Annotated in this window: 47 protein-coding genes; 23 read left to right on the top strand and 24 right to left on the bottom strand. The window is 71.4% G+C overall.

Annotated features, from left to right (window positions below; genetic code table 11):
- Nucleotides 1-109: 109 nt before the first annotated feature.
- A complete protein-coding gene (locus ACZ4EF_RS13790) occupies nt 110-385 on the bottom strand; it encodes a GlsB/YeaQ/YmgE family stress response membrane protein (RefSeq protein WP_355349126.1) in 276 nt (91 codons plus the stop codon).
- Between the two features lie 318 nt (nt 386-703).
- Here ACZ4EF_RS13790 and ACZ4EF_RS13785 point away from each other — a divergent pair, with 318 nt between their 5' ends.
- A complete protein-coding gene (locus ACZ4EF_RS13785) occupies nt 704-1,981 on the top strand; it encodes a glycosyltransferase (RefSeq protein WP_467504442.1) in 1,278 nt (425 codons plus the stop codon).
- Between the two features lie 90 nt (nt 1,982-2,071).
- Here the strand turns inward: ACZ4EF_RS13785 and ACZ4EF_RS13780 are convergent, their stop codons facing one another.
- The 6 genes from ACZ4EF_RS13780 to ACZ4EF_RS13755 all read right to left on the bottom strand — a co-directional run bounded on the left by ACZ4EF_RS13780 (nt 2,072) and on the right by ACZ4EF_RS13755 (nt 10,691).
- On the bottom strand, nt 2,072-3,190 hold the full coding sequence (locus ACZ4EF_RS13780) for a P1 family peptidase (RefSeq protein WP_467351021.1): 1,119 nt from the start codon (nt 3,188-3,190) through the stop codon (nt 2,072-2,074).
- 226 nt (nt 3,191-3,416) lie between these two features.
- On the bottom strand, nt 3,417-5,594 hold the full coding sequence (gene glgX / locus ACZ4EF_RS13775; protein WP_391049858.1) for a glycogen debranching protein GlgX: 2,178 nt from the start codon (nt 5,592-5,594) through the stop codon (nt 3,417-3,419).
- A 278-nt stretch (nt 5,595-5,872) separates the two neighbouring features.
- The gene (locus ACZ4EF_RS13770; protein ID WP_467504440.1) at nt 5,873-6,364 is read right to left on the bottom strand and encodes a DUF5709 domain-containing protein; all 492 of its coding nucleotides are present in this window, start codon (nt 6,362-6,364) and stop codon (nt 5,873-5,875) included.
- Nucleotides 6,365-6,487: 123 nt separating this feature from the next.
- Nucleotides 6,488-7,528, bottom strand: a complete 1,041-nt coding sequence (locus ACZ4EF_RS13765; RefSeq protein ID WP_467504438.1) for an alpha/beta fold hydrolase — start codon at nt 7,526-7,528, stop codon at nt 6,488-6,490.
- A gap of 170 nt (nt 7,529-7,698) precedes the next feature.
- A complete protein-coding gene (locus tag ACZ4EF_RS13760; protein WP_467504463.1) occupies nt 7,699-9,153 on the bottom strand; it encodes a YfcC family protein in 1,455 nt (484 codons plus the stop codon).
- Between the two features lie 182 nt (nt 9,154-9,335).
- Entirely contained in the window at nt 9,336-10,691 is a 1,356-nt protein-coding gene (locus tag ACZ4EF_RS13755; RefSeq protein WP_467504436.1) for a M20/M25/M40 family metallo-hydrolase, read from the bottom strand.
- Nucleotides 10,692-11,110: 419 nt separating this feature from the next.
- Here ACZ4EF_RS13755 and ACZ4EF_RS13750 point away from each other — a divergent pair, with 419 nt between their 5' ends.
- Nucleotides 11,111-13,087, top strand: a complete 1,977-nt coding sequence (locus ACZ4EF_RS13750) for a glycoside hydrolase family 76 protein (protein WP_467504434.1) — start codon at nt 11,111-11,113, stop codon at nt 13,085-13,087.
- A gap of 13 nt (nt 13,088-13,100) precedes the next feature.
- Here ACZ4EF_RS13750 and ACZ4EF_RS13745 read toward each other — a convergent pair whose 3' ends face one another.
- Entirely contained in the window at nt 13,101-14,111 is a 1,011-nt protein-coding gene (locus tag ACZ4EF_RS13745) for an SDR family oxidoreductase (RefSeq protein ID WP_467504432.1), read from the bottom strand.
- Nucleotides 14,112-14,230: 119 nt separating this feature from the next.
- Here ACZ4EF_RS13745 and ACZ4EF_RS13740 point away from each other — a divergent pair, with 119 nt between their 5' ends.
- The gene (locus tag ACZ4EF_RS13740) at nt 14,231-14,914 is read left to right on the top strand and encodes a TetR/AcrR family transcriptional regulator (RefSeq protein ID WP_355349153.1); all 684 of its coding nucleotides are present in this window, start codon (nt 14,231-14,233) and stop codon (nt 14,912-14,914) included.
- A 56-nt stretch (nt 14,915-14,970) separates the two neighbouring features.
- Complete coding sequence (locus ACZ4EF_RS13735; protein WP_401858135.1) at nt 14,971-15,930, top strand: D-2-hydroxyacid dehydrogenase family protein; 960 nt, start codon at nt 14,971-14,973, stop codon at nt 15,928-15,930.
- Between the two features lie 23 nt (nt 15,931-15,953).
- On the opposite strand, the gene ACZ4EF_RS13730 is transcribed toward ACZ4EF_RS13735, so the two are convergent.
- Entirely contained in the window at nt 15,954-16,382 is a 429-nt protein-coding gene (locus tag ACZ4EF_RS13730) for a nuclear transport factor 2 family protein (protein WP_391161855.1), read from the bottom strand.
- A gap of 336 nt (nt 16,383-16,718) precedes the next feature.
- Here ACZ4EF_RS13730 and ACZ4EF_RS13725 point away from each other — a divergent pair, with 336 nt between their 5' ends.
- Nucleotides 16,719-17,849, top strand: a complete 1,131-nt coding sequence (locus ACZ4EF_RS13725; RefSeq protein WP_467504461.1) for a nitric oxide synthase oxygenase — start codon at nt 16,719-16,721, stop codon at nt 17,847-17,849.
- Between the two features lie 7 nt (nt 17,850-17,856).
- Here ACZ4EF_RS13725 and ACZ4EF_RS13720 read toward each other — a convergent pair whose 3' ends face one another.
- From ACZ4EF_RS13720 to ACZ4EF_RS13695, 6 genes are all read right to left on the bottom strand, one after another.
- Nucleotides 17,857-18,582 carry a ribonuclease H family protein gene (locus tag ACZ4EF_RS13720; protein WP_467504428.1) on the bottom strand — a complete coding sequence of 242 codons (726 nt, stop codon included), beginning with the start codon at nt 18,580-18,582 and terminating at the stop codon, nt 17,857-17,859.
- 64 nt (nt 18,583-18,646) lie between these two features.
- The gene (locus ACZ4EF_RS13715; protein ID WP_355349165.1) at nt 18,647-19,150 is read right to left on the bottom strand and encodes a GNAT family N-acetyltransferase; all 504 of its coding nucleotides are present in this window, start codon (nt 19,148-19,150) and stop codon (nt 18,647-18,649) included.
- A gap of 93 nt (nt 19,151-19,243) precedes the next feature.
- Nucleotides 19,244-19,579 carry a hypothetical protein gene (locus ACZ4EF_RS13710; RefSeq protein ID WP_467504426.1) on the bottom strand — a complete coding sequence of 112 codons (336 nt, stop codon included), beginning with the start codon at nt 19,577-19,579 and terminating at the stop codon, nt 19,244-19,246.
- 136 nt (nt 19,580-19,715) lie between these two features.
- Nucleotides 19,716-20,033 carry a hypothetical protein gene (locus ACZ4EF_RS13705; protein WP_355349168.1) on the bottom strand — a complete coding sequence of 106 codons (318 nt, stop codon included), beginning with the start codon at nt 20,031-20,033 and terminating at the stop codon, nt 19,716-19,718.
- Nucleotides 20,034-20,217: 184 nt separating this feature from the next.
- Complete coding sequence (locus ACZ4EF_RS13700; RefSeq protein ID WP_355349171.1) at nt 20,218-20,982, bottom strand: G1 family glutamic endopeptidase; 765 nt, start codon at nt 20,980-20,982, stop codon at nt 20,218-20,220.
- Between the two features lie 299 nt (nt 20,983-21,281).
- On the bottom strand, nt 21,282-24,008 hold the full coding sequence (locus tag ACZ4EF_RS13695; protein WP_467504424.1) for a ricin-type beta-trefoil lectin domain protein: 2,727 nt from the start codon (nt 24,006-24,008) through the stop codon (nt 21,282-21,284).
- A gap of 457 nt (nt 24,009-24,465) precedes the next feature.
- On the opposite strand from ACZ4EF_RS13695, the gene ACZ4EF_RS13690 reads away from it, so the two are divergent.
- Entirely contained in the window at nt 24,466-25,359 is an 894-nt protein-coding gene (locus ACZ4EF_RS13690; protein ID WP_355349177.1) for a helix-turn-helix domain-containing protein, read from the top strand.
- A gap of 32 nt (nt 25,360-25,391) precedes the next feature.
- Here the strand turns inward: ACZ4EF_RS13690 and ACZ4EF_RS13685 are convergent, their stop codons facing one another.
- Nucleotides 25,392-26,243 (bottom strand): helix-turn-helix transcriptional regulator, encoded by an 852-nt coding sequence (locus ACZ4EF_RS13685; protein WP_391049834.1) that lies wholly within the window; start codon nt 26,241-26,243, stop codon nt 25,392-25,394.
- An 87-nt stretch (nt 26,244-26,330) separates the two neighbouring features.
- On the opposite strand from ACZ4EF_RS13685, the gene ACZ4EF_RS13680 reads away from it, so the two are divergent.
- Nucleotides 26,331-27,149: an SDR family NAD(P)-dependent oxidoreductase gene (locus ACZ4EF_RS13680; RefSeq protein WP_355349183.1), complete on the top strand. Its 819-nt coding sequence runs from the start codon at nt 26,331-26,333 to the stop codon at nt 27,147-27,149.
- 94 nt (nt 27,150-27,243) lie between these two features.
- Here ACZ4EF_RS13680 and ACZ4EF_RS13675 read toward each other — a convergent pair whose 3' ends face one another.
- From ACZ4EF_RS13675 to ACZ4EF_RS13660, 4 genes are all read right to left on the bottom strand, one after another.
- Entirely contained in the window at nt 27,244-27,585 is a 342-nt protein-coding gene (locus ACZ4EF_RS13675; RefSeq protein ID WP_355349186.1) for a DUF5713 family protein, read from the bottom strand.
- 183 nt (nt 27,586-27,768) lie between these two features.
- Nucleotides 27,769-28,809, bottom strand: a complete 1,041-nt coding sequence (locus tag ACZ4EF_RS13670) for a polysaccharide deacetylase family protein (protein ID WP_467504420.1) — start codon at nt 28,807-28,809, stop codon at nt 27,769-27,771.
- A 151-nt stretch (nt 28,810-28,960) separates the two neighbouring features.
- Nucleotides 28,961-29,998: a glycoside hydrolase family 11 protein gene (locus ACZ4EF_RS13665; protein ID WP_391162210.1), complete on the bottom strand. Its 1,038-nt coding sequence runs from the start codon at nt 29,996-29,998 to the stop codon at nt 28,961-28,963.
- Between the two features lie 290 nt (nt 29,999-30,288).
- Nucleotides 30,289-30,765, bottom strand: coding sequence for a MarR family winged helix-turn-helix transcriptional regulator (locus ACZ4EF_RS13660; RefSeq protein ID WP_467504418.1), 477 nt, complete (start codon nt 30,763-30,765; stop codon nt 30,289-30,291).
- A gap of 248 nt (nt 30,766-31,013) precedes the next feature.
- Here ACZ4EF_RS13660 and ACZ4EF_RS13655 point away from each other — a divergent pair, with 248 nt between their 5' ends.
- On the top strand, nt 31,014-31,982 hold the full coding sequence (locus ACZ4EF_RS13655) for an alpha/beta hydrolase (RefSeq protein ID WP_467504416.1): 969 nt from the start codon (nt 31,014-31,016) through the stop codon (nt 31,980-31,982).
- A 35-nt stretch (nt 31,983-32,017) separates the two neighbouring features.
- Here the strand turns inward: ACZ4EF_RS13655 and ACZ4EF_RS13650 are convergent, their stop codons facing one another.
- Nucleotides 32,018-33,061, bottom strand: a complete 1,044-nt coding sequence (locus ACZ4EF_RS13650) for a hypothetical protein (RefSeq protein WP_467504414.1) — start codon at nt 33,059-33,061, stop codon at nt 32,018-32,020.
- A gap of 287 nt (nt 33,062-33,348) precedes the next feature.
- On the bottom strand, nt 33,349-35,031 hold the full coding sequence (locus ACZ4EF_RS13645) for a xylosidase (RefSeq protein ID WP_391161864.1): 1,683 nt from the start codon (nt 35,029-35,031) through the stop codon (nt 33,349-33,351).
- Between the two features lie 646 nt (nt 35,032-35,677).
- On the opposite strand from ACZ4EF_RS13645, the gene ACZ4EF_RS13640 reads away from it, so the two are divergent.
- A complete protein-coding gene (locus ACZ4EF_RS13640; RefSeq protein ID WP_401722227.1) occupies nt 35,678-36,286 on the top strand; it encodes a peroxiredoxin-like family protein in 609 nt (202 codons plus the stop codon).
- Between the two features lie 143 nt (nt 36,287-36,429).
- On the opposite strand, the gene ACZ4EF_RS13635 is transcribed toward ACZ4EF_RS13640, so the two are convergent.
- Nucleotides 36,430-36,708 (bottom strand): helix-turn-helix transcriptional regulator, encoded by a 279-nt coding sequence (locus ACZ4EF_RS13635; protein ID WP_355349207.1) that lies wholly within the window; start codon nt 36,706-36,708, stop codon nt 36,430-36,432.
- Between the two features lie 87 nt (nt 36,709-36,795).
- Here ACZ4EF_RS13635 and map point away from each other — a divergent pair, with 87 nt between their 5' ends.
- From map to efeU, 10 genes are all read left to right on the top strand, one after another.
- Nucleotides 36,796-37,563, top strand: coding sequence for a type I methionyl aminopeptidase (map, locus tag ACZ4EF_RS13630; protein ID WP_355349210.1), 768 nt, complete (start codon nt 36,796-36,798; stop codon nt 37,561-37,563).
- 330 nt (nt 37,564-37,893) lie between these two features.
- Nucleotides 37,894-38,655 carry a DeoR/GlpR family DNA-binding transcription regulator gene (locus ACZ4EF_RS13625; protein ID WP_188284604.1) on the top strand — a complete coding sequence of 254 codons (762 nt, stop codon included), beginning with the start codon at nt 37,894-37,896 and terminating at the stop codon, nt 38,653-38,655.
- A 206-nt stretch (nt 38,656-38,861) separates the two neighbouring features.
- The gene (locus ACZ4EF_RS13620; protein WP_467504411.1) at nt 38,862-40,226 is read left to right on the top strand and encodes an ABC transporter substrate-binding protein; all 1,365 of its coding nucleotides are present in this window, start codon (nt 38,862-38,864) and stop codon (nt 40,224-40,226) included.
- A gap of 102 nt (nt 40,227-40,328) precedes the next feature.
- Nucleotides 40,329-41,294, top strand: coding sequence for a carbohydrate ABC transporter permease (locus ACZ4EF_RS13615; protein ID WP_355349217.1), 966 nt, complete (start codon nt 40,329-40,331; stop codon nt 41,292-41,294).
- The gene (locus ACZ4EF_RS13610) at nt 41,294-42,172 is read left to right on the top strand and encodes a carbohydrate ABC transporter permease (RefSeq protein WP_391049820.1); all 879 of its coding nucleotides are present in this window, start codon (nt 41,294-41,296) and stop codon (nt 42,170-42,172) included. Before ACZ4EF_RS13615 ends, ACZ4EF_RS13610 begins: the two co-directional genes overlap by 1 nt.
- Nucleotides 42,169-43,158 carry a zinc-dependent alcohol dehydrogenase family protein gene (locus tag ACZ4EF_RS13605; protein WP_188284600.1) on the top strand — a complete coding sequence of 330 codons (990 nt, stop codon included), beginning with the start codon at nt 42,169-42,171 and terminating at the stop codon, nt 43,156-43,158. Before ACZ4EF_RS13610 ends, ACZ4EF_RS13605 begins: the two co-directional genes overlap by 4 nt.
- Before the next feature lie 76 nt (nt 43,159-43,234).
- Nucleotides 43,235-43,768, top strand: a complete 534-nt coding sequence (locus tag ACZ4EF_RS13600) for a GNAT family N-acetyltransferase (RefSeq protein ID WP_355349224.1) — start codon at nt 43,235-43,237, stop codon at nt 43,766-43,768.
- Nucleotides 43,769-43,992: 224 nt separating this feature from the next.
- Nucleotides 43,993-45,135: an iron uptake system protein EfeO gene (efeO, locus tag ACZ4EF_RS13595; RefSeq protein WP_467504408.1), complete on the top strand. Its 1,143-nt coding sequence runs from the start codon at nt 43,993-43,995 to the stop codon at nt 45,133-45,135.
- Nucleotides 45,136-45,255: 120 nt separating this feature from the next.
- Entirely contained in the window at nt 45,256-46,662 is a 1,407-nt protein-coding gene (gene efeB, locus ACZ4EF_RS13590) for an iron uptake transporter deferrochelatase/peroxidase subunit (protein WP_401853678.1), read from the top strand.
- Between the two features lie 55 nt (nt 46,663-46,717).
- Nucleotides 46,718-47,575, top strand: coding sequence for an iron uptake transporter permease EfeU (gene efeU / locus ACZ4EF_RS13585; RefSeq protein WP_355349232.1), 858 nt, complete (start codon nt 46,718-46,720; stop codon nt 47,573-47,575).
- Between the two features lie 70 nt (nt 47,576-47,645).
- Here efeU and ACZ4EF_RS13580 read toward each other — a convergent pair whose 3' ends face one another.
- Nucleotides 47,646-48,626, bottom strand: a complete 981-nt coding sequence (locus tag ACZ4EF_RS13580) for an aldo/keto reductase (RefSeq protein WP_467504405.1) — start codon at nt 48,624-48,626, stop codon at nt 47,646-47,648.
- 132 nt (nt 48,627-48,758) lie between these two features.
- On the opposite strand from ACZ4EF_RS13580, the gene ACZ4EF_RS13575 reads away from it, so the two are divergent.
- The 4 genes from ACZ4EF_RS13575 to ACZ4EF_RS13560 all read left to right on the top strand — a co-directional run bounded on the left by ACZ4EF_RS13575 (nt 48,759) and on the right by ACZ4EF_RS13560 (nt 53,920).
- Nucleotides 48,759-49,796: an NAD(P)/FAD-dependent oxidoreductase gene (locus tag ACZ4EF_RS13575; protein ID WP_467504403.1), complete on the top strand. Its 1,038-nt coding sequence runs from the start codon at nt 48,759-48,761 to the stop codon at nt 49,794-49,796.
- Nucleotides 49,797-49,981: 185 nt separating this feature from the next.
- Complete coding sequence (locus ACZ4EF_RS13570) at nt 49,982-50,638, top strand: SAM-dependent methyltransferase (RefSeq protein WP_467348596.1); 657 nt, start codon at nt 49,982-49,984, stop codon at nt 50,636-50,638.
- Nucleotides 50,639-50,816: 178 nt separating this feature from the next.
- On the top strand, nt 50,817-51,560 hold the full coding sequence (locus tag ACZ4EF_RS13565; protein WP_401722214.1) for an HAD family hydrolase: 744 nt from the start codon (nt 50,817-50,819) through the stop codon (nt 51,558-51,560).
- On the top strand, nt 51,557-53,920 hold the full coding sequence (locus ACZ4EF_RS13560; protein ID WP_366823738.1) for a glycoside hydrolase family 65 protein: 2,364 nt from the start codon (nt 51,557-51,559) through the stop codon (nt 53,918-53,920). Before ACZ4EF_RS13565 ends, ACZ4EF_RS13560 begins: the two co-directional genes overlap by 4 nt.
- The last annotated feature ends 91 nt before the right edge of the window (nt 53,921-54,011 follow it).

The following is a 54,011-nucleotide window of genomic DNA, read 5'->3' as shown; positions in this document are numbered from 1 at the left end:
CACCCCCCCCCACCCCCCCCACCCCCACCCCCCCCCCCCCCCCACCCCCCCCCCCCCCCCCCTCCCCCCCCCCCCCCCCCCCCCCCCCCCCCGCCCGGGTGACCGGTGGTCAGCGCCTCGCGTCCCGCGAGTCGCCGAAGAAGATGCGGTAGAGGATGAGCAGCACGAGCGCCCCGCCGATCGCCGCGCCCCAGGTGGCGGCGTCGAAGAAGTGGTGCTGTACCGGCTTGTCGAGAATTTTGGCGGACAGCCAGCCGCCGACGAACGCCCCTGCGACGCCGATCAGGATGGTTCCGATCAGGCCGCCCGGATCGCGACCGGGCAGCAGAATCTTCGCGACGGCCCCGGCGAGCAGACCGAGGATGACCCAACTGATGATTCCCATAGGGGCCGTCTGCCCTGTGACCCGCGGGTCACACACACGAGTGCGCACCGCGCGGCGGTCAACACCGGGCGGGGGCACCGGAGTCGGGGCACGCCGCCCGGTCCGGCCGTGTGGAATACGGCACGGTTGTCGCCCGGCCGCCGGGCGCCCCTCGGTGTGCATATTTCCATATCCGCACCGCACGTTACAGAAAGCGTCACTCGGTGAAATCTGGAATTCACACGCGCGCAAGTTTTAGGTGGTCCCATCGCGGCTAATCCGCTGGTCAACCAGGTTTGTCGATTTCCCGCAGAGCGGGACCTGCGATGGGTGCGCGTCATGAACGAACTGCGTGTGCTGTCGATCTACGAGGGCTTCTTTTCCGGCGGTGCGAGGATTCTGCACAGCGACGTCGTGCGCGGTCTCAGCGGCGGCGCGCAGCGGCACGCGGTGCTGAGCATCGAGGGTGAGATGCACCGCGAGGCGACCAGGCAGCCGATGTCCGAGGACGCCTGCTACCGGGCGCTCACGGCGGCGGGTGTACCGGTGTCGGCCCTGCGCGACCGTTTCGGCGGCGAAGGCCGGGAGGACGCCGAGGCGGGCAGCCGTGAGGGCGGCCACGAGAGCGGCGGCGGCGTGTTCAGCCGGTCGGAGCTCGCGGCCACCGCCAGGGCGACGGCGGCGGCCGACGTACTCCTCTCGCTCAAGGAACAGCCGCTCACGCTGCTCAATCAGGCCGGGCTGCCGTACCGGCCGGTGGTGGTGTGCCTGCACAGGTCCGATCCGGAGAATCAGGGCCCCGCGCTGGACGCGCTGCGCGCCGCGGTGGCGGCGGGCCGGGTGCGGGCCTGCGTCTGCTGCGCGGAGTCGACCAGGGCCGCGTACGTGGCCGCGGGCATCCCTGCCGAGCTGATGCACGTCATCCCCAACGGCGTCGATCTGCTGCGGTTCCGGCCCGACGCGGTCCGCAGGGCCGCGATGCGGTCCTCGCTCGGTATCGCGGCGGACGCGCCCGTCACGGTCTTCGTGGCCCGCTACGCGGAGATGAAGAACGTGCCGCTGTTCCTGCGGGCGGCCAGGATCCATCTCGGGCGGGACCCCGGCGCGCACGTCCTGATGTGCGGCGCCGGGATGACCGCGGAGAACCCGGAGCTGACCGCGGACATCACGGCCGCCTTCGGTGACGCTCCCGGCCTGCTGCGGCGGCTGTCGCTGCTGGGCGTGCGGCACGACATGGAGACGGTGTACGCCGCCGCGGACGTGGTCTCGCTGACGTCGTCGTCGGGTGAGGCGGCGCCGCTGTGCCTGATCGAGGGCATGATGTGCGGCGCGGTGCCGGTGGCCACCGATGTCGGGGACTGCGCGGAGCTGGTCGCCGGGCACGGCTTCCTCACCCCGGCGGAGGCCGAGCCGATCGCCGCGGCCTGGTCGCGGGCGGCGGCGCTGGCCGCCGACTTCGCCCCGGCGCTGGCCCGCAGCCGCGAGCGCTTCAGCCAGACCCGCATGGTGACCGCCTACGGCGCGCTCATCGAGCGGGTGCACCAGGACGCGGTGCGCGCGGTCCGCCCGGCCCGTCGCAGGACCAGGACGCGCGCGGGGGTCCCGTACGGAGCCTGAGCCCGCCGGGACGGCAAGCCGGAGTACGCGGTACGGCGCGGCGGGAGCCCCACCGCTCCCCCGCGCCGTACCGAAGCCGCGCCGAAGCCGTCAGGCGCCGTAGTACGCGTCCCGGTACGAGAGGAAGAGGCCGCCCGGTCCGTCCACCGTCTCGGCGGCGAGGACGGCGTGCAGGAGGGCCCGGGTGAGCACGTCGGCGCCCGCCTCGAGGACGGCGTTCATCGCGCCCGCCTCGATGTGCACGCCGAAGGCAGGGTCGGCGGCGTCGGCCGTCCCCGGCGGGACGAGGGGGAGGCGGCCGGTCGCCATGGCGAAGACGGTGTCGCCGTCGGACAGGGAGTGGGCGGGGCGGACGGCGCGGGCGAGTCCGTCGTGCGCGGTGCCCGCCAGCTTCCGCGCCTGGGCGCGGGTGAGGACGGCGTCCGTCGCGACCACGGCCAGCGTGGTGTTGAGCGGGTGGGTCCGCCGCTCGGCGTTCGCGGCGGCAGCGGCGGCCGTACGGCGTCGGGCCCGCTCCAGGGCGTCGGCCGCGACGGGCGGGCCGTACGGGGCGAATTCCGCGGCGGCGGGGCCCGGCCTCGCGCCCCAGAGCGCGCCCGTGTCCGGGTCGACCACGGAACCGGCCGCGTTGAGCACCGCGAGCGCGGCCACCGTCACGCCGGACTCCAGGACCGTGCTGGCCGTCCCCACCCCGCCCTTGAGACCGCCGGCCACCGCGCCCGTACCCGCGCCGACGCAGCCCTGCGGCACCGGCGCGCCCTCCGGGGCCGCCGCCGCGGCGCGTACCGCCGCAAGGCCCGTCTCCGCTCCCGGTCGCGCCGTCCACGAGCCGCCGCGGCCGAGGTCGAACAGCGCGGCGGCGGGCACCACCGGCACCACCTGGCCGGGACCGCCGACCCGGAAGCCCCGGCCCCGCTCCTCCAGCCAGCCGACCACGCCGCCCGCCGCGTCGAGCCCGAAGGCGCTGCCTCCGGTGAGCACCACGGCGTCGATGTACGGCACGAGATTGCGCGGGTCGAGGGCGTCGGTCTCGCGGGTGCCGGGACCGCCGCCGCGTACGTCGACCGCGGTGACCGCGCCGCCCTCGGGGGCCAGCACCACCGTCGTCCCGGTGAGCCAGCCGTCGCCGGTCCGCTGGGCGTGACCGACGCGCACTCCCTCCACGTCGGTGAGGCCGTTGCCGGGACCCGGCCGTGCGCTGCCGCTCATGTCGTCCTCCGTGAGGTAGCCACGATCACGCGGGCCCGCGCCATCCGCGTACTCGCGGCCCGCCCCCTCACCGTACGAGACCGCGGCCGAACGTCGGTGTGCTCCGGCGCGTGTCAGGGCGCGCCGGAGCAAGGGGTATCCCATCAGAAGAACGACGTAAACTTCAATGTTTTTTACGCAACAAGTTGACCGAAGAGTGAAATCGACGGTCACTGCCGCCTCGGTGTCAGGTGCGCGCTCCTCGCCGTCTCGGCATGCGGGACGCCTTGATGGCGCGCCGCAGGCGACCGCCCGTGGGCCGCTGCACGGCGATCAGCACGATCATGCCCCGGTCCTGGACCCGGATCCGGCCGCCGGCCTTCACCTCGGACTCGTCGGTGCCGTCGGCCTCGGCCGCGGTGTCCACGGCGACCTGCCACAGGCCGCCGTACTCGCGCTCGGGGATCACGAAGTCGAGCGGTTCGTAGTGGCTGTTCAGCAGGATCAGGAAGGACGTGTCGGAGATCCGGCCGCCCTTCGGGTCGGACTCGGTGATGGCGTCGCCGTTCAGCAGCAGGGCGACGGCGCGCGCGTCGCCGCGGTGCCAGTTCTCCTCGCACATCTCACCGCCGTCCGGCCGGAACCACACGGCGTCCGCGACGGCCGATCCCCCGGTGTCGCCGCGGAAGAACCGGCGGCGGCGCAGCACCGGGTGCTCGGCGCGCAGCTTGATCAACCGCCGCGTGAAGTCGAACAGTTCGCGCTGCTCGGCGTCCAACGTCCAGTTCACCCAGGCGGTTTCGTTGTCCTGGCAGTAGACGTTGTTGTTGCCGCGCTGGGTGCGGCCCATCTCGTCGCCGTGCGCGATCATCGGCACACCCTGCGAGACCAGCAGCGTCGTCAGCAGATTGCGCTGCTGTCTGGCGCGCAGCGCGAGCACACCGGGGTCGTCGGTCTCGCCCTCGGCTCCGCAGTTCCACGAACGGTTGTGGCTCTCGCCGTCGTTGCCGTCCTCGCCGTTGGCCTCATTGTGCTTGTCGTTGTACGAGACCAGGTCGCGCAGCGTGAAGCCGTCGTGGCAGGTGATGAAGTTGATCCCGGCGCGCGGGCGGCGGTTGTCGTCCTCGTAGAGGTCGGAGGAGCCGGTGAGCCGGGAGGCGAGGGCGGGCAGTGTGCCGTCCTCGCCGCGCCAGAAGTCCCTGACGGTGTCGCGGTATTCGCCGTTCCACTCGCTCCACAGGGACGGGAAGTTGCCCACCTGGTAGCCGCCCTCGCCCAGGTCCCACGGCTCGGCGATCAGTTTGACGCGGCTGACCACCGGGTCCTGCTGCACGAGGTCGAAGAAGGACGAGAGCCGGTCCACCTCGTGGAACTGCCGGGCCAGCGTGGCCGCGAGGTCGAAACGGAAGCCGTCCACGTGCATCTCGGTGACCCAGTACCGCAGCGAGTCCATGATGAGCTGGAGGACGTGCGGATGCCGCATGAGCAGGCTGTTGCCGGTGCCGGTGGTGTCGAAGTAGTGCCGCGGGTCGTCGTCCACCAGCCGGTAGTACGAGGCGTTGTCGATGCCGCGGAAGGAGAGCGTCGGCCCCATGTGGTTGCCTTCGGCGGTGTGGTTGTAGACCACGTCGAGGATCACCTCGATGCCCGCCTTGTGCAGGGCCTTCACCATCTCCTTGAATTCCGTGACCTGTTGGCCGCGTACCCCGCTCGACGCGTACGCGTTGTGCGGCGCGAAGAAGCCGATGGTGTTGTAGCCCCAGTAGTTCGACAGGCCACGGTCGCGCAGATGGCCGTCCTGCGCGAACTGGTGCACCGGCATCAGCTCGATCGCCGTCACGCCCAGTTCCTTCAGGTGCTCGATGACCGCCGGGTGCCCGACTCCCGCGTAGGTGCCGCGTATTCGCTCCGGCAGGCCCGGGTGGGTCATCGTCAGACCCTTCACGTGCGCCTCGTAGATCACCGACTCGTGGTACGAGTGACCCGGCGCGCGGTCGTCCCCCCAGTCGAAGGACGGATCGGTCACCACCGACAGCATGGCGTGGCCGAGGCTGTCCATCGTGTTCTGCTCTTCGGGCGCGTGGAAGCGGTGGCCGAACGCCGACTCGTCACCGTCGACCTGGCCTTCCACGGCCGTGGCGTAGGGGTCGAGCAGCAACTTCGCCGGATTGCAGCGATGCCCCTCGTCCGGCCGGTACGGGCCGTGCACGCGGTAGCCGTAACGCTGGCCGGGGCCGACGCCCGGCAGATACGCGTGCCGGACGAATCCGTCCACTTCGGTCAGCGTGAGGCGCTGTTCCCGTCCCGCGTCATCGACGAGGCACAGCTCGACCTTCTCCGCCACCTCGGAGAACAGGGCGAAGTTGGTGCCCGAGCCGTCGTACGTGGCTCCGAGCGGATAGGGACGACCGTTCCACTGCTGCATTCACTGACCCTCTCGACCCTGCGTGAGCGACGATCCGACGTCCTCCCACTCATACCCCGTTGATCTCAGGCCATGGGTTCGTGAAGTGAACGGTCGCAGAAGGCCCTCGCGGACCGGTCGCGGACCGTACGACAGCGACCTCCGGCGGTGGCCGGAGGTCGCTGTCGCGAGCCGCGTCGGGCTCGGGGTGTCGCGAGGGTTCGGGTGTCGAGGGGGTTCGGCTGTCGCAGGGTGGAGGCGCCGGGGGTCAGGAGTCCGGGTTCGGGCGCCGGGGGATGTCAGGCGTCGTCGCCCGGCAGGGCCTCCGGGTCGTCCAGGAGGTGCACGGCGGCCTCCTCCGCGGAGGCGGCGCCGCCGTCGATGCCGACGTCGTCGGCCACACCGTCCTGGACCGGGCTGTCCACCCACTGCTCCGGGCTGGTCAGCCGGCCCGCGCGCAGGTCGCCCGCCTCGGGGTCGAGCAGTTCCCCGTCGGTGTCGGCGGCGTCGCCGAGGCCGTCCCCGTCGGGGAACTGCGGGGTGTCGGGGCGCTCCCTGGCCAGCCGCTGGTCCAGCGAGTCGCCGTCGCGCTGCTCCTCGGCCGTGGTGCCGTTCTGCTCGACGGCCAAGGGCCGCTCGGGCGGCGAGTACCCCTCGTCCAGGACGTCCTCGACGCCCCGGTCGACCAGGGTGTCCTCGGGCTCCAGCGGGCCCGCGTCCTCCTGGATCTCGCTCCCGTCCGGCTGGTAGACGTCGTCCCCCATGCCGTCGTCCGTCATGCGGTCGGACATCGTGTCCTCTTCCTGGTCGGTCGGCGGATTCGCGATGCCGGTGGTGGCATCACGGACGGTCGCCTGCCCGTGGTGCGGCGGCGGAAACGGTGGACATCCCACCGCGACCGTGCGGCGTACCCCTCAATCCTCGCGCGGTGCGGGCAGCGCGGCCAGCCAGTCGGTCAGCAGGCCGCTGACCTCCTCGGCGCGCTCCTGCTGGATCCAGTGCCCGCAGCCCTTGAGGATGTGCGAGGAGACCAGTCCGGGCAGTGTGCTCGGATACGCGTCGATGGCGCCGGCCATCCATGTGGTGGAGGCGTCGAGGTCGCCGCCGATGAACAGCGAGGGCTGCCGGATCGGAGCGCCGTCCCAGGGCGCGAGGTCCGCCCAGTCGCGGTCGACGTTGCGGTAACGGTTGAGCGCCCCGGTCAGTCCGGTCCGCTCGAACTCGCCCGCGTAGAAGTCCAGGTCCCGCTCGGTCAGCCAGCCGGGCAGCCGCCCGGTGGGGAAGCGGTCGGAGAGCTTGGCGGCGGGCGGTACGAAGTGCGGGTCGCTCTCCCCCGCCGCCGGCATCGTGTCGGCCGACAGCGCCGCGTAGAAGCCCGCGAGCCAGCCGCGCACGTCCTGTTCGATCTCCGCCTCGGCCCGACCCGGCTCCTGGAAGTAGCTGACGTAGAACTCCTCGTCGCCGCCGATGGCGCCGAACGCCTCGGTGGGCCGGGGGCCGCCGCGCGGCGCGTAGGGCACGCTGAGCAGGCCGACGGCGGTGAAGACGTCCGGCCGCAGCAGCGCCGAGTTGGCGGCGACGGGCGAGCCCCAGTCGTGGCCGACGACCGTCGCGGTCCGCTCGCCGAGGGCGCGGACGACCGCCACGTTGTCGGCGACGAGCTGGAGCATGCGGTACGCCTCGGGCTCCGCGGGTTTCGACGAGCGGCCGTAGCCGCGCACGTCGACGGCGACGGCGCGGTAGCCCGCCGCGGCGAGGGCCGGGAGCTGGTGGCGCCAGGAGTACCAGGACTCGGGGAAGCCGTGCACGAGCAGGACCAGCGGTCCCGCGCCCTGCTCGACCAGATGGATGCGGCCGTCGGGCACGTCGACCAGCCGGTGCCGCGCGTCGGCCGCGGGGTCCTCGGTGGCCGCGGAGTGCGGACGGGTCGGCTGTGGACGGGTGGCCTGCGCCATTGCTTCCTCCCGGAGCTTCGGGCCGCGCTCGCGGCGGTCTGACCTGCGGCGTACGTCGTGCACGGGCCGGGAGACCCGGCACGCCGTGAGCCGTTGCCGCGAGTGTGCGGGCCCGGCCGGAGTGCAGGCCAATTCCGTTGCCGTTCCGGCAAAACGGAGTCCCGCCAGCGTCAGGTGACGACCGCGCCGACGGCGACGAAGCCGCAGATCATGACGAAGAGGATGGCCAGCAGCGGCCAGATGAAGCGCAGGTACTGGTCGTAGCGGACCTTGGCCAGGGCCACACCACCGATGGTGACGGCGGTGGTCGGCACCCAGAGGTTCATCCAGCCGCTGGCCGACTGCCAGGCGGTGACGACGACCGAGCGCGAGACCCCGGCGAAGTCGGCCAGCGGGGCCAGGATCGGCATGGCGAGGGTGGCGTGCCCCGAGGTGGACGGGATGAGGAAGGCCAGCGGGAGGTTGACCAGGAAGACGATGATCCCGAACACCGAGTTGGACGTGCCGGAGACGACGCCCTCGATGGAGTGCAGCACGGTGTCGGTGACCTTGGAGTTGTTCATGATCACGGTGACGCCGCGGGCCAGCACGATGACCAGCGCGGGAGAGATGAAGTCCGCCGCGCCCTGGATGATCGTGGCGCTGAGCTTCTGCTCCCCCATGCGGCCGACCAGGCCGATGATCACCGCGGCGACCAGGAACAGCGCGGCCAGTTCGGCGAAGGACCAGTCCAGTTCCCAGGCGTACGGGGTCGCGTCGGCCTTGCCGGTCAGCGCGCTCGACCAGGGCACCACCGAGAAGATCATGAAGGCGAAGACCAGGCCGACGGCCATCAGTACGGCCTTGTGCAGGCCGGTCAGCTCGGGCGGCTCCTGGTCGCGGTCGACGCCCTGCTCCCGGTCGCCGGGCAGGAAGCCGACGAGGGAGCGGTCGGGGTTCTTCTGCACGCGCTTGCCGTAGCGGACGACGTAGGCGACCGTCACGGTCGTCAGCACGATCCACATCACGAAGCGCAGCACGATGCCGTCGCCGAGCGAGATGTCGGCGGCGGACGAGGCGACGCCGGTCGCGAACGGGTTGACCGTGGAACACAGCACGCCGACGCCCGCGCCGAGGATGATCGCGCCGGTGGCGACCATGCGGTCGTAGCCCAGCGCCAGCATCAGGGGCACGATCAGGCCGTAGAAGCCCAGGGTCTCCTCGGCGAAGCCCTCGACCGTGCCGAGCACGGAGAAGGTCACCATGATGCCCGCGATGAGCAGCGCGCCGCGGTCTCGCAGGGCGTGCGCGAGGCGGGCGATGCCGCGGTCCAGGGCGCCGGTGGCGAAGACCACGGTGATGAACGCGCCGATGGCGAGCACGAACAGGAAGACGCCCGCGCTGCCGTACAGGTCACCGGAGTTGTCGGGCGCGACGAAGCCGGTCTTGGCGTTCTGGATGCCGTAGAGGCCGTTGACCGGCGAGAGGAACAGGTCCTTGAGGTGGTCGATGAAGCTCAGTCCGGACGAGACACGGTGGTACGTGCCCTGGATGGGCGCGCCCGTGTCCTTCCGCTTGTACTCGCCCGACGGGATCAGGAACGCCAGCGCCCACACCGCGAGGGTGACCAGGGCGAGGATGGTCAGGGCGCTGGGGAAGGTGAATTTGTGCTTCTTGGGCGGCTGTCGGCCCGGTTCGCCGTCGCCCGTGGTGCCGGTGCCGGAGCCGCCGGCGGAGTCCCCGTCCGTGGTCCCCGCCGTCCCGGTGTCCCGGTACGCGGTGGATCCGTTGGCATCGGCCGCGTCGGCGCCCGGCGCCGTATCGCCGCTCACCGCGCCCCGCCCGCCGCGCGGAAGTCCGCCGCGTACTCCCGGAGGAAGGCCGCCTCCGCGATGACGGCGCCGCGCAGCTCGGAGAAGAGCACCCGCTCATTGGGGGCGTGCAGATTGCACATGCTGTCCTGGGCGCCGAAGAGCAGCACCTCCGCGTGGGGTACGGCCTTGGCGAGGCCGTTGACCAGCGGGATGGAGCCGCCGCTGGCGGCGAGCTGGGCCTCCTCGCCCCAGCCCTCGCGCAGCGCGGTGCGGGCGGCGCGGTAGGCGGGGCCGTCGGTGGCCGGTTCGAAGCCGGGGCCCGCGTCGCTGGGGGTCACGGTCAGCTCGATGCCGAAGGGCCGGTGCTCGCGCAGGTGCCTGACCAGCGCGTCGGTGGCCTCCTTCGGGTCCTGCAAGGGGTGCACGCGCAGATTGAGCTTGGCGCGCGCGTACGGCACCACGGCCGACGCGGCGCCGTCCACGGTGGGGGTGTCCATGCCGATCACGGTGACGGCAGGGCCGCTCCACAGCCGCTCGCCGAGGCTGCCGGTGCCGATCAGCGGTGTGCCGTCGGGCACGGTCGCCAGCTCGCGGAACTCCTCCTCGGTGTACGAGGCCCCGTCCCACGGCTCGCGGCGCAGCCCTTCGACCGTGACGTCACCGGCCGCGTCGTGCAGCGAGGCGAGCGCCTGGATGAGGGCCAGCAGCGCGTCGGGCGCGGCGCCGCCGAATTCGCCGCTGTGCCGGGCCTCGGCGAGCGTCCGCACCTCCACGACGACCTCGGCGACTCCGCGCAGACCGGTGGTCAGGGTGGGGGTGCCGGGCCGCAGATTGCCCATGTCGGCGATGACCATGGCGTCGCAGGCGAAGCGCTCGGGGTCGGTCGGCGGGTAGTCGTCGAAGGCGCTGCCGTACTCCTCCTGACCCTCCAGCACGATCTTGACGCCGGTCGGCGGCCGGCCGCCGTACGCGCGCAGGACGCCGAGGTGGGCCATGACGTTCGACTTGTCGTCGGCGATGCCGCGGGCCCGCAGGCCGCCCTCGATGGGCGTGGGCTCGAAGGGCGGCGACTGCCAGGCCGACTCGTCGCCGGACGGCTGGACGTCGTAGTGCCCGTAGAGCAGTACGGTCGGCGCGTCGGGGGTCGGCGGCGGGATCTCGGCGTAGATGACCGGTGAGGTGTCGGGCAGGTCGATCCGCTCGATGTGCTCGACCCCGGCGTCCCTCAGGAGCTCGACCAGCAGGTCGTGCGCCCGGTTCACCTCCGTGGCGGGGTAGCCAGGGAAGGCGATCGAGGGAATCTCGGCGAGCCGCACCAGGTCGGCGGTGAGCTGTTCCATCAGACTGTCGACGGTGGCGGCGAGATCCATACCGGCGTGCTCCTCATCCCGAGTTCTCTGTCTTCCGACCGCTCCGTGGTGCGGTCGCGCTGTCATGCGATCGCTTCCGTGGCGCGGTCACGCTGTCGTGCGATCGCGTCCGTGGTCCGACGCGCCCTGCCGTCCGAAATCCCCGGTGCGGTCAGGGCCATGACGGTCCTTTCGAGCACTCTGTCGACTGTCCGGGTGAGGCGCAGCCGTTAATGGGCCGAACGGGCCACGGTGGCCGCGGCGGACGGTTGCCGTGGGACGCGGGTGACCCAAGGGGTTGACTGTGCATGACAACGCTGTCTCAATGTGGAAATGCAACGTGAGAAACGGTGAAGTGCCCGCGCTTCGACCGGAGTTGCCGTGCCGCGCGGTCGAGCGCGGCGTGACCCGTTCCGCCCGGTCCCGGACAGGGGTGTCGTGTGAGCAGACGGTGGTTGTGGCGCGTTCTTCTCCTCGCCTTGCTCGTCCTGGCCGCGCAGCCGGGCATCGCGTCGGCCTCGCCTGCGGGCGGCTCGTCGTCCTCCGCGGCTGCGGGGTCGTCGCACACGCGGCCTTTGCCCACGGAGCTGGCGTCCACGGGGCCGCCGTCCACGGAGCCGTCGCTTACGGTGTCGCCGGTCGCGCTCGCCGCGCCGAGCGACGCCACGACCGTGTGCGCGCTCTACTGCGACACCCGCGACCCGTCACTGGCGGGGCAGGAGACCTTCCCGGTGGCGGACAAGACCCTCAATGGGCGCCGGGTCTCGCTGCACGTCTCGGACGCCGACGGCATGGCCTGGGCGTCCATCGACGCGGGACAGCTCAACGACTCGGTGTGGCTGGACCGCTCGTGGGACGGCGGGACGACCTGGGACGGGCTGCTGGGCAGGGCCTCGATCCCGTCGACCTGGACCGGCACGCGCACCCTGATGTACAACCTCTACGACCCCACCCACCACCGGCGCGCCGTACTGCGGGCGTGCGGTGACGCGCAGGGCGTCGGCTGTACGGGCTGGGCGCGGCTGAGCGTGTGTGCCGCGCGCTGCGACGGCGCCGATGTGTCCACGGGCACCGGTGACACCCGGCCGGTGGCGGACGCGACGCTCAACGGGCGGACCATCGCGCTGCACATGGACAACTCGGGGATGGCCTGGGGCACGGTCTCCGGCGGCGCCGCGGGCGACGAGATCTGGCTCGACCGCTCGTGGGACGGCGGCGCGAGCTGGCCCGACGGATCGTCGAAGGGGCGGACATCCGTGCCGTCCGGCGCGTCGGGCACCAGGACAGCGGAGTTCAACACCTCCGATCCGCTCGGCAAGCTCTACGGCGGCGCGGTGCGCGCCTGCGGCCGGGCCGTCGAGGGCCAGAACGGGAGCTGCACCGCGTGGGCGCGGCCGACGACGGTCCGCAGCGCGGCGGCGGCCGACGCCCTCATGTACTCCTACGACCCGAACACCGCCTACTGGCCGTCGAGTTGGTGGAATTCCGCGGTGGCGCTCAGCACGGTGATCGACTACATGCGGCAGACCGGCGACACTCGCTATCTGTGGGTGGTGGCGCGCACCTTCCAGGTGAACAAGGCCGCCTTCCCCGCCGGGGCCCGCAGTTCCGACCCGATCGACGGCGACTTCATCAGCCGGGCCACCGACGACGCCGAGTGGTGGGCCCTGGCCTGGATCGACGCCTACGACCTGACCGGCAACGTCACGTATCTCAACGAGGCCGTCACGATCGCCACGTACGTCAACGGGCTGTGGGACACCAGCACCTGCGGGGGCGGGGTGTGGTGGGACCGCGAACGGACGTACAAGAACGCGGTGACCAACGGGCTGTACGTGCGGTTGACCGCGGAGCTGCACAACCGGATCAGCGGGGACACGACCTGGCTGGGCCGGGCGACCACGTCCTGGAACTGGTTCAGGAACAGCGGTCTGATCAACGGGTCCGGGCTGGTCAACGACGGGCTGACCGGTACCTGCGCCAACAACGGCCAGACGGTGTGGAGTTACAACCAGGGCCTGGCGATCGGGGCCGCGGTGGAGATCTGGCGGGCCACGGGTGACGGTACGGCGCTGGCGAAGGCGCGCCAACTGGCCGACGCCGCGGCCTCGGCACCGTCGCTGGTCACCTCGGGGCTGCTCACCGAGCAGTGCGACGCGCTGAACGCGACCTGCGACGACAACGCCAAGCAGTTCAAGGGCGTCTTCATGCGCTACCTCCAGGACCTCAACGGCGCGACCGGCGGCGCCTATCGCGGCTTCGCCATCACCCAGGGCAACTCGATCTGGTCGGCGGACCGCGATTCGCTCAACCGTCTCGGCGAGCGCTGGTCGGGCCAGGGCAGCACGGACCATCTCAATGTGCGCGACTGGCGTACGCAGGCCAGTGCGCTCAGCGCGCTGCTGGCGGCGGGCTGAGGCGGCGCGGACCTCAGGGTCCGGGCGGGGTCGCGGGCGCGGTCGTCCCGGGCGCGGTCGTCTCGCGCATGGTCCTCCCTGGCCCGGTCGTCCCGGTCGGCGCGGTCTCGGGCACGGTGACACCGGTCAGGCGCTCGGCCGCCGCCCACAGCCGGGCGTTGGTCGTGGCGTCGAGCGCTCTGCGGGTGATGCGCGCGGTCGTGGTCGGGCCGACCAGGCCGAGGCGTCGGCCCGGGCCGTAGTAGCCGCCCGCGACGGCTCCGGGATCGGCCGCGGCGAACAGCAGCGGTTCCGTGCCCTGCTCGACCCCTTGGCGGGGCAGGAAGTCCAGCCGCCTGCCGAGCCTGTGCAGTCGTGACGGCTCGCCGCCCAGGCTCGCGCCCGCGGTTTGCAGGTTGGTGGTGGTGTAGCCGGGGTGGGCGGCGGTGCTCAGCAGATTCCAGCCGCGGTCGGCGGCGAGGGCGGCCAACTGCCGGGTGAGGATGAGGTCGGCGAGCTTGGACTGGGCGTACGAGAGATTCGGGCGGTAGCGGCGCCGCTCCCACTGGAGGTCGTCGAAGCCGATCCGCCCGTAGGCGGCCGTGCCGCTGCTCATGGTCGCCACGCGCGGCGCGGTGGCGGCGAGCAGGGCGGGCAGCAGCCGGACGGTCAGGGCGAACGGGCCGAGGAAATTGCTGCCGAATTGCAGCTCGAAGCCGTCGGCGGTGGTCATCCGGGTCGGCGGGGCCATCACGCCCGCGTTGTTGACCAGCAGGTCGAGCGGGGTGGGGTCGGCGAGCACGCCGTCGGCGAACGCGCGGACCGACGCCAGGTCGGCGAGGTCGACGCGGCGCACTTCCAGGCGGGCGTCCGGGTGCCGCTCCAGGATCTCGGCGCGGGCCCGCTCCCCCTTCTCCGGAGTGCGTACGGCCATGATCACCTGCGCTCCCGCGGCGGCGAGGCGGCGGGCGGCCTCCTTGCCCGTGCCGCTGTTGGCGCCGGTCACGACGGCCTTCCGGCCGGTCAGGTCGGGGACGACATACATGGTGACTCCTTCGGTGTCCGTGCCGGGACACCTCAATAAAGGACCGGTGGTCTGTTACGTTTCACGCTATCAGACCGGCGGTCCGATAACAACAGACCGCAGGTCCGTAGAATGTGGGCATGCCCACGACTTTCCAGCGCGCCCGCAGCGAGGAGCAGCGCGCCCAGCGCCGCCAGGCGATCCTGGACACCGCGTCCGCGATGCTCGCCGAGATGCCGGTGGCCGAGGTCAGCCTCAACGAGCTGAGCCGCCGCGTCGGCCTGGCGAAGTCGAATGTGCTGCGCTACTTCGAGTCCCGCGAGGCCGTGCTGCTCGAACTGCTCGACGTCGCCTTCCGGGAGTGGCTGGCACACCTCGGACCCGAACTGGACGACGAGGTCGACCCCGGCGCGCCGCCCCGGCACCGCGGCGACCAGGTGGCGGCCGTCCTCGCCGGGTCGTTGGCGGTCCGCCCGGTGTTCTGCGACCTGACCGGCGCCCAGGCCGCCGTGCTGGAGCGCAATGTCTCGCCCGAGGTCGCCGCCGACTACAAGCGCACCGCCGTCCGGAACGTCTACGCGCTGGCCGAGCTCGTACGGCGGCACGTGCCGGAACTGGGCGAGGGCGACGCGCTGCGGTACGCGGGCGCGGCCGTGATGGTCACGGGCGCCGTGTGGACGCACGCCCACCCGTCGGCGGCGATGCTGGCCGCCTATGACGCCGACCCGGCGCTCGAGGCGCTGCGGCTGGACTTCGCCGCGACGGTCCGCGAGACGCTGGAAGTCCTGGCCAGCGGGCTGCTGGCACGCCGCGTGCCCGAGTAGCGCCGGGACACCGTCCAAGCCCTCGACCCCCGCACCCTGACGGAGAGAAGACCGAGATGCGACTGCGCTGCGCCGTGCTGGACGACTACCAGGGCGTCGCCACGACGCTCGCCGACTGGTCCTCGCTGACCCACGAGGTCGAGGTCGTCGGCTTCCCCGATCATGTCGCGGACGAGGCCGAACTCGTCGCGGCCCTGGCCGACTTCGACATCGTCGTGACCCTGCGCGAGCGCGTGCCCTTCCCCGCCTCGGTACTGGCCGCGCTCCCCCGGCTGAAGCTGCTGATCGCCTCCGGGATGCGCAATTCGGTGATCGACTACGCCGCCGCGCGGGAGCACGGCGTGACCGTGTGCGGTACGGAGAGCGCCGGCACCCCGCCGGTCGAGCTGACGTGGGCGCTGCTGCTGGGGCTGGCACGGGGCATCGTGCCGGAGAGCGCCAACCTCGCCGCGGGCGGCCCCTGGCAGACGACGGTCGGCGCCGACCTGCACGGCGCGCGGCTCGGTCTGCTCGGGCTCGGCAGGATCGGCGGGCGGGTGGCGGCCGTCGGGCTCGCCTTCGGCATGGACGTGGTGGCCTGGAGCGGGAATCTGACCGAGGAGCGGGCGGCCGAGGTCGGTGCGGCGCGCCTGGCCACCAAGGAGGAACTGCTGGCCACCAGCGACTTCGTCTCCGTCCACCTCGCCCTGGGCGAGCGCAGTCGCGGCCTGATCGGCGCGGCGGAACTGGCGCTGCTGAAGCCGACCGCGTACCTGGTGAACACCTCGCGCTCGGCGATCGTCGACCAGGCGGCGCTGCTCGCCGCCCTGCGCGAGGGCCGGATCGCCGGAGCGGGCCTGGACGTCTTCGACATCGAGCCGCTTCCGGCCGACGACCCCGTGCGTTCCACGCCCCGACTGCTGGCCACACCGCACCTCGGCTATGTCACCGAGGCCAACTACCGTACGTACTACGGGCAGGCGGTCGAGGACATCCGGGCGTATCTGGCGGGCGCGCCGGTCCGTCGCCTCGACTGACGCCGAGGTGAAGGGGGGTCGGCTCAGGCGCTGGGTCCCGGCTCCCGGCCGACGCCGTTCAGCGGGATCCGCCGGGCCAGCAGCGTACGGTGGCTGATCCGCCAGCCGTCCGCGCCGCGCGTCACCCGGTCGTCGTACGTCAGACTCCCGCACGTGCCGTCGGTGTTGACGCCGAAGCCCTTGGACCGGACGCGGACGGCGCCGTCGGGCAGTTCGGTGATGACGACATTGGTGACGTGGTGGGCGACGGGATTGCGGTCGCCGAGCGTGAGCGCCGCCTCCCGGACGGCCGCGATGCCGACGAGCGCTCCGCCGCCGTAGTCGCTCACGTCGTAGACCACGTCGGCGGTGAACAGCTCGTCCAGCCGGTCGAGTTCGCCGCCGTCGAAGAGGTGGCCGTGCAAGTGGATCAGCTCGGTGACGGCGACGCGGTCCTCGGTGGTGAGCGGCAACGGGACTCCTCTCGGGCCGGGCCCGTCCCGACCGGTCTGCCAGCGTAGTGCGCACGCGACCGCCGCCGTACGGTCCGGCGGCGGTCGGACCCGGACGTGTCGGCGGGCAGAAGGCGACGCGGTTCGGACGGAGTCCGGCCAACTGTGATCACTGCCGACGGTCGTGTCACACCGGGGAGTGAATTCCGGGACCGTCGATCGAGGTCAGCCCTTCGTCGATCCGAGGTGCCTGTGATACTCAGAATCCTGAACAGACCGGGACTCCGGCAGCGCGACACGGCAGGGCAGGACGACGCGGGGCGCGAGCCGCTGCCACCGGCGGCCCCCGTCGATGTGATGGCGGGGCGCGCGAAGCTCAGGGCGGCGCGTGAACTCGGGCGCAAGGCCGAGGAGTTCCTGCGGCTCTATCACGGCGAGGAGCCCGCCGCGGGCGACCTGGACAGCAGGCTCACGGCGGTGCGCGCGGAGATCGGCGACACAGGCACGTATCAACACACCTCGGCGGAGCTGGCGTTCGGCGCGCGGGTCGCGTGGCGCAACAGCAACCGCTGTATCGGGAGGCTCTATTGGCGGTCCTTGCAGGTGCGCGACCTGCGGCACGTCACGGAGGCGGAGGAGATCGCCGAGGAGTGCGCGACGCATCTGCGGATCGCCACCAACGGCGGCCGGATCAGGCCGCTGATCTCGGTCTTCGCCCCTGACGCCCCCGAGCGGCGCGGCCCGCGGATCAGGAACGAGCAGCTCATCCGCTACGCCGGATACCGGGCGGCCGACGGCACGGTCACCGGTGACCCGCGCACCGCGGACATCACCGGTCTCGCGGAGCGGCTGGGCTGGCCCGGCGGCCCGCGCACCGCCTTCGACGTGCTCCCGCTGATCGTCGAGGGCGTCGACGACAAGCCCCGGCTGTTCGACCTGCCCTCCGACGCCGTCCTGCACGTGCCGCTCGACCACCCCGAGCGCCCCTGGAGCGCCCAGTGGGGACTGCGCTGGCACGCGGTCCCCGCCGTCTCCGACATGTGCCTGGAGATCGGCGGCGTCTGCTACGGGGCGGCGCCCTTCAACGGCTGGTACATGGGGACGGAGATCGGCGCCCGCAATCTGGCCGACGTCGACCGCTACGACCTCCTGCCGCGCGTCGCGGACAGTCTCGGCATCGACACCGGCAGCGTCCGCTCCCTGTGGAAGGACCGCGCCCTGGTCGAACTCAACCGCGCCGTCCTGCACTCCTTCGACCGCGCCGGAGTCACCCTGGCCGACCACCACACCGAGGCGGAACGTTTCCTCCAGCACCTCGACCGCGAGCGGCGCAAGGGCCGCGAGGTCCAGGCCGACTGGGCCTGGATCGTCCCGCCCATGTCCGGCGCCACCACCCCGGTCTTCCACCGCACCTACGACGACCGCGTCCTCAGCCCCGGCTTCGTCCGCCACCCGCGGGAAGCGGCGGACGGCGCCTCGTACGCCTGATCCGGCGCTACCGCGTTCCGTCCTGGTCGCGGCACTCCGGGTGGCCCCAGCCGTCGGGGTTCTTGGCGATCGGCTCGCCCGCGGCGTAGGAGCGGCCGCAGCGGCAGCGGCCGGGGAATTTGGCGTTGAGGGTGCGCGAGGAGGCGGACGTGGCGCCGGTGGCGGCGCCGTTGCCGCTTCCGCCTCCGGAGGGCTTGCGCTTGGGGGCGGACGAGGCGCGGGGGGTGTCGGGGTTGCGGGGCGGCGGCGGGGAGTCGTAGCGGGTGCCCGAGGCTTGCTGGGTGATGGCGGTGTTGCTGGCGGCGCGGTCGGCGTAGTCGTTGAGCCGGTCGCCGTCGACCTGGTGGGCGGCGACGTACGTGAACTCGACGTCACGGCCGGTGAGCAGCGCGTCGATGCCCGCGACGAGTTCCTGGTTGGCGACGGGCTTGCCCGCGGCGGTCTTCCAGCCCTTGCGCTTCCAGCCGGGCAGCCAGGTGGTGACCGCCTTCATCGCGTACTGGGAGTCCATCCGGATCTCCATCGGCACGGCGGGGTCGACGGTCTCCAACAGCCGGAGCAGGGCGGTGAGTTCCGCGACGTTGTTGGTGGCCGTGCCCAGCGGGCCCGCCTCCCAGCGGTCGGGCTCCCCCGTACCGTCGGCGATCACCCAGGCCCACGCGGCCGGTCCCGGATTCCCCTTCGATGCCCCGTCACACGCGGCGATGATGCGTTCTGCCATGCCAGAGATCATGCCAGCCCGCGGACGGTCGTACGGCCCCGGCCCGAGGAGGCGCCCCGGCAGGGGTGAGGCGGGGCTACGGCTCGGGCGAGTAATCCGGCAGGGCGAGCCACTCCTTCCACGACAGGTCACGGCCGATGTGGCGCGGGCGCTCGAAGGGCCAGTCCTCCGCGATCCAGCGCGGCACCAGGGCGTCCAGCGCCCGCTCCAGGTCGGTGCCCACCCGGTCGTCCACCACCCACCACGAGATCTCGGCGTCGGCGCCCGCCTTCTCCGGCGGGTCGATGTAGACACAGCCGAGCAGCGCGGTGTTCGCGTCGTCGAAGAGCGCGTAGTTGAAGGACTGGTGCGCGGCGATCTCGGTCGCGTGCCGTTCGAGATCGGCGAGATCGGCCTCGTACGTCATGTCGGCGGGCGGCCAGCCCCAGGCCGGCCCGAAGATCGACCAGAGGCGGTCGCGCGAGCCCATCACCGCGGGGTAGTCGAGCGCGGTGTCGGATCCGGCGATCGGGCGCAGATGGTGGCCGCCGGGCAGGGGGACGCGGACGGGGTGGACGAAGTCAGCGGGCAGCCAGGTCATGCGGCGGAGGCTAGCGCGGTGGAACGTCGCACCGCACCGGATTTATCGCCGCCGCGACATGGCGGCGGACGGTCCGCGAAGGCCCGTCGGCGCTCAGTGACCGCCCATCGGCTGCTGGCAGCCGGTGCCGTCGGCGTAACCGGCGAAGGCGTCGACCTCGGTGACGGCCGTGTTCAGCGCGCCCTTGAGGCAGATCGGGCTGTGGTCGACGACGAAGCCCACATGGGTGGAGCCGTAGGCCGAGACGCTGACCGAGTCGGAGGCGTAGCCGAGGGCGACGAGGCCGAGGCGGAGGTGACGGCCGCGGTGGGCCGCCCGGACGGCGCCTCGGCCCCCGCGCTGTCCACGGTCCGCGTACCGCAGCCGGTCAGCGCGAGCGCCGCCACGGCGGTCAGCGACGGCGGGAGGACGAGGGCGGCTCTGCGGCATCGGGCTCGGGTCATGCCCACGATCATGCCCGCCGGGCGGTGGCGGGCGCGTGAGTTCCCGTACTCAGTTCCGCGGGCGCGCGGACAACGGCGGCGGACCGTCGTCGGGGACCGGCCCGCCGCGCCCGCGGGCCCGTTCACTCCGCGTCGATGCCGGTGATGACGGGGTCGCCGAGCCGGGCGGTCTCCTCGGTGAAGCCCGCGACGCCGAGCGCGTCGTTGACGAGGTCGCGCGCGGCCCCCTCGGCGGCGGGCGGATTGTCGGCGTCGACCGCGACGCGCACGCTGAAGGCGCTGGAGTCGCCGTACATCGTCAGGATGTCCAGCTCCTCGTCCTCGCCGAAGTCCGTGCTCTGCGGGTCGACGGGGCGCAGAGCCCGGACGAGCGTCGAGCGGGCCTCGGCGGTCGGCGCGTCGAGGAAGGTGCCGGGGACGGTCACAACATAGGTGGTCATGAGGGTTACGTCTGCCCGTTCCGCCGCCCGCCATCCCACCCGCGAGGTGCCCGGTCCGCCGGCGTACGGCGTGTCGGGCACCTCGCGGTACGGCTGACGTGGGTACCTCATCCGGACGGAGGAGCCGTGCGCGGTGCCGGAATCCGTACGGCGCGGTCACCTGCGCGGTGGGCGTCCGGAGGCCCTAGCTGTGGTTCCAGGTGACGCTGAAGGCGTTGCCGCCGGAGAGCGCGGAGGTGGTCGCCTTGGTGGTGCTGCCGGAGGCCATGTTGATCTTGTCGGGGCCGTAGGTGCCGATCGCCTGGCCGTTGGCGGTGGCGTTGGTGAAGGACGCGGTGCTGAAGTGCGCGAGCGGCAGGACGCCGGTGGAGCTGGACGGCGCCTCGGCGATGATCTCCGCGGAGGCCAAGGAGGCGCCCTGGAGCGTCTTCTTGGTGGTCTTCGTCCAGTTCTTGGTGGTGTCGCTGAGGGTGAGCGTGAACGAGCCGCTGCCGTTGGTGGAGACCGTCGAGGTGAAGTGGTCGCCGGGGCTCACCGCGTTGGAGTAGTTCACGGGATAGGCCGGGTACATCTCGTACCACGAGGAGTACACGGCGCGACCGCCGGAGCAGTCCGCCTCGGTCCCGGTCTGCTCCACGGAGTTGCTGCCGTCGCCGTCGAGACCTATCCAGAACGAGGAGTACGTCGTGGCGCCGGTGCAGGTGACCGACGGCTGGACCCAGCTCGCGGAGACGCTGGTGAAGGTGGAGCCGGTGGCCGCGTAACCGGCCCAGTTGGAACTGGTGCTGTGCACGATGCGGCTGTTCGGGCCGATCAGGCGGTGGCTGCCCATGGGGGTGAGGCGGACCGATGAGTCGGCCGAGGCGACCGCGGAGGGCGCGGTCGCGAGGGCGGACAGGACTGCTGCGGCCACGGCGGATACGGCGGTGATGCGCGTTGTTGCCGACATGCTGCTCCTTCTCGCGGGTCTCGCGGTACAGGTGTCACCGGCGCGACCGGAGGGGTGTGTGGCCCCTGAGGGGTGCGTGGCACCAGTGGTGCTTGACAGTGTGCTGACAAGCGCGGCGCGTAGGTGCAGGCGGAATCAAACGATCGGCAAAACTCACGCCAAGTCGCCTTGTGGGCACGCCCAGTTGATCTCCACGGCACTCGAACAGGGGCGAAAAGGGGCCGTCCCGGCGTCCGGGTGTCGGACGCCGGGACGGCCTCACGCGCGGCGGACCGGCGAGAACCGGCCTCGGGCATCGCTCAGTTGCGCGCCCACTTCTGATTGCCGCCGTTGTTGCAGGTCCAGATGTCCAACGGCGTGCTGTTGGCCGTACCCGTGCCGACGGCGTCCAGGCAGGTGCCGGAGGCCACGTTGACGACCGTGCCGTCGGAGCGGACCCGCCACTGCTGGGCGGCGCTGCCGTCGCACGCGTTGATCTCCAGGCCGGTGCCGTCCGCGGTGGCGTGGCCGATGGTGCCCAGGCACTTGGTGTCGTAGACGGTCAACTGGTTGGTGGCGGTGGACGTCCAGGTCTGCTGATTGCCGCGGTTGCAGTCCCACAGCGCGGGTTTCGTGCCGTCGGCCTGGCTCGCGGCGGGCACGTCCACGCAGCGGCCGGAGTCCTGGCCGGTGAGGGAGGCCGCGACGGCGCCGCGGTCCCACTTCTGGTTGGCGCCGTTGTTGCAGGTCCACAGTTCGAGCGGGGTGCTGTTCGCGGTGCCGGCGCCGGTCACGTCGAGGCACTTGCCCGAGCCGACGTTGACGACGCTGCCGTCCGCGTTGACGGTCCACTGCTGACCTGTGGCGCCGGTGCAGTCGGAGATGTCGACGGCCGTGCCGTCCGCGGTGCCGCCGCCCGCCGCCTCCAGGCACTTGGTGCCGTAGACCATGAGCTGCTTGGCGGGGGTGGCGGTCCAGGTCTGGTTGGTGTCCCCGTTGCAGTCCCACAGGGTGACCACGGTGCCGTTGGCCTGACCGCGGGCGGGCACGTCGGCGCAGATCCCGGAGTGCCGGTCCTTGAGGAAGCCGCTGACGTTGCCCGCGGCCTTCGGGGTGATCGCGAGGTTGTCGAACTGGTCGGTCTGGTAGCCGACGACACCGAAACCGACCTGGCCGCTGGCGTACGAGCCGTCGTTGACGGTGCCCAGGGTGGCACCGTCGAGGGTCGCGGTGATCTGGTCGCCGGAGAAGCCGATCGACACGGTGTGCCAGGTGTTGAGCGCGAGCGCGGTGTGGCTGCCGGACGTCAGCGTGCTGAGGTTGCCCGCACTGGTGCTCTTCGCGATCGACCAGGCTCCGGTGCTGGAGAGCCGCACCTGGTAGGCGGCCTGGTGGCTCTGGGGCCGCGACTGGGTACCCGCCCGGCCCAACAGGGTCACCGTGCCCGCCTGTTGGAGGTTGACGTCGACTCCGGCCGTGTAATTCGACCAGGTCGTGTCGCCGACGAGGGTGAACGCGTCGGAGTCCTCCTGCCATTCGATCGGTTTGACCGGTGTCACCTGCTGCACGCACTGCCCCGTCCGTCCGCCGGCGCAGGGCCGCGCCTCGAAGGAGCCCTGCATGTCGGAGAGATACCGGGCCTCGGTGTTGGTGGCGACGGTGTCGAAGGTGTCGGAGTACGGCAGCGGCAGCGCGTGCGCCGCCGGGCCGGTGGCGGTGCCCTTGCCCTGGCCGGTGGTCGTGGTGACCGTGTAGACGTAACCGGGTTGCAGCGTCAGGGAGTACGAGCCGCCCGAAGGGATGATGTCCTGCGTGTGGACGAAGGAGGTGGCCGCGCTCGGCGCGTTCACCTGGGTGGCCCAGACGTGCACGGTCCCGGTGGACAGGCCGCCCTGGACGTGGAGGTTCACGGTCTGCGCGGCGGTGGCGGTCGTGGTCTCCAGCACGGTGGAGTAGTCGGAGGTGGTGTTCGACTTGATCGTCACGTAGGTGCCGTTGGACTCGGCGCCGCCGAGGTAGCCGGAGGCGGAGTCAATGAACTTCCAGCCGGGCTGGGTGAATTGTGTGACCTGGGCGGTGGCCCAGGTGCTGGCGCCGATGGTGTAGTTCCCCGACCAGGGCGAGTTGGCGGTGGCCAGGCCCACCGTGTTGTACGGCAGATTGGGGTAGATCGCGGCGAGCAGCGGCCAGTTGAAGTAGCTGACCATCTTGGCGTCGGTGTAGCCGCGGGTGATGGCCCTGGTCAGGGCGGGGGCTCCGGTGTTCATGTCCTGCGAGCCGTTCTCGCTGTCCCACAGCGGCTTGCCGTTGTTCTGCGCGGCGGCGGTGCTGCTGCACGTGTCGGCGCTGCCGCCGTCGCCGCCCGCGCAGGAGTAGTGCGTGCCGATGATCGAGACGGCGTTGTTGAACGCCGCGTTGTTCGCCATGTCGTCGGCCACGCCCCAGCCGCTGTCGTCGGCGACGAGTTGCACACCGGCGTATCCGGCGGTGTTCAGCGCCGCTCGCAGTTGGACGTACCAGTTGGCGTCGTGCCCGCGCTCGTTCCAGCCGCCCAGGTACTTGATCGTCAGGCCGTGCTGCTTGGCGCAGCCGAGCCAGGAGATCAGGTAGTTGATCGTGTCGGTGGACCAGAAGCCGCCGTTGATCCAGCCGGGCGCGGCCCAGGCGAGGCCGTAGAGACCGATGTTCGGATTGCGGGCCCTGGCCTGTTCCGCGAGCCAGAATTCGTATCCGGCGTCGCAGTTGATCTGGCCTTTCACGTGTTCGATCGACGGTTCCGAGCCGTCGGTAGAGTTGGCGTCGCCGCCGATCTCCAGTTTCAGCAGTTGCAGGTTCGCGCCGTAGCCGGGCTTGAACAGGTAGTCGAGGATCTGCGCCTGTTGCGCGGCCGGGTAGTCGGTCAGCAGCCGGGAGTTGCCGCCTCCGCCGCTGATCGCGCCGATGCCGTCGAAGGTCCGGCCGCCCTGTGTCCCGTCCACCGTGATCGTGGTGGTGGCCGCGTTCGCGGGGGCGACGCCGACGGTCAGCAGTGCGATGAGCAGCCCCATGACCCACAACGGGGCAAATCTCCATGTTCGTAACATGACTGAACCCTTCACCGTGGGGGGATGGCGTTCAGTGTGTTGTCATGTTCACTTCTTGGTCAATATGGCGAACGAAGAAAACAGAAACAAACGTCGGCAGTCGTCGTCAGCGGGCCGCGCCGTCGCACGGCGCTCGAAGTGGATCAGCGGGGGGCGTGAGCGGAGAGAACGGGGGTGGCGAAGTCGGGAGCGGGTGAAGGCGGGAGCGGTGAAGGCGGGAGTTGATCAGCGCGGCCCGGTCGGCCGGAGAAAGGGCCTTCGGCCCCCGGAGATCGGCCGTCTCACCGCCGCGGCCGTTCGACGGCCGTGGTCACATACCTCACGGGAATACGAAAAGGGAGCGCCGGCTCACGGGAGGAGGACATCCGGGGAGGAAACTCTCCCCCGCACGCGGCGGGCCGCCGGTGCGACAATGGCTGGCATGACCGGCGACGCGCACATGAATGAGCTGGGCGAGTTCCTGAAGGCCCGGCGGGCCGAGCTCGGCCCGCGCACCGTGGGACTGCCGGACCCCGGTACACCCCGGCGCGTGCCCGGGCTGCGCCGGGAGGAAGTGGCGCAGCTCGCCGCGATCAGCACCGACTACTACACCCGCCTGGAGCAGGGCCGTATCCATGCCTCGGTGTCCGTGCTGGCCGCCCTGGCCCGGGTGCTGCGGCTGGACGACGACCAGCGCGACTACCTCTTCGGGCTGGCCGGGAAGACACTCGTGCGACCGCGCCGCCGCACCCGGCAGAAAGTCCAGCCGCAATTGCGACGGCTTCTGGACGACCTCGGTGCGACACCCGCCATTGTCATGGGCCGTTGCATGGATATCATCGCGTGGAATTCGCTCGCCTCGGCGCTCATCACCGATTTCTCGGCCATCCCGGAAAAGCACCGGAATTACGTGCGGATCATCTTCACCGATCCGTCGATGAAATCGCTCTACGCGGACTGGGAGAAAGTGGCGCGCACCTGCGTGTCGCAGCTGCGGATGGAGGCCGCCAAGTACCCCGACGACCCGGGGCTCGTCGAACTGGTCGGTGAACTGTCCGTGCAGGACGAGCAGTTCCGCCAGTGGTGGGCCACCCATCAGGTCGCCACGCTCAGCGTGGGCACCAAGGCCCTGCGCCATCCCGTCGCCGGGGAGCTCAGTCTGGACTGGGACACCCTGACCGCGAGTACCGACCCCGACCAGCAGCTCATCGTCTGGACCGCGGAGCCGGGCAGCCGTACCCACGAGGGCCTGCGCTTCCTCGCCTCGTGGGCCGCGTCCCACCTCCCGGCGGGTGACACCCCCGCATCGGCCGCTGAGGAGCACCCGCTCGGCTGACACGCCGGCCCGCACCCGGCCGGGCGGTGGCTTCAGCCGGTCACGTCCATGCGCTGGGTGCCGATGACGGACAGCAGCCGCAGCGCCTCCTCGGACGGCGAGCCGGGCGTCGCGGTGTAGATCACGACCTGCTGGTCCCGGTCGGTGATGTCCAGGACGTCGCAGTTGACGGTGACCGGCCCGACCAGCGGGTGCTGGAAGGTCTTGCGGAGGGTGGGCTCGCTGCGCACGTCGTGGGAGGCCCACAGCTCGCGGAATTCCGCGCTCCCGGCCCGCAGCTCGGCGACCAACTCCGTCACCTCGGGGTCGTCGGGGTAGCGGGCGGCGACGGTACGCAGCCGCTGGGCGGCGTTGCTCGCGAAACGGTCCACGTCCGACACCCCGTACAGCCGCTGGCCCTGCCGGTGCGGTCCGAGGAAGGCGCGGCGGACGAAGTTGCGGTCGCGGCGCGGCAGGGCGGAGAAGTCCTCCATGAGGGCCGCCGCCAGGTCGTTCCAGGCGATGACCTCTCCGGTCGCGGACATCACGGTCGCCGCGGCCTGCGGCAGGCGGTCCAGCAGGTCGAGGATGCTCTGGCGCACCTCGCGCGAGGGTCCTGCGGGCGGTCCCGGCGGGGCGCCCGCAAGGTGGTGGAGATGGTCGCGCTCGACGTCCGTCAGCCGCAGCGCACGGGCCAGCCCCGCCAGGACCTCGCGGGACGGGCGGGGGCCGCGGGCCTGTTCGAGCCGCGTGTAGTACTCGGTCGAGATGAAGGCGAGCTGGGCCGCCTCCTCGCGGCGCAGCCCCGGCGTGCGGCGCCGGGTCCCGGCGGGCAGCCCCACCTCGGCAGGGGTGATCCGCTCGCGTCTGCTGCGCAGGAAGTCGGCCAGTTCTCGTCTGTCCACCTCTCCAGTGTGCTCGTGTGCCGCCGGGCGCAGCCAGGTACAGCCGGTGCCTGGCTGCGCCCGGCGGTCCGGCGCACGCTCGATGCCATGAACACCACACCCAACGTCGACACACCCACCACCGACACCACCGCGACCGGCGCCGCCACCGGGCTGCTGGCGGACAAGGTCGCCCTCATCACCGGCGCGGGTCGCGGCATCGGCGCCGCCGCGGCCCTGCTCTTCGCCCGCGAGGGCGCCCGCGTCATGCTCGCGGCCCGTACCGAGGCGCAGCTCAAGGCCGTGACCGAGCAGGTCGGGGCGGCGGGCGGCACCGCCGACCACGTGGTGTGCGATCTGGCCGACGCGGCGAGCGTGCGCGCGGCGGTCGACCGTACGGTGGAGCGGTTCGGCCGCCTCGACGTCGCCTTCAACAACGGCGCCACGAACGCGTCACCCGGCCCGCTGGACCAGGTACCGGAAGCCGACTTCGACCGCCTCTACGCCGTGAACCTCCGGGGTCCGTGGCTCGCGATGGCCGCCGAGGTCGCCGCGATCCGGGCGACCGCTGGGACCGGCGCCATCGTCAACAACTCCAGCGTCGGCAGCCTGCGGGGCAACCCCGAACTGCCCGCCTACGGCGCGATGAAGCGGGCGGTCAACAGCCTCACCGAGTCGGCCGCCGTCACGTACGGTCCCGAGGGCATCCGCGTCAACGCCATCGCTCCCGGCGGCACACTGACCGAGATGATCCACGCCTGGGCGGCGGAGTCCCCCGGTCTGCTCGACCGGATCACGGCGCACACCCCGCTGCGCCGGGCCGCCGACCCCGCCGAGATCGCGGAGGCCGCCGCCTGGCTGCTCAGCGACCGCGCGTCCTACGTGACGGGCACCGTCCTGCGGGTGGACGGCGGCGCGGCGGCCTGAGCCGCGCGGCCCGCGGCCGTCACCGGTCGTCGGCGGGTGCCACCGGTTATCGGCGGGCGTCACCGGGCGGCGGGCGGCGGTGCCACTCGCGCCGTCACCACTCGCGGGCGGCGATCAGTTCCTCGACGTCCGCGTCCTCGAAGCCGTAGGCCGTCGCCACGAACCAGATGTCCCCGCCTATCTCCTCCCGTGCGACGGTCTCGATCTCGCTGCCCGCGGCGTCGAACTCCGCCTCCAGAGCGTTGAACCGCTCCGTCGCGACCGCCGTCAGCGCGTACAGCGCCTTCAGGTCCGCGGGCCGCTCCGCCTCGATCCGCTCGCACAGGTCCAGCAGGATGGCCTTCCCCTTGTCGAGGACGTGGTCGGGAAAATACTCGTCCTCGTACAGCACCTCGAGGAACGCCCGTTCCTTGACCTGCTGGTTGGTGATCGTCATGGCGACGCCCTCGCCTTCTGCCCTGGATCAGCCCCGCGTCCAGTGTGGAATGTCCGACGTCTCCGATCGTGCACCACACCACTGACAACGCCGGTGGCGCGACGGCCGTCGGCCGCCGCGCCCCGGTCGCGTGAGCCCGCGCCTCAGCGCGGTCCGGCGCCGCTCGTCGCGGGCTGGCTCAGGTCAGCTCGGACTGCACGACACCGTCGGCCACGTCCAGGCGCCGTTGGTCTGGATCGTCACACCCCAGTTGTTGCCGCTGCCGTTCGGCTTGGCGGTCAAGACCTGGGCACTGGGATACGTGGCGTTGATGTTCCACGTCGCGATGATCTTCTCCGGCCCCGGAACGTTCATCGTCACCGTCCACGAACTCGACCCGGACACCGCCACGTTCAGGTTGTACCGGTCGCTCCACTGCTGACCGGCGGAGAGGGTCGCGGTGCAACTGCCCCCGCCACCGCCCCCGGTGGTGCCTCCGGTCGTGCCTCCGGTGGTGCCGCCGGTCTCGCCGCCGCTCGTACCGCCGCTGTCGGGGGCGACAGCGCGGCCGGTCTGCGGCGAGATCATGCCCGCGCACAGGCCGCGGCTCGCCAGGCCCTGCGCGATCCGCGGGATCGCGGCGAGCGTGTTCGCGGGCCACTCGTGCATGAGGATGATCTGGCCGTTGGTGAGCCGGGCGTTGGCCTGCACGATCGCGTCGGTGCTCGCGCCGTTCCAGTCCTGCGAGTCGACGTCCCAGATGATCTGGGTCAGACCGTACTTGGCCTCGACCGACTGCAAGGTCGCGTTGGTCTCGCCGTACGGCGGACGGAACAGTTTCGGTGTGCCGCCGCCAGCCGCGGCGATGGCCTGCTGGGTCCTGGAGACCTCCGAGTCGATCTGGGCCTGGCTCTCCTGGATCAGGTGGGGGTGGGTGTAGCTGTGGTTGCCGACCCACATCCCCGCGTTGATCTCGGCCTGGACCTGGGACGGATAGGACGCGGCGAACTGTCCCTCGTTGAACATCGTGGCCCGCAGGCCGTTCTGCCGAAGGGCGTTGAGGACGCTCGGGGTGTGGTCGTTGGACGGACCGTCGTCGAAGGTGAGTCCGACGTACCCGTTGCAGGTGGCGGCGTGCGACGGGGTGGCGTCGACGGTGAAGGTGACGACGCTCGCCACCGCCGTGGCGGCGACGGCAAGTCCCGTGATCAGGGAACGCAATGACATGTGCGGTCTGGTTCGCATGTGGGGGGCCTCCTTGTGGTGGCGTTGCGAACTCCGTGGGGGGATGACGGGGCCACGCGGTACCGGTACACGCGGTGCCGCGAAAGGCGGTGCCGGGCAACGCGGTCCGGGGATACGGGCGTACGGGCAACGCGCGTACCGGCGTACGGCGTCAGCTCGGACTGCACGACACCGTCGGCCACGTCCAGGCGCCGTTGGTCTGGATCGTCACACCCCAGTTGTTGCCGCTGCCGTTCGGCTTGGCGGTCAAGACCTGGGCGCTGGGATACGTGGCGTTGATGTTCCACGTCGCGATGATCTTCTCCGGCGCCGGGACGTTCATCGTCACCGTCCACGAACTGGAGCCCGAGACCGAGACGTTGAGGTTGTAGCGGTCACTCCACTGCTCACCGGCGGACAGCGCGGCCGTGCAACTGCCCCCGCCTCCGGTGGAGCCCCCGGTGGTGGACCCGCCGGTGGTCGAACCACCCGTGGTCGACCCTCCGGTGGTGCCGCCGGTGCTTCCCAGCGTGATGTTGGAGTTGCCGCTGCTCTGGTAGCCCTCGGTGGCGAGGATCATGTAGTTGAAGCTGCCGAGGCTCATCCCGTGGCTGGCCCACGCGTCGAAGTGGTTGCCCGTGGTGATGGTGCCGCCGGTCCGCTTCGACTGCCGGACGCTCCAGTACTGGTTGAAGGTCCGGGTGCCCTCGATCGACGGGGCGTTGACCCGTGTCGTCTCGTAGATGTCGTACGTGCCGCCGTCGCTGGTGACCGTGCCCTTGTACGTGCCGGTCGGGCGGTAGGTGCCGTAGTTGTCGACGACGTAGTACTCGACGAGCGGATTCGTCGTCCATCCGTACAGCGACAGGTAGGCGTTGCCCGAGGGGTTGAAGCTGCCCGAGTAGGCGACGCTCCGGCGTCCGCCGGTGGCCCAGCCCTTGCCTGCGACGAAGTTGCCGGCATTGCTCCACGAGGTGCTGTAGTTGCCGCCGGAGCCCAGGTTCATGGAGACGGATCCGCCGCCGTCGGTCCAGAACGAGTAGTAGTAGCCGTTGTTGGTGCCGGTCTGGTTCGACGTGATGATCGTGTCGGCGTTGGCGGTGCCGGGCAGGATGAGCGCGGCCACGCCGACCAGCGCTATCGCGCAGGCGCCGCTGATGAGCAGCCGGAAACGGCTGAGCAGCCCTAACGGGCGCCGTCTGCGGCTCATGTCGGGTGCGGGTGCGGGTGCGTCGTTCATGTGCGTGCTTCCTCCTCGTCTCGTGAGGACCGTCTGCCGCGACAGTGTTGAGCGGAGCACGTCACGTGTCAACACTTTCGGCACCGATTACGAAAGCTTCGCCACCAGTCAGGCGTACGGCATCAGTCGTTTTCGCAGGCAGACGCGCATCAATAGCCGGAGGAATCGGTTGACCCACAAAACCGCCGACCCGCGAGATCATCCTCAAGGGGATGAAATCCCGAATGTTTCGGAAAGCCTTCCGAGTGCGGGCGCGAGGTCTACGACCGGCGGGCGAGGTCGGCCGAGACGTTGTCCGCGAGACGGCGCAACAGGGTCATGGCGGCCTCGGCCTCCCGGGGCGACAGGCCCATCGCCGCGCCTATCGCGGGGGGTACGTCGCGGGCCCGGTCGCGCAGCGCGTCGCCCCGCTCGGTGAGGATGACGCGGACGGTGCGCTCGTCCTCGGCGCTGCGCTCGCGGCGGACCAGACCGGCCGCCTCCAGCCGCTTGATCAGCGGGGTGAGGGTGCCGTAGTCGAGTTGCAGGGCGGCGCCGACGTCCTTGATCGGGACGTCGCCGTGCTGCCAGAGCACCAGCAGCACCAGGTACTGCGGATAGGTGAGGCCGAGCTCGTCCAGCAGCGGACGGTAGCGGCTGGTGACCGCACGGGAGGCCGCGTACAGCGCGAAGCAGAGCTGGTCGTCCAGGAGCAGGGTGAACGCGGGCTCGGCGTCGGCGGCTTCCGTGCTGTCCATGCGGGGCGGCCCTCCTCGGGGACGGGTGACGGGGTCGACCGATCAGCCTAGCTTCACCATGAGGCAATTTCAACGCGCACGATTAGCTTGTACACGAGCTAATCGTGTCCTAGTCTTCTGGGGTGTGGCCGGCTCGCCCTGCCGAGCACGACAGGGCACGGCCGAGCACGATCCACCACGACGCGCCGGCCCGGAGCCGACGCCCCACCGTCCGTCCCTCCCCTTCCGTCCCACGAGGAGCCCCCGTCATGTCCGAGTCCACTCCCGCAGCACCCGTCCTGGAACCGGCCGCCGCGGAATTCGCCGCCGCCACGGCCAACCCGCCGTATCTGTTCGACCTCGGCCCCGTGGCGGGCCGCAAGACGGTCGACGAGGTGCAGTCCGGCGAGATCGACGCGCCCGAGGTGGACGAGGAGTGGGTGACCGTCGAGGACGGCCCGACCGAGTCCGTACGGGTGCGCGTCGTCCGTCCCAACGGCGCCGTAGGAACGCTGCCGGTGATCCTCTACATCCACGGCGCGGGCTGGGTGTTCGGCAACGCCCACACCCACGACCGGCTGGTGCGCGAACTGGCGGCCGGTGTCGGCGCGGCGGTGGTCTTCCCCGAGTACGACCTGTCCCCCGAGGCCCGCTACCCGGTCGCGATCGAGCAGAACTACGCCGTCGCCCGCTGGGTCGTCACCGACGGCGCGGCCAAGGGTCTGGACGCGAGCCGCATCGCGGTCGCCGGTGACTCGGTCGGCGGCAACATGGCCGCCGCGCTGACCTTGATGGCCAAGGAGCGCGGTGATGTGCCGCTTGTCCAGCAGGTGCTGTTCTACCCGGTCACCGACGCGAGCTTCGACACCGATTCGTACCAGCGGTTCGCGACCGGTTACTTCCTGCGCCGCGACGGCATGCAGTGGTTCTGGGACCAGTACACGAAGGACCCCGCGCAGCGCGCCGAGATCACCGCGTCCCCGCTGCGCGCCACCACGGAACAGCTCACCGGGCTGCCGCCCGCGCTGGTCGTCACCGGTGAGGCCGATGTGCTGCGCGACGAGGGCGAGGCGTACGCCGACAAGCTCCGGCAGGCGGGTGTCGCCGTCACCGCGACCCGCTACCCCGCGATCATCCACGACTTCGTGATGCTCAACGCGCTGCGCGGCACGCAGGCCGCGGAGGCTGCGATCAACCAGGCGGTCACCGTGCTGCGTTCAGCGCTCGGCACCGACTGACCGTCACGGCGGCCCGCGACGCGCTCGCCTGCGCCTCACACCAGCGAGCGCGCCAACGACCGTCCCCACATGCCCATATGGCCGAACGCCTCGGGGTGCCACATCCCCACCCCGAGCACGGGCACCACCAGCAGGATCGCCAGGACGAGTGAGGTCTCCCCCAGGGTGGACAGCTCGTAGCGCTCCACGAGGGTGCCGAGCACCATCAGGCCGACGAAGACGACGACGCACAGGGCGAGCAGGTCACCGATCGCGTACCAGGTCACGGCCTCGGCGCCCGGGTGCTCCCAGCGCGCGTAGGTGAAGCTGGTGCCGGCCAGTATGGCCGCGAGCAGCAGGCCGCAGCCGGTCAGGACGGTGCACCAGGTCGTCCAGACCGGGGCCGGCGGCTTCCGGTCCTCCGGCGGGTCCGCCTCGTCCGTCTCCCGGTCGTCCTTCGAGTAGCCGTCCGCGCGGCCGTCCGCCGTCTTCGGCGTCGCGGCCGATCCGGTCACGGCGTCGGCGGTGTCGTCGGCCGGACCCGGTTCGGGGCCGGGCTCCACGAGTACGCGTACGGCGGCGGCCCGGGCGTCGTACGCCTCGAGCTGTTCGTCGGCGCTCTCCAGCGCGAGGTCGAATTCCCGCAGCCGGGCGATCGCGGCGCCCACCCGGGAGCCCTCGTCGGCCCCGGAGCCGGGACCGTCGTCCACGACCGGGGTGCGGGACGGGCCAGGTCGCGTAGGGGCCCGGCCCTGCTCCACGGCCGACCGCCGGACGCCGACGGCCAGCTCCTCCGCCGCCTCTCGTTCCCTGCGGGCTCTGGCCAGCAGGGACTCCGCGGCGACCAACCGGTCCTGGTGGTCGGCCAGTTCCCTGCGCCGCGGCGGGGCGTCGATGCCGACCGCCTCATTCGCCCGGCGCTCCAGGACCGCGCACCACGCCTGGAGGTCGGCGACGAGTCCCATCAGCGTCTGGACGACCGCGCCGATGACCGAGAGCGCTTCCCGTACGAGCAACTGGCTCTTGTGCTCTTCGTCGGTCCCCGCGCCCGACCGCGGTTCCAACTCCGGCACCGCTCCGGCAGGATCCCCCTGCGACATCGACCCGCCCCTGTCCTCGACCGGCTCTTCGGTGCCGCCGCGCCCCCGCGTCGGCAGTCCCCGACGTCCATCAGATCACCTGCTCCGGCGATCGGCCACCCTGTTTCGCGCGCCACGCCGGGAGGGTTTCCCGACGCGTCGGCCGGACTCCGCCGCCGCGGCGGGCGGAATCGGACCGTCCGCCCGCGCCGGCCGCCGGGGCCCGGACGCGGCGGGGCGCCTCCCTGCCCGGGGATGGCGGTGCCGGGCAGAAAGGCGCCAGGTGCGGGAGCCGTTGCCGCTAGGGCCTAGCCGGTGATCAGGTCGAATTTCTCCCAGGCGCCGATGGCGGCCCGGTTGGCGACCAGCGGCGCGGCGCCCGCGTTCTCGGCGGTCACGTACTGGTTGGTGGCCTGGGCGCGGAGGCTGACGCTGCCGTCGGAGTTGTGGACGAGGGTGAAGGTCTGGGCGGCGCCGACGGTGGTGGAGTCGGCGATGAGATTGCCGGAACCCGCGCTGACGTAGCGGTTGTTGGCGTGGGCGCGCAGCGCGATGTTGCCGCCGCCCGCGTCGGTCATGTCGAACTGCTCCCAGGCGCCGATGGCGGTCCTGTTGGCGATGAGGGCCGCGGCTCCGGCGTTCTCGGCGGTCACGTAGTTGTTGTTCACGCGGGCGCGCAGGCTGATCACGGTACCGGTGCCGCCGCCCGGTGTGGTGGTCGTCGGCTGGGTGGGGCGGGTCGCGGTGAGGGCGATCTGGCCCTTGAGCATCTTGCCGCCGTCGCCGGTCAGCCGCAGGTAGTAGTCCGACGAGCAGGCCGTGCCGTCCTCGTCCAGTGCCAGGAACCCGGAGTTGGTCGGCACGAAAGCCTGGGACTCGGCGGTCTTGGCGATCTGGTTGCCCTCGTTGTACTCGTCGAACATCGAGATGTAGATGCCCTGCACCCCGGCCCGGCACATGTTGTAGAACTGCCGCCACATGAAGTCGCCGTGCGCGCGCTGGCGGAGTGTGACGGCGCCGGGCAGGACGCACGGCTGGTAGTCGATGCCGTGGGCGGCGCATTCGGCGAGGTCGGGGACGGTCGCCACGTTGTAGAAGTTGTCGGCGTCCGAGACGTTGCCGATCCGGCCGACCATCCACGGCGAGATCATGTTGAACGCGTGGTAGACGTCGCTGAATCCGGCGCGGGAGTCGCGGTCGCCGGTCCGCCACCAGGTGGGTACGCCGCCGATGACGTAACAGCCCTGGGACTTGAACCAGTTGACGACGTCCAGGCAGGGCGCGGGCGCCCACGGGCGTTTGTCGTCGTTGAAGCCGAAGCCCCAGATGCAGACGACCGGCTTGCCGTTCTGCGTCGCGTAGGCGGACGAGGCCGTGTGGGCCTTCATCTTGTTGGTCCAGTCGGTCTTGATCTCCGACTGCATGTTGGTCCAGTCGGTGACGTCGTACATGATGTAAAACTTCCGGCCGTGCGACTCGGCGGCGCTGCGCACCTTGGTGGCCATCGCGTCGCGTGTCGGACCTTCCCCGCCGACGGGGTTGAAGCGCTGGAGCGCGGCGGTGTCGATGTTGTTCTGCTGCATCCACTGGAAGTGGGTGTCCACGGTCTGCTGGTCGTAGGACGAGAAGAGCGTGGCGGGCTGGCCGTTGCCGAGATTCGCGTAGGCGGTCTGGTACGTCTTGGTGTAGTCGCGCATGTCGGGCCAGGCGACGATGCCGGTGTTGGACGGCGACGGGGGCTGGCTGGAGTTGGGGCTCCAGTGCCACCAGGCGTTGATCGGGGCGCCGTCGCCGATGCAGGCGAACCAGCCCTGATAGCCGACCGTGACCTTCCCGACCACGTCTCCCGGTCCGCTCGCGGCGGGGGCGGCCGACGCGGACGGGGAGACGGCGGACGCCGAGGCTCTCGCGGCCAGACCCAGGGCGCCGAGGGCGGCGGCGGACGTACCGGCCGCGGTGACGCTCACGAACTTGCGACGTGACACTGCCATGGATGACTCCGAACGGCGACGCGCGGCGGGACCGCCGGGCGTATCGGTGGACTGAGTGTGGGGGTTCATGCTGTTGGCCTGTTCAACAGATGAACTCAGTGTTCCGTGGTGGGCCGCGCGGGGCACGCGCGGCCAGCCCGGTGAATTCCGCTCGAATTACGCTGACTTGCGGTGGGGTCCGGCGCGCACAGTCCCTTGACACGCGCCTTCACGCCGATCTTCCGTGCACAAGCGGTATCGGGCACGCGTCGATTCAACTGCTGAATCCAATGGTGCGTCAAGGGTCTAGACCTGATTGACGGTTCCTCCGGAATTCTCCCGAATGGCGCCCAGGAAAGGCGCGTTGAACGTCCGTATCGGGCACGAAAGGTCGGAGGGGATGATTCAGATAGTGTCAGGCATCGTCAAATATCTCGGCTGACAATCGGCCCCAGCGTTCGGCCGGACGCGCCGCCGCTCGGCCGACTATTCTCGACAGCGGCAGCGTCGCCACTCATCGCGCCCGTCCGCGACAGCGCTGCCGTACCTTCGCGGCACCTCCGCCGAATCGACGCCTCCCGACGCCTCCCGACGCCTCCCGACGCCTCCCGATGCCTCTCGACGCCTCTCGACGCCTCTCGACGCTTTACCGACAGGAGACAAGCCGGTGCGGAAGACCGAAACGACCTTCACCGCGGGGGATTTAGCCCCGTCACACGTCCTGACCACGATGACCGGGGAGACCGTCGCCGTTCCCGAGGCCGGATATCCGGTGCACCTGCAATTCCGGCGGTTCGCGGGATGCCCGGTCTGCAATCTGCACCTGCGCTCCTTCGTCCGGCGGGCCGACGAGATCAGGGCCGCCGGAATCCACGAGGTCGTGGTCTTCCACGCCCCCGACGAGGAACTGCTCAAGTACGAGGCCGAGTTGCCGTTCGCCGTGGTGGGCGACCCGGACAAGACGCTCTACCGCGAGTTCGGGGTCGAGACCTCGATCCGCGCGGTGGCCGATCCGCGGGTCTGGCCCGCCATCGCGCGCGCGGTCGGCAGCTCGATGTGGGGCACGGTCCGGCGCCGCAACCGTATGGCCCCGGTCGTGCCGACCGGCGGCAGCCTCGGCCTGCCCGCCGACTTCCTGATCGCCCCGGACGGCCGGATCGTCGCGGCGAAGTACGGCGAGCACGCGTACGACCAGTGGTCGGTGGACGAACTGCTCGCGCACGCGGCGCAGGCGGCGGCCACCGCGCCGGCCGACCCCACCGAGGCCCCGGCCTGACGGCCGTCGCGCCACGGTCCGGCCGGGTCCCCACGGCGCCGGGCGTGTCCGCTCGGCACGGCGAGCGGCGCGCCCGCCGTACCTGAGGCCGTACGACCGGCCGGCTCCCGTCGTACCGCCCGCCCACGGCACCTCCCGCGCCCTCACGCCGACAGTGCCCGCACCGCCTCCCCGATCTCCTCCGGGGCGCAGGCCGTGGCCAGCACGTCCAGGGACAGGCCGAGCGCCGCGGCCAGGGCGACCACGGTGAAGAAGGCCGGGGTCGGGGCCCGGCCGGTCTCGATCTTGCGCAGGGTCTCCGCGGAGACCCCGGCCGCCGCCGCCACGTCCACCATGCTGCGGTCGCCGCGGGCGTCGCGGAGCAGTGCGCCGAAGCGTTCGCCGCGGGCGCGCTCCTCGGGGGTCAGGGGTGTTCTCACCATGCCCGTGATACTAATACCGGTATAAGTATTGGGCGAGGCCGCGGCCGGAAGGAGTCCGGCCGCCCGCACGACGAGGAGTCACAGCACATGGTGGAGATCAAGACCGACGCGGCGCTCGACGCGATGCGCGAGGCGGGGCGCGTCGTGGCGCAGGCGCTCGCCGCCGCACGGGAGGCGGCGGCCGTCGGCGTATCGCTTCGGGACCTGGACGCGGCGGCCCACGCCGTCCTGGACAAGGCGGGCGCCACGTCCCCCTTCCTCGGCTACCAGCCGTCCTTCGCCCCCTCCCCCTTCCCCGCGGTGATCTGCGCGTCGGTGAACGACGCGCTCGTGCACGGCATCCCCACCGACTACCGGCTGCGCGACGGCGACCTGGTGAGCATCGACTGCGGCGCGGTGCTCGACGGCTGGGCGGGCGACGCCGCGGTCAGCTTCATCGTGGGCACGCCCCGGCCCGAGGACGTGGAGCTGATCGCCGCCACCCAGCGTGCCCTGGACGCGGGCATCGCGGCGGCCGTCGTCGGCCACCGCCTCGGCGACATCTCGCACGCGGTCGGCGCGGTGGCGCGCACGGCGCGCTGCGGCATGCCCACCGACTTCGGCGGCCACGGCATCGGCCGCCAGATGCACGAGGACCCGCACGTGCCCAACCGCGGGCGGCCGGGGCGCGGCTTCCCGCTCCGCCACGGGCTCGTCCTCGCGATCGAGCCGATGCTGATGTCCGGCGGGCGCGACGAATACCGTACGGACCCGGACGGCTGGACGCTGCGCACGGTCGACGGGAGCCGCGCCGCGCACATCGAGCACACCGTCGCGATCACCGAGCAGGGCCCGCGCGTCCTCACGCTCGTCTGATCCGTCCCGGGCGCCGCCGCCCGCCCGCGGTCCACCACCCGTCGGCCGCCCGCCGCTCGCACGTCCGGCGCACGCCGCGTGCCCCGCGGGCCGCCCGTTGCCTGCCCGTCGTCCGAAACGGGCACTTCCACGGGCCGTATGGCCAACCACCACACCACCTGATCGCCAACACACCTTCTGAACTGGCACTCTTGCCGACCGGTCCGGGCAACACCGGGCAGTTTGTTGTCCGTTATGGGCCGGTCCCTGTCAAAGTGGCGTTGGTATAACTCTTCCACGGGCAAAACCGGGCACGCCTTGCCCGGACCGGCGAAGAGACAGGTGGTGACCGTGAGAGCACAAGAACGCCAACATCGGATCCTCGCGCTCGCGCGCCACCAGGGTCAGGTCGAGGTCACCGTGATGGCCGCCGATCTCAAGGTGGCGCCGGAGACCATCCGCCGCGATCTGGGCGTACTGGAGAGCCGCGGTCTGGTCCGCAGGACGTACGGCGGCGCCTATCCCGTCGAGGGCGCGGGGTTCGAGACCGACCTCGCCCAGCGGGTGACGCTGCATGTCGCCGACAAGCGACGGATCGCGGCCGAGGCGGTCAAGCTGCTCGGCGAGGCGGAGACCGTCTTCGTGGACGAGGGCTACACCCCTCAACTGCTCGCCGCGCTGCTGCCCAGCGACCGGCCGCTGACGGTGGTCACCGCGTCGTTGACCACCGCGGCGGCCGTCGCGGACTCCGCCAACACCACTGTGCTGCTGCTCGGTGGCCGTGTCCGGGCCCGGACGCTGGCCACCGTCGGCTCCTGGGCCTGCGACATGCTCGCGGGCTTCGTCATCGACCTGGCCTTCGTCGGGTCGAACGGCATCTCCCGCGAACTCGGCCTGACCACACCGGATCCCGTGGTCGCCGACGTCAAGGCCAAGGCGCTGGAGGTCTCCCGGCGCCGGATCTTCATGGGCCACCACAGCAAATTCGGCGCGAGCAGCTTCTGCCGCTTCGCCCAGGTCGGCGACTTCGAGGCGATCGTCACCGACACCGGTCTGTCCAGCGCCGAGGCGCACCGCTACGCACTTCTGGGACCCCGCGTCTTCAGAGTCTGACCCGCGGGCCCGCCCCGCGCCGCTCCCCCCTTCCCCTCCCCCCACCTCCCCCGCGATCTCCGAGCTCCCCGCAGGCCCCCCCCGCAGTCCCGGCGCTCCCCCGCCTTCCGCACCTCCCCGGTACGCCGATCCGGGCTACCCCCTGCCCTCCCGCACCACGACTCCGCTCCACCCACCCTCATCCCCGGTCATGAAAGGGACGAATCATGACACCGAGAACGAGAAGCCTTCCCCGCCTGCTGCCCCCGCTCGCCCTCGCCGTCTGCGGCACCCTGCTCGCGGCCTGTTCCGGCGCCGGCGGCTCCGGCGGAAGCTCCGGCGGTCACTCCATCAACGTACTGATGGTCAACAACCCGCAGATGGAGGACCTTCAAAAGCTCACCGCCGCCAACTTCACCAAGTCCACCGGTATCAAGGTCAATTTCACGGTGCTGCCCGAGAACGACGTCCGGGACAAGATCACCCAGGACTTCTCCAGCCAGGCCGGCCAGTACGACGTCGCGACCATCAGCAACTACGAGACGCCGATCTACGCCAAGAACGGCTGGCTCGCCCCGCTCACCGCGCACACCAAGTCCGACACGGCCTTCGCGCAGAGCGACATCCTGCCCGCGCTCCAGCAGTCGCTGACGTACAAGAACGACATCTACGCCGAGCCCTTCTACGGCGAGTCGTCGTTCCTGATGTACCGCAAGGACGTCTTCGCGGCGAAGAACCTGACGATGCCCGCCAACCCGACCTGGGCGCAGGTCGCGGACCTCGCCGCGAAGGTCGACGGCGCGCAGTCCGGCATGAAGGGCATCTGCCTGCGCGGCCAGCCAGGCTGGGGCGAGGTCATCGCCCCGCTGACCACCGTGGTCAACACCATGGGCGGCACCTGGTTCGACAAGGACTGGAAGGCCCAGGTCAACAGCCCCGCCTTCACCAAGGCGACGCAGTTCTACGTGGACCTGGTGCGCGCCCACGGTGAGGCCGGAGCCCCGCAGGCCGGGTTCACCGAGTGCCTCAACAACCTGGAGCAGGGCAAGGTCGCCATGTGGTACGACGCGACGTCGGCGGCCGGTTCACTGGAGGCCAAGGACTCCCCGGTGGCGGGCAAGCTCGGCTACGCGCCCGCTCCGGTCGACCAGACCAAGAGCTCCGGCTGGCTCTACACCTGGGCCTGGGGCCTGCAGAAGGCCAGCAAGCACCAGGACGACGCCTGGAAGTTCATCTCGTGGGCGTCGGGCAAGGGCTACGAGGAACTGGTCGGCAAGCAACTGGGCTGGTCGCGGGTCCCGGCCGGCAAGCGCACCTCCACGTACCAGAACCCGGACTACGTCGCCTCCGCCTCGGCGTTCGCCAAGGCCACCGAGACCGCGCTCGAGGCGGCCAACCCGACGAACCCGGGCATCCAGCCGCGGCCCGCGCCCGGCATCCAGTTCGTCGGCATCCCCGAGTTCACCGATCTGGGCACCCAGGTCTCGCAGCAGATCAGCTCCGCCATCGCGGGCCAGACCAGCGTGAAGAGCGCCTTGTCCGCGAGCCAGAAGCTCGCAGAGAAGGTCGCCGACAAGTACGCGGGCAACTGACCGCCACCGCCCCACCCGACGGTCCCGGCCGCCCCCGGCCCCCCGCACGACGGGGCCGGGCGGCGGGCCCGGGGCGCGAAGCGGAGAGAGACGACTGACACCATGAGCACCCCATCCCTCACCAGACGCATCCGCGCGCCGCAGACCGAGCAAGAGCCTGCGCCGCCCGCCGCGCGCCGGTCCCCCGGCGCCTGGGTCCGGCGGGCCCCGCTGCTGCCGGCCCTGGTCTTCATGATCGTGGTCACCCAACTGCCGTTCGTCGGCACCCTGGTGATCTCGTTCATGCGGTGGAACGCCCTCGACCCCGGTGACCGCGGCTTCGCCGGCCTCCAGAACTACAAGGAAGAGTTCACCGACCCGCAACTGCGCCACGCCCTGACCACCACGGTCGTGCTGACCGTCTCCGTGGTCCTCGTCAGCCTGCTGCTCGGCCTCGGCCTCGCGCTGCTGCTCGACCGGAAGTTCCTCGGCCGGGGCATCGTGCGCACCATGCTCATCACGCCGTTCCTGGTGGTACCGGTGGCGTCCGCGCTGCTGTGGAAGCACGCGCTGTACAACGCGTCGTACGGCCTGATCAACGGCTCGCTCAACTGGCTGTGGAAGCTGTTCGGCAGCGACAACGCGCCGCAGCCGGACTGGCTGTCCACCCACCCGCTGCTGGCCGTCGAGGCGTCGCTGGTGTGGCAGTGGACGCCGTTCATGATGCTGATCCTGCTCGCCGGGCTCCAGAGCCGGCCGATGGACATCGCCGAGGCGGCGCGGGTGGACGGCGCGGGCACCTGGCAGATCTTCCGCTATCTGACCTTCCCCTACCTGCGCCGCTATCTCGAACTGGCGGCCCTGCTCGGGTCGGTGTACGTGGTGCAGAACTTCGACGCCGTGTTCACCATCACCTCCGGCGGTCTCGGCACCGCCAACCTCCCCTACACCGTCTACACGACCTTCTACCAGGCGCACGACTACGGGCAGGCGTCCGCCGCGGGCGTCATCGTGGTCATCCTGTCGATCATCGTGGCCACCTTCGCGCTGCGCACCGTCTCGTCGCTGTTCCGAGAGGAGACCCGGTGATGGCTACCGTCTCCGTGACCACCGCCCGCCGCCGTACGGCACCCGCCGCCCGCAAGGAGCGGCGCAACCGCTCACTGCTCGGCCTGCTGGCCTGGCTGTGCGGGATCGTCTTCTTCCTGCCCTTCGCGTGGATGGTGCTCACCTCCTTCCACAGCGAGCAGGACGCGGCGACCAACCCGCCGAAGCTCGGGGCGTCGCTGACGCTCCACGGCTACCGGGAGTTCTTCGGCTCCGGCACCGGCGTCAGCCCGTGGCCGCCGCTGGTCAACTCCCTGACAGCGGCGGCGGTTTCCACCGCCCTCGTACTGGTGCTGTCCTTCCCCGCCGCCTACGCGCTGTCGATCAAGCCGGTGCGCAAGTGGACCGACGTGATGTTCTTCTTCCTGTCGACCAAGATGCTGCCCGCCGTCGCGGGCCTGCTGCCGGTCTATCTGATCGCGAAGAACGCCGGTCTGCTGGACAACATCTGGCTGCTGATCCTGCTCTACACCTCGATGAATCTGCCGATCGCGGTGTGGATGATGCGCTCGTTCCTGGCCGAGGTCCCGGTGGAGATCCTGGAGGCCGCCTCGATCGACGGCGCGGGCCTGCCGACCATCCTGGTACGGATCATCGCCCCGGTCGTCACCCCGGGGATCGCCGCGACCGCGCTGATCTCGTTCATCTTCAGTTGGAACGAACTGCTCTTCGCGCGGGTGCTGACCGGTGTGGTGGCCGGTACCGCGCCGGTGTTCCTCACCGGATTCGTCACCAGCCAGGGCCTGTTCCTCGCCAAGGTGTGCGCCGCCGCCGTCTGTATATCCCTGCCGGTACTGGCCGCCGGATTCGCCGCCCAGGACAAGCTCGTCCAGGGCCTCTCTCTTGGAGCCGTCAAGTGAAAGCAGCCGTCATCAGCTCCCCCGGTGTCGTCGGCATCGAGACCGTCGACGACCCGGCGCCCGGCCCCCGGGACGTCGTGGTCCAGGTCGCGGCCTGCGGTCTGTGCGGCACCGATCTGCACATCCTCCAGGGCGAGTTCGCCCCGACTCTGCCGATCGTGCCGGGGCACGAGTTCGCCGGTGAGATCGTCGCCGTGGGCTCCGAGGTCCGCGAGCTGGCCGTGGGCGACCAGGTGGCGGTCGACCCGTCGCTGTACTGCCACGAGTGCCACTACTGCCGGATCGGGCGGAGCAATCTGTGCGAGCGGTGGGCCGCGATCGGCGTGACCGTCCCCGGCGGCGCCGCCGAATTCGCCGTCGCGCCGGTCGCCAACTGCGTCAAACTCCCCGAGCACATACGGACGGTGGACGCGGCGCTGATCGAACCGCTGTCCTGTGCCGTACGCGGCTACGACATCCTGCGCAGCCAACTGGCCAGCCACGTACTGATCTACGGCTCCGGCACCATGGGCCTGATGATGCTGGAGCTGGCCAAGCGGACCGGCGCCGCGACCGTCGACGTCGTCGACATCAACGAGGAGCGGCTGACCACGGCCACGGCGCTCGGCTGCTCGCAGGTGGCGACCAACGCGGACGAGATCGCCCGCCCGCGCGGCTGGGACGTCGTGATCGACGCGACCGGCAACGCGCAGGCCATCCAGGACGCGCTGGACCGGGTCGGCAAGGGCGGCACCTTCCTCCAGTTCGGCGTGGCCGACTACGCCGCGCGCGCGACGATCGAGCCGTACCGCATCTACAACCAGGAGATCACGATCACCGGCTCGATGGCCGTCCTGCACAGCTACGAGCGGGCCGCCGAGCTGTTCGCGGGCGGGGTGCTCGACCCGGAGGTCTTCATCAGCGACCGGCTGCCGCTGGTCGACTACGCGTCGGCGCTCGAGCGGTTCAAGGCCGGCAAGGGCCGGAAGATCCAGGTGGTGCCCTGAGCCCTGCGGGCGCCGCGGCCGTGTCCGCCGGGGAAGCCGATTGTGACCCGGCCGCGGACTTCGACAGGATGGGGCCATGACCGAGATCCGCACGCCCCGCCTGGTCCTGCGCCGCTGGCGCGAGGACGACATCGCGCCGATGGCCGAGATCAACGCCGACCCGGAGGTCATGCGCTACATCGGCGACGGGCTGCCCCGCGACCTGGAGCAGACCGCGGAGTCCATCGAGCGGTGGGAGGAGGAGTGGGACGACGAGGGCTTCGGCCTCTTCGCCGTCGAACTCCTCGCCTCGGGCGAACTGGCCGGGTTCACGGGGCTGTCCGTGCCCACGTTCCTGCCCGAGGTACTGCCCGCGGTGGAGATCGGCTGGCGGCTCGGCCGCCAGTTCTGGGGGCAGGGTTACGCGTCGGAGGCCGCTCACGCCACCTTGGAGTTCGCCCTCCAGGACCGCGGCCTCGACCGCGTGATCAGCATCGCGCAGCTCGGCAACGACGCCTCCGAGAACGTGATGCGCAAGCTCGGCATGGTCCCGGACCGCACGACGACCCACCCGGTGTCCGGCCGCCCGGTGCGGGTGCACGCGATCGACCTGACCGAATACCGGGCCTGAGCCGCGGAGGACCGGGCCCGGATCGGTCGGCCGGCCCGTCTGCCAGGTCGACCCGCCGGTCGGTCAGTCGGTCCGCCGGCCTGTCGGGGAGCGACGCTGATCACATGGACACGTCACAGGCTTTTCACTAAGGTTTGCCTTGCCTAAGGCAAACCGTGTGTTTTTCCCTGCCTGCGCACCCGTCGTCGTCTTCGCCCCTTTCCCGCCCGTGGAGTTGTTGACCCATGCCTGCCGTGCCCAGAGCCTCCGCTGTCGCCCTGCTCTCCCTGGTCGTCCTCGGCACGGCCGCCGTCACCGGCTGCGCGAAGAAGAACGACGCCTCGTCCGACGGCGCGATACGGGTGGACGCGGCCGACAGCTCCTGCAAGGTCTCGCGCACGGAGTTCCCCGCCGGTTCCGTCAGCCTGGACGTGCACAACAAGGGCTCCAAGGTCACCGAGGTCTACGTCTACGCGCCGGGCGACCGCATCGTCACCGAGCGGGAGAACATCGGCCCCGGCACCAGCGCCACCATCACCGCGCAGATCAAGGCGGGCACGTACGAGGTGGCCTGCAAGCCGGGCATGAAGGGCGACGGCATCCGGCAGAAGATCACCGTGACCGGCGCCAACGCGCCCAAGCCCGGTGACCCGCGGCTCGACGAGGCCGTCGCCTCGTACCGCAAGTACGCGCAGGAGCAGGCCGACCTGACGATCCCGCTGGTGCAGAAGTTCGCCGACGCGATCAAGGCCGGTGACGTGGCCGCGGCCAAGGCCGCCTTCGCCCCGTCGCGGGTCGGCTGGGAGCGCACCGAGCCGGTCGCCGAGAGCTTCGGTGACATCGACCCGAAGACCGACACCCGCGAGGACGGTCTGGAGGAAGGCCAGAAGTGGACCGGCTGGCACCGGCTGGAGAAGGCGCTGTGGGCCGACGGCAAGCTGACCCCCGAGGACAGCACCCTCGCCGACGCGCTGGTGGCCGACCTCAAGGACTGGCAGAAGCGGGTCGGCACCGCCGACATCACACCGACCAGCATGGCCAACGGCGCCAAGGAGCTGCTGGACGAGGTCGCCACCGGCAAGGTCACCGGTGAGGAGGACCGCTACAGCCACACCGACCTGTCGGACTTCGACGCGAACGTGGCGGGCGCCCGCAAGGCGTACGAGCTGCTGAAGCCGGTCGCCGCCGAGAAGGACCCGGCGCTGTCCAAGACCCTGGACACCGAATTCGCCGACATCCAGACGCTGCTGGACAAGTACCGGCAGGGCGACGGCTTCGTCTCGTACGACAAGGTCACCGAGAAGGAGCGCAAGGCGTTCTCCGACGCGGTCAACTCGCTCGCCGAGCCGCTGTCCAAGCTCGCCGCGGCTGTCGCACCCGCCAAGTAACCCTCGGCGCCCGGCTGCCCGGGCGCCGAAACCGCAGCTCACCGAGCCGTGGCACTCCCGCACAGGGAGGGTCACGGCTGCGGTACGCACGACGCAGAACCGATAGAAGGGCCACCGTTCATGGACGAAGCAGCCGGTACCGGCGGCACCGAGTCCACCCCCGCAGACCCCGAGGGCGCCGAGCCCGCCTCGACCGCCCCACAGGGCACGACCGCGGACACGAGCACGGATACCGACACGAGCACGAACACCGACACATCCGCGGACGACCGTACCCACCGGGCGCTCAGCCGCCGCGCGGTCATGGGCTGGGCCGGTGCCGGACTCGCCCTCGGCGCGGCGGGCGGCGGCTCGGTCGCGGCGGCGGTGACCAGCGGTACGAACGGCGGCTCCGCGTCCTCCGACGGCTCCGTCCCCTTCTACGGTGAGCACCAGGCGGGCATCGCCACCCCCGTCCAGGACCGGCTGCACTTCGCGGCGTTCGACGTCCTCACCGACGACAAGGCTGAGCTGGCCGCGCTGCTCAAGGAGTGGACGAGCGCCGCCGCCGCGATGACGGCGGGACGCGAGGTCGGCACGGGCGCGGTGGACGGGCCGGCCGAGGCGCCGCCGGACGACACCGGTGAGGCGCTGGGCCTGCCCGCCTCCCGGCTGACCCTCACGGTCGGCTTCGGCCCGAGTCTGTTCGAGCAGGTCGCCGAGGACGGCACGCGCACCGACCGGTTCGGTCTGCGTGCCCGGCGCCCTGCGGCGCTGATCGACCTGCCGCACTTCCCCGGCGACAATCTCGACCCGGCCCGCAGCGGCGGCGACCTGTGCGTCCAGGCGTGCGCGGACGATCCGCAGGTCGCGGTGCACGCGATCCGCAATCTCGCCAGGATCGGCATGGGCAAGGTGTCGGTGCGCTGGTCGCAGCTCGGCTTCGGCAAGACGTCCTCGACGACGCCGGACGCGCAGACGCCGCGCAATCTGATGGGCTTCAAGGACGGCACGCACAATGTGTCGGGCACCGACACATCGACGCTGGACGGCCATGTGTGGGCGGGGCCGGGGGACGGTCCCGACTGGATGACCGGCGGCTCGTACCTGGTCGCGCGCCGGATTCGTATGCACATCGAGACCTGGGACCGCGAGGGCCTCCAGGCGCAGGAGGACGTGTTCGGCCGCACCAAGGGCGAGGGCGCGCCGTACGGCAAGCAGCGCGAGCGCGACACGCCCGACCTCGGGCTGATGCCGAAGGACGCGCATGTACGCCTGGCCCATCCGGACAGCAACGCCGGGCAGATGATCCTGCGCCGCGGCTTCTCCTTCACCGACGGCTCGGACGGTCTGGGGCGGCTGGACGCGGGGCTGTTCTTCCTCGCGTACCAGCGCGACACCCGTAAGGCGTTCGTCCCGTTGCAGCGGCGGCTCGCCGCGAGCGACGCGCTCAACGAGTACATCCAGCACGTCGGTTCCGCGCACTTCGCCTGCCCGCCCGGCGTCCGGAAATCCGGCGAATGGTGGGGGCAGTCCCTGCTCGGCTGACCCCGCCCCTCCCCCCGACCAGCGTCCCACCCGTCCCGGCCCCTGGAGTACCGCCGTGTTCGCCAACTATCTGATCGGCCTGCGAGAGGGCCTGGAAGCCAGCCTGATCGTCTGCATCCTGATCGCCTACCTGGTCAAGTCGGAGCGGCGCGAGAGCCTGCCGCCGGTCTGGACCGGCATCGGCGCCGCCGTGCTGCTGAGCTTCGGCTTCGGCGCGCTGCTCCAGTTCGGTTCGTCGGAGCTGACCTTCAAGGCCCAGGAGGCGCTGGGCGGTTCGCTGTCCATCATCGCGGTCGCGCTGGTCACCTGGATGGTGTTCTGGATGCGCCGCACCGCGCGGCATCTGAAGGCCGAGCTGCACGGCAAGCTGGACGCCGCGCTCGCGATGGGCACGACCGCGCTGGTCGTCACGGCCTTCCTGTCCGTCGGCCGCGAGGGCCTGGAGACGGCGCTGTTCGTGTGGACGGCCGTGCAGTCGAGCGACGACGGCGTCCGTCCGCTGATCGGCGCGATGCTCGGTCTGGTCACCGCCGTGATCCTGGGCTGGCTGTTCTACCGGGGCGCGGTGCGGATCAATCTGGCGAAGTTCTTCACCTGGACCGGTGCCATGCTGGTCGTGGTCGCGGCCGGTGTGCTCGCGTACGGTCTGCACGACCTCCAGGAGGCGGGCTGGATCGGCGGCCTGAACAGCCTGGCCTTCGACATCAGCTCCACGATCCCGCCGGACAGCTGGTACGGCACCCTGCTCAAGGGCGTCTTCAACTTCCAGCCGGACCCGACGGTGCTCCAGGTCTGCGCCTGGGGCGTCTACCTCGTGCCCACGCTGTACTTCTTCTTCCGCCGCTCCGGCGGTCGCCCCGCCCCGGCCGCGCGGGTCTCCCCCGAGCCGTCGCAGCCGGAGACCGCGCGCTGACCTCAGGCACCGGCCCGCTCCGGGACCGCGTGCGGTCCCGTGGCCGTGGCCCGCGCACGGCCGACGGACGTCACCGGTGGCCGCGGATCGTGTGCGGGACGTAAGGCGCTTCGAGACGGGCGATCTCGTCGTCGGTGAGGGTCACCTCGACCGCGCCGACGGCGTCGTCCACGTGGGCGAGCTTGGTTGCGCCGACGATGGGGGCGGTCACGGCCGGTCGGCTGAGCAGCCAGGCGAGCGCGATCCGGGCCATGGGCACGCCGCGTTCGTCCGCGACGGAGCGGACGGCGTCGACCACGTCGAAGTCGGCCTCGGTGTAGAGCTCGTCGGCGTAGGCGTCGCTGCCGGAGCGTACGGTCCTGCGCTCGCCGTCCCTGCCGCGTGATCCGGCGAGCAGGCCGCGGGCCAGCGGGCTCCAGGGGATGGCGCCGACGCCCTGCTCCCGGCAGAGCGGGATCATCTCCCGCTCCTCCTCGCGGTAGACGAGGTTGTAGTGGTTCTGCATCGACACGAAGCGCGGCTGTCCCGCCGCCTTCGCCGTGTACTGGGCGGTGGCGAACTGGTACGCGAACATGCTGGACGCGCCGATGTAGCGGGCCTTGCCCGAGCGGACGACGTCGGCGAGCGCCTCCATCGTCTCCTCGATGGGGGTCTCGTAGTCCCAGCGGTGGATCTGGTAGAGGTCCACGTAGTCGGTGCCGAGCCGGCGCAGTGAGGCGTCGACGCCCGCCAGGATGTGCTTGCGGGACAGCCCTCCGTCGTTGGGGCCCGGTCCCATCGGCAGGCAGACCTTGGTGGCGAGCACGTAGTCGTCGCGGTGGGCGAAGAGCTTGCTCAGCAGCCGTCCGGTGATCTCCTCGCTGCGGCCGAGCGAGTACATGTCGGCGGTGTCGAAGAACGTCACACCGCCCTCGACGGCCCGCCGCACCAGAGGCTCGGACGCTTCCTCGTCGAGCATCCACGCCCGGTTGGCCGGGTCGCCGTAGCTCATCATCCCCAGGGCGATCCGTGACACCTTCAGGCCCGTCGTGCCCAGCCGGGTGTACTCCATGCCGTCTCCTCGCGTCGTGGTCCCCTTGTCCACGGGTACCCCGGCCGACCCGGATCAATATTGCTGTTCCGGCAACAATGTTTGCCGCCCGCACGTCAGGTGTCCGATGCTCCGTGCTCGGAGGTGGTCACCATGACCGACAAGGTGAGCGGGAACGGAAACGGGCAGGCGGCGGCGCGTACGGAGGCGGCCGGGGAGCGGCGCTTCGACGTCGTGGTGGTCGGCGGCGGGGCGGCCGGGCTGAGCGCGGCCCTGACGCTGGGCCGGGCGCGCCGCTCGGTGCTGGTGATCGACGCGGGCGAGCCGCGCAACGCGCCCGCCGACGGCATCCACAACTACCTGGGCCGCGAGGGCGCGACGCCCGCGGAGCTGCTGGCCACCGGCCGGGAGGAGGTCGCCCGCTACGGCGGTGAGACCGCCGAGGGCCGGGCCGTCTCGGCCGCGCGGCTCGACGGCGGCGGCTTCCGTGTCGGGCTGGACGACGGCTCAGCGGTGCGCGCCGAGCGGCTGCTGCTGGCGACCGGCCTAGTGGACGGGCTGCCCGAGGTGCGGGGGCTGGCCGGGCGGTGGGGGCGCGAGGTGCTGCACTGCCCGTACTGCCACGGCTGGGAGGTGAGCGGCCAGGCGATCGGCGTGCTGGGCACCGGCCCGCTGGCGGTGCACCAGGCGCTGATGTGGCGGCAGTGGAGCCAGGACGTCACCCTCTTCGTGCACACCGCGCCCGAGCCGGACGACGAGCAGTACGAGCGGCTGGCCGCCCGCGGGATCGCCGTGGTCGAGGGCGAGGTGGCCGCCGTGGAGGTGACCGACGACCGGCTCACCGGTATGACACTGGCCGGTGGCCGGGTGATCCCCTGCCAGGCGCTGGTGGTGTCCACCCGCCTGGACGCCAGGACGGATCTGCTGGCGGACCTCGGTCTGGCCACGGTCGAGCAGGAGATCGGCGGGGTGCCGATCGGCACCCGGGTCGAGGCCGATCCGACCGGCGCCACCGCTGTGCCGGGCGTCTGGGTCGCGGGCAATGTGGCCTCACCTGTCGAGATCCTCATCGGCGGCGCCACGGCGGGTGTCAGGGCCGCCGCGGCGATCAACGCGGATCTGACCGAGCAGGAGACGCTGGCCGCGGTGGCCGCGCGCCGCGCTTCGGCGGGCGCCGCGCCGACCGCGTAGGGCGCGCGGCTCCCAGCGGTACGGGGACGGCACCGAGCGGTACGAGGACGGCTCCCAGCGGTACGAGGACGGCACCGACCCGTACGGGAACGGCGCGCCGACACCACCGCGCGGACGACGGCGACACGCCCGTGCGGGCGCGCTCCACGAAGATCACAAGACTCACGAAGGGCAAGGACAGGCCGATGACCGACAACACTCCGGCGACCGAGGAGCTCCAGGGCGAGGAGTTCTGGAACGCCCGCTACTCCGGGAGCGAGCGGATCTGGAGCGGCGATCCCAATACGGTCCTGGTCCGCGAGGTGGCCGGGCTGCCACCCGGCCGGGCGCTCGACCTGGGCTCCGGCGAGGGCGGCGACGCGATCTGGCTCGCCCGGCAGGGCTGGCGGGTCACCGCCACCGACATCTCGGGGGTCGCGCTCGACCGCGCGGCGCGGCACGCCGAGGAGGCGGGCGTCGGCGACCGGATCGACTGGCAGCGGCACGACCTCGGCGTGTCCTTCCCCGAGGGCGCGTTCGACCTCGTCTCGGCCCAATTCCTGCACACCCCGGGCGAGATGCCGCGCGAGGAGATCCTGCGGACAGCGGCGGCGGCCGTCGCGCCCGGCGGCGTCCTGCTCGTCGTCGGCCACTCGGGCTTCCCCGCCTGGGAGAAGAACCCGCACCCCGAGGTGCATCTGCCCTCGCCGCAGGAGGTGCTGGCCTGCCTCGAACTGCCGGACGGCGCGTGGGAGGTGCTGCTCTGCGCGGAGCACGAGCGGATCCAGAACGACCCCGACGGGCGCCCGACCACGCGTACCGACAACGCCGTGAAGGTCCGCAGGCTCCCCGTGTCCGGCTGACCCGGCGCACGACACGCCGGGCGGCACCCGGACCCGGCACCCGGACCCGGCGCACGACACGCGCGACGCGGGCGGGGTCGCGGACCTCGCGCCTCCCGCTCGCCCGGCGTTCGGCGACACGGGGGGTCTTCACCCCCTGGTCGGCATGGTGTCGGGTATCAGTGGGAACCTGTGCGGCATGACGGAGATCGGACTGCCCCATGGCGTACGAGCGTGCCTCTTCGACCTGGACGGCGTGCTGACGCCGACCGCGCTGGTGCACGCGGCCGCGTGGAAGGAGACCTTCGACGACTTCCTGCGGGACAGGGACGGCGAGGGTTTCCGCCCCTTCGACGCGAAGGCGGACTACGACGCGTACGTGGACGGACGTCCGCGCGCCGACGGCGTGCGCACCTTCCTCCGGGCCCGCGGCATCGAACTGCCCGAGGGCGAGGACGGCGACCCACCGGACCGGCAGACCGTCAACGGCCTCGGCAACCGCAAGAACGACGTCGTGCTGGAGAAGATCCGCACCGAGGGCGTACGCCCCTACCCCGGCTCGGTGCGCTATCTGGAGGCGGTACGGGCGGCGGGCCTGCGCACGGCGGTGGTGTCGTCCAGCGCCAACTGCCGTGACGTGCTGGTCTCCGCGGGCATCGAGCACCTGCTGGACGTACGGGTGGACGGTGTTGTCGCCAAGGAGCGGCATCTGCCGGGCAAGCCGCACCCGGACACCTTCCTGGCCGCGGCCGAGGAACTGGGCTTCGACGCCGCCCGCGCGGCGGTCTTCGAGGACGCGCTGGTCGGCATGGACGCGGGCCGCTCCGGGCACTTCGGCTTCGTCGTCGGCGTGGACCGGGTCGGACAGACCGACGCGCTGCGCGAGCACGGCGCCGACACCGTCGTGAAGGACCTCGCCGACCTGATCGGAGTGACCGCGTGATCACCGACCCCGCCTATGAGGTCGCCCCCTGGAGCCTGCGCGAGTCCGAACTGAATCTGGACGTGCTGCCGCAGAGCGAGTCCGTCTTCGCCGTCTCCAACGGGCACATCGGCTGGCGCGGCAACCTCGACGAGGGCGAGCCGAACGGCCTGCCCGGCTCGTACCTCAACGGGCTGCACGAGACGCACCCGCTGCCGTACGCCGAAGCGGCCTACGGCGACCCGGAGTCCGGGCAGACCGTCATCAACGTCACCAACGGCAAGATCATCCGGCTGCTGGTGGACGACGAGCCGTTCGACCTGCGGTACGGCACGATCCGTTCGCACGAGCGTGAACTGGACCTGCGGGCCGGGGTGTTGCGCCGGGTGTGCGAGTGGGTCTCCCCCGCGGGCCGCGCGGTGCGGGTGCGTTCGACGCGCATGGTGTCCTTCACGCAGCGCGCGGTGGCCGCCGTCGCGTACGAGGTGGAGCCGCTGGACGGCAGCCTGCGGGTGGTCGTGCAGTCGGAACTGGTGGCCAACGAGGAGGTGCCGCGCAGCGAGGGCGACCCGCGGCGGGCCGCCGCGCTGGAGAACCCGCTGGTGCCGGAGGAGAACTTCGCGTCCGGCACCCGGCTCCGGCTGGTGCACTCCACGGCCCGCAGCGGACTGCGGCTGGCCGCCGCCGCCGATCACCGCGTGGACGGCCCCGAGGCGACCACGAAGGTCTCCTCGGAGTCCGACGACGACGTCAGCAGGCTCACCATCACCTCCGTACTGGAGTCCGGACAGCGGCTGCGGCTGGAGAAATTCGTCGCGTACGGCTGGTCGGCGACCCGGTCGCTGCCCGCGCTGCGCGACCAGGCGGACGCGGCGCTGGTCGGCGCCCGCGACACCGGGTGGGACGGCCTGCTGGAGCAGCAGCGCGCCTACCTGGACGACTTCTGGGACCGGGCGGACGTGGAGGTCGACGGCGACACCGAGATCCAGCAGGCGGTGCGCTTCGGGCTCTTCCACGTGCTGCAGGCCGGTGCGCGGGCCGAGGAACGGGCGATCCCCGCCAAGGGCTTGACCGGCTCCGGCTACGACGGTCACACCTTCTGGGACGCCGAGACGGCCGTGCTGCCGGTGCTGACCTTCACCGCGCCGCGCGCGACCTCGGAGGTGCTGCGCTGGCGCCACAACACGCTGCCTGCGGCCCAGGAGCGCGCCCATCAACTGGGCCTGGCCGGTGCCGCGTTCCCGTGGCGGACGATCAACGGCGCCGAGGCGTCGGGGTACTGGCCCGCGGGCACGGCGGCCTTCCACATCAACGCCGACATCGCCGACGCGGTGGTGCGCTATGTGACGACCACCGGCGACCGGGACTTCGAGGAGAACATCGGCCTCGAACTCCTCGCGGAAACCGCCAGGTTGTGGCGGTCCCTGGGTCATCACGACCACGCGGGGGCCTTCCACATCGACGGCGTGACCGGGCCCGACGAGTACAGCGCGATCAGCGACGACAACGCGTACACCAACCTGATGGCGCAGGCGAATCTCGTCGCGGCGGCGGACGCCGCCGAGCGCCATCCGCGCCGGGCCGCCGAGTTGGGCGTCACCGACGAGGAGACGGCGGCCTGGCGGGACGCGGCGGCGGCGATGTCCCTGCCGTACAACGAGGAGCTGGGGGTCCACGAGCAGTCCAAGGGCTTCACCCGGCACCAGGTGTGGAACTTCGCCGAGACCGATCCGGCGCACTATCCGCTGCTGCTCAACTACGCCTACTTCGACCTGTACCGCAAGCAGGTGGTCAAGCAGGCCGACCTGGTGCTGGCGATGTTCCTGCGCGGAGACGCCTTCGAACACGCCCAGAAGGTACGGAACTTCGCGTACTACGAGCCGCTGACCGTCCGCGACTCCTCGCTGTCGGCGTACTGCCAGTCGATCATCGCCGCCGAGGTCGGCCATCTCCAACTGGCCTACGACTACCTCGGCGAGTCGGCGCTGATCGACCTCGGCGACCTGGAGAACAACTCGCGCGACGGCCTGCACATCGCGGCGCTCGCCGGTACGTGGACGGCGCTGGTGTCGGGGCTCGGCGGGATGCGGCTCTTCGACGGCGACCCGATCCGCTTCGCGCCCCGGCTGCCCGACGCGCTCAGCCGGATCGCCTTCCGGCTGGCCTTCCGCGGGCGCCGGCTGCACGTCGAGGTCACCAGGAGCAAGGCCACGTACACCCTCGCGGAGGGCGAGCCGATCGAGGTCCTGCACTACGAGAAGTCCTTCATGCTGACCGCGGAGCACCCGGTCAGCCGCGACCTGCCGGAGATCGAGCACCGCCCGCAGCCCTCGCAGCCCCCGGGCCGGGCGCCGCGCCGCCGCAATCAGCGGCCCGGCTAGGGCCGTCCGGGGAACGCGGTGGGGGGGGGGGGGGGGGGGGGGGGGGGAGAGACACCCCCGAGTCTGTCTTTTTGGAGACAAGGGGGGGGGA

It is taken from the genome of Streptomyces sp. NPDC025721 (genome assembly GCF_055558595.1).
This window is presented reverse-complemented; position numbering and strand designations above follow the sequence as displayed.

What these genes read in the sequence shown, in the direction of transcription:
- ACZ4EF_RS13790 (WP_355349126.1), bottom strand. Translation starts at nt 385, where the DNA reads ATGGGAATCATCAGTTGGGTCATCCTCGGTCTGCTCGCCGGGGCCGTC.
- ACZ4EF_RS13785 (WP_467504442.1), top strand. Translation starts at nt 704, where the DNA reads ATGAACGAACTGCGTGTGCTGTCGATCTACGAGGGCTTCTTTTCCGGC.
- ACZ4EF_RS13780 (WP_467351021.1), bottom strand. Translation starts at nt 3,190, where the DNA reads ATGAGCGGCAGCGCACGGCCGGGTCCCGGCAACGGCCTCACCGACGTG.
- glgX (WP_391049858.1), bottom strand. Translation starts at nt 5,594, where the DNA reads ATGCAGCAGTGGAACGGTCGTCCCTATCCGCTCGGAGCCACGTACGAC.
- ACZ4EF_RS13770 (WP_467504440.1), bottom strand. Translation starts at nt 6,364, where the DNA reads ATGTCCGACCGCATGACGGACGACGGCATGGGGGACGACGTCTACCAG.
- ACZ4EF_RS13765 (WP_467504438.1), bottom strand. Translation starts at nt 7,528, where the DNA reads ATGGCGCAGGCCACCCGTCCACAGCCGACCCGTCCGCACTCCGCGGCC.
- ACZ4EF_RS13755 (WP_467504436.1), bottom strand. Translation starts at nt 10,691, where the DNA reads ATGGATCTCGCCGCCACCGTCGACAGTCTGATGGAACAGCTCACCGCC.
- ACZ4EF_RS13745 (WP_467504432.1), bottom strand. Translation starts at nt 14,111, where the DNA reads ATGTATGTCGTCCCCGACCTGACCGGCCGGAAGGCCGTCGTGACCGGC.
- ACZ4EF_RS13740 (WP_355349153.1), top strand. Translation starts at nt 14,231, where the DNA reads ATGCCCACGACTTTCCAGCGCGCCCGCAGCGAGGAGCAGCGCGCCCAG.
- ACZ4EF_RS13735 (WP_401858135.1), top strand. Translation starts at nt 14,971, where the DNA reads ATGCGACTGCGCTGCGCCGTGCTGGACGACTACCAGGGCGTCGCCACG.
- ACZ4EF_RS13725 (WP_467504461.1), top strand. Translation starts at nt 16,719, where the DNA reads ATGGCGGGGCGCGCGAAGCTCAGGGCGGCGCGTGAACTCGGGCGCAAG.
- ACZ4EF_RS13720 (WP_467504428.1), bottom strand. Translation starts at nt 18,582, where the DNA reads ATGATCTCTGGCATGGCAGAACGCATCATCGCCGCGTGTGACGGGGCA.
- ACZ4EF_RS13715 (WP_355349165.1), bottom strand. Translation starts at nt 19,150, where the DNA reads ATGACCTGGCTGCCCGCTGACTTCGTCCACCCCGTCCGCGTCCCCCTG.
- ACZ4EF_RS13710 (WP_467504426.1), bottom strand. Translation starts at nt 19,579, where the DNA reads ATGCCGCAGAGCCGCCCTCGTCCTCCCGCCGTCGCTGACCGCCGTGGC.
- ACZ4EF_RS13705 (WP_355349168.1), bottom strand. Translation starts at nt 20,033, where the DNA reads ATGACCACCTATGTTGTGACCGTCCCCGGCACCTTCCTCGACGCGCCG.
- ACZ4EF_RS13700 (WP_355349171.1), bottom strand. Translation starts at nt 20,982, where the DNA reads ATGTCGGCAACAACGCGCATCACCGCCGTATCCGCCGTGGCCGCAGCA.
- ACZ4EF_RS13695 (WP_467504424.1), bottom strand. Translation starts at nt 24,008, where the DNA reads ATGGGGCTGCTCATCGCACTGCTGACCGTCGGCGTCGCCCCCGCGAAC.
- ACZ4EF_RS13690 (WP_355349177.1), top strand. Translation starts at nt 24,466, where the DNA reads ATGACCGGCGACGCGCACATGAATGAGCTGGGCGAGTTCCTGAAGGCC.
- ACZ4EF_RS13680 (WP_355349183.1), top strand. Translation starts at nt 26,331, where the DNA reads ATGAACACCACACCCAACGTCGACACACCCACCACCGACACCACCGCG.
- ACZ4EF_RS13675 (WP_355349186.1), bottom strand. Translation starts at nt 27,585, where the DNA reads ATGACGATCACCAACCAGCAGGTCAAGGAACGGGCGTTCCTCGAGGTG.
- ACZ4EF_RS13670 (WP_467504420.1), bottom strand. Translation starts at nt 28,809, where the DNA reads ATGCGAACCAGACCGCACATGTCATTGCGTTCCCTGATCACGGGACTT.
- ACZ4EF_RS13665 (WP_391162210.1), bottom strand. Translation starts at nt 29,998, where the DNA reads ATGAGCCGCAGACGGCGCCCGTTAGGGCTGCTCAGCCGTTTCCGGCTG.
- ACZ4EF_RS13660 (WP_467504418.1), bottom strand. Translation starts at nt 30,765, where the DNA reads ATGGACAGCACGGAAGCCGCCGACGCCGAGCCCGCGTTCACCCTGCTC.
- ACZ4EF_RS13655 (WP_467504416.1), top strand. Translation starts at nt 31,014, where the DNA reads ATGTCCGAGTCCACTCCCGCAGCACCCGTCCTGGAACCGGCCGCCGCG.
- ACZ4EF_RS13650 (WP_467504414.1), bottom strand. Translation starts at nt 33,061, where the DNA reads ATGTCGCAGGGGGATCCTGCCGGAGCGGTGCCGGAGTTGGAACCGCGG.
- ACZ4EF_RS13645 (WP_391161864.1), bottom strand. Translation starts at nt 35,031, where the DNA reads ATGGCAGTGTCACGTCGCAAGTTCGTGAGCGTCACCGCGGCCGGTACG.
- ACZ4EF_RS13635 (WP_355349207.1), bottom strand. Translation starts at nt 36,708, where the DNA reads ATGGTGAGAACACCCCTGACCCCCGAGGAGCGCGCCCGCGGCGAACGC.
- map (WP_355349210.1), top strand. Translation starts at nt 36,796, where the DNA reads ATGGTGGAGATCAAGACCGACGCGGCGCTCGACGCGATGCGCGAGGCG.
- ACZ4EF_RS13620 (WP_467504411.1), top strand. Translation starts at nt 38,862, where the DNA reads ATGACACCGAGAACGAGAAGCCTTCCCCGCCTGCTGCCCCCGCTCGCC.
- ACZ4EF_RS13615 (WP_355349217.1), top strand. Translation starts at nt 40,329, where the DNA reads ATGAGCACCCCATCCCTCACCAGACGCATCCGCGCGCCGCAGACCGAG.
- ACZ4EF_RS13610 (WP_391049820.1), top strand. Translation starts at nt 41,294, where the DNA reads ATGGCTACCGTCTCCGTGACCACCGCCCGCCGCCGTACGGCACCCGCC.
- ACZ4EF_RS13600 (WP_355349224.1), top strand. Translation starts at nt 43,235, where the DNA reads ATGACCGAGATCCGCACGCCCCGCCTGGTCCTGCGCCGCTGGCGCGAG.
- efeO (WP_467504408.1), top strand. Translation starts at nt 43,993, where the DNA reads ATGCCTGCCGTGCCCAGAGCCTCCGCTGTCGCCCTGCTCTCCCTGGTC.
- efeB (WP_401853678.1), top strand. Translation starts at nt 45,256, where the DNA reads ATGGACGAAGCAGCCGGTACCGGCGGCACCGAGTCCACCCCCGCAGAC.
- ACZ4EF_RS13580 (WP_467504405.1), bottom strand. Translation starts at nt 48,626, where the DNA reads ATGGAGTACACCCGGCTGGGCACGACGGGCCTGAAGGTGTCACGGATC.
- ACZ4EF_RS13575 (WP_467504403.1), top strand. Translation starts at nt 48,759, where the DNA reads ATGACCGACAAGGTGAGCGGGAACGGAAACGGGCAGGCGGCGGCGCGT.
- ACZ4EF_RS13570 (WP_467348596.1), top strand. Translation starts at nt 49,982, where the DNA reads ATGACCGACAACACTCCGGCGACCGAGGAGCTCCAGGGCGAGGAGTTC.
- ACZ4EF_RS13565 (WP_401722214.1), top strand. Translation starts at nt 50,817, where the DNA reads ATGACGGAGATCGGACTGCCCCATGGCGTACGAGCGTGCCTCTTCGAC.